Raw genomic sequence first — 57,095 nt, 5'->3', positions numbered from 1 at the left:
CATTTCCCCACCGGGTTCCCGCCACCTTCGCGGACTGGAACTGGGGCAGGAGGACTGGGAGAGGTTGCGTGAGCACGGTGCAGCCACCTACTTGTTCCGCCCGCAGGGCTCTGCCTCCCCGGCGGGTCAGGAGCTGATTTCCGCCGGGCAGCAGATGGGCGTCGACTCCGCATACAAGTGCCGGGTGCGCACCCCCTGGTGGCGGGTTCCGATCCTGGCGGTGCCGGATCTGTTCATGACCTACATGAACGCCGATACCCCCAGACTGACCACGAACCATGCCCAGGTGCATCACATCAACTCCATCCACGGGGTCTACTTGGGGGCGGATGTGCGTGAGGTGGGCCGGGAACTTTTGCCGCTGGCGTCCCTGAACACGCTGACCATGCTGGGCGCCGAGATTGTGGGTCGCTCCTATGGCGGGGGGATCCTGAAGCTGGAACCCTCGGAGGCCGACCGGCTGCCGGTGCCCAGCCCACACCTAGTCCAGGAACACGCCCCGGCGCTGCGTGCCATTCGGCCGGAGGTTGCCAGGCTGCTGCGGGCCGGACAGAAGCTGCAGGCCAGCGCGCTGGTGGACGAGATCGTGCTGGGCCGGATGCTCGGCCTGGACGCGGCGGCCCGCTGCTGCCTGGAGGACTCCCGCACCCATCTGCTGCAGCGGCGCAAGCTGCGCGGCAAGGCGGTGCGGAAGGCGCAGGCCAACATCGGGCACGCGGTGCGGGCAGGGAAGAATGCCGAGACCGGAATGAACAACTCCAACGGCAGGGAAACGGGGAACTAGGAACCAGATGGGGCACGAGAAGACGCTGGCCTTTGCCGAATTCGATACGGTGCTCTCCAGCGCCGCCAAGGACTCTCCCTGGTTGCTGGAAGGGGCCGTGCAACAGCAGTTCCAGCCGTCCTACTCGCTGCTTGAACAGTTGCTGAGCATCCCGGTGCGATCCAAGGCCGTCACCCGCTCCGGCCGCTTTGCCCAGGCAGTGGATGCGTGGCTGGCCCACGAGCTGCGGCGTGCCGGGTTCGATCAGGATCTGGTGTGGCCGCGCACCGAGGCGCCGCGGGTGCTTTCCTCCGACATCCTGGACCTGCTGCGCCGGCTGCCCGAACGACTGGCCGAGGAAGTTCACGAGGCGATCCTTGCCGGCAAGGCCGGCAGCACCGATGCCCGGATCCTGGGTCGGGCCTACATGAAGCAGACCGATGTGGTGATGACCCACTGGTCGCGGGGCCCGGAACTGCTGCTGAGCACCAAGGCAATGACTTCATCGTTCGGGAAGAACCTGGCCAACCGCTACGAGGAAGCGTATGGGGACGCCGCCAACCTGCGCGCCCGCTACCCGTTGGCTGCCGTGGGCTTCTACTTCGTGCAGCGAGCCACGATCCTGCGCACCGAACCGGCCGCGTTCCGCCGCACCGTGGATATGATCCGCAAGCTGCGTGATTTCGGGGACGGCTACGGCTATACGGCCACCGGTCTACTGCTGGTGGACTGGGATGAAGCCGACCCGAACCCTACCGTGCAGGTGGAGCACGACGCGGTGCCCGAAGACGTGGCCACCGAACAGTTCATGGCCACCATGATCGACACCGTGCTGCAGGTGACTCCCATCGACCTGCACGAGGTGGCACGGGCCCGGCGGGACGGGATCCCGGAGCCGGTGTCCAGCAAGGACCCGGCTGCGGACCTGCAGGACCCGCTCTTCTAGCCCCGCTGCTAGTAACCAGCAGGGTGCAGGTCGTGGTCGGTCTGTTGGCTACCGCAACGACACGGCGCGCATCCCAGCGCGTGCGGCACGGTGATGGTCGGCAGGACCGGGTGGACCCTTTCTTGCGCCTGGACCGGCACCGGATCCAGTGAAGGTTGACCGGTTCCAAGGGACAGGGGGAGGCTGTTCGCCCGGTCGCGGGCTGCGGCGGTGGCCTGGTAGATGAACATGCCCTGCCCGTCGAACTCATACTCGCGCTCCAGGGCCCACAGCTCGGAGCGCTCGTAGAAGGCCCATGACGCCGGATTGGCGGCGTGGATGACGGTGATCGCAGTGCGTCCCGCGTCCAGGGCATGGGCCAGCCGCATCTCGGCGACCCGCTGGCGAATGCCCATCCGCCGGTAGCGCGGATCAACCACCATGCAGCCCAGCTCCACCGCATCCATCAGTTCGGTGGGAGCCACCACGCTGTCGTGGACAATCCCCGCCGCAACCAGTGCGCCTGCATCGCGCACTGTGACCACCAGCAGGGCGCGGTCCATTTTCTGATGCCAGCGGGCGTCAACACGTGGGTAGAGACGGGCCAGCTCCTCGCGCTCGGCGGCGGTTGGGGGCATGGCAGACAGGGCATAGTCCAAGAAGGGGAGCACTGGGATCGGTCCTAAGAAGTCAAGAACGAACGAAAGGAAAAGATTTCCGTCACCCCTGGTGACGGAGGGTTTCGTTGGCCTTTAGGGGACCGTTGCCGGCGGCTTCCGGCAGCTTCCTTGTAGGGCCCAGTTTGGCGGCTCGATGAGCCACAGAAAAATTATGCGGTTCCCAAGCGTCGGGAACAAGCGGGAAAGGGGTCCGGAATGTTAAATCTGTGTTAACCGCTGGCAAGGCGGGCTATCGGCCCTCGAACGCCGCGCCGTGAAGCACGGAAAGGCGCCGAAAGGGACGCCTGTCGGCAGGAGGATCGACCCCGATTTGGTGGCGGCGGAAAATGCCAGTAATATCGTTTAGGTGCCGCGGTGAGAAACTGCGGAAAGCACTTCTGGATCTTTAGCTCAGTTGGTTAGAGCGTTCGCCTCACACGCGAAAGGTCGCTGGTTCGAGTCCAGTAAGATCCACCAAAAACCCCCACAAGAATCTTGTGGGGGTTTTCTCGTATCCAAGCGGGTAAGCGGTTCCTGGCGGCCAGGTCCGCCAAGCAAGCTTCTGCTCGGCAGGCCCGGCCGGGAACGGTTCGCCGCGCTACTGGGCCAGCAGTTCGTGAACCCGCGGCTTGACCACGGTGCCCAACAGCTCAATGCTGTGCATCATCACTTCGTGGGGCAGCGTGCCGTTGGAGTACTTCATATCCACCCGGCTCAGACCCAGCATCTGGGCAAAGCGCGCGATTTTTTGGGCCACGGTGTCCGGGCTGCCGGCGAGCATTGCCCCGTCCGGCCCCATAGCGGCCTGCAGACGCATCTTCGAAACCGGCGGCCAACCGCGCTCGGCTCCCAGCCGGTTCATCGCCCGCTGGTAGTGCGGCCACAGCAGTTCCAGGGCTTCCTCGTCGCTGTCGGCCACCAAGCCATGGAAGTGCGCGGCGACCGGCTGGTCCGGTTTGCCGAAGGAGTCCAGGGCCTTGTGGTAGAGGTTCACCAAAGGCTCGAAGGCCGCGGGCTGCCCGCCAATGATCGCCAGGAACAGCGGAAGACCGTGTCGGGCGGCGCGGATCACCGATTCGGGGCTGCCTCCGACCCCGACCCAGGTGCGCAGTTCGCTGGATTCCAGCAGCGGATAGACCTGCTGTTCCTCCAATGCGGTACGGGTCTGTCCGCTCCAACTGACCGGTTCGCCGTGGCGCAACCGGGCCAGCAGCTCCAGCTTTTCCTCGAACAGGGTCTCGTAGTCGGTGAGGTTGTAGCCGAACAGCGGGAACGACTCGACGAAGGACCCGCGACCGGCGATGATCTCGGCCCGACCGCCAGAGAGCCCGTCCAGGGTGGCGAAGCGTTCGTAGACGCGCACCGGGTCATCGCTGGAGAGCACGGTCACCGCACTGCCCAGCCGGATCCGTTCAGTCACCTGCGACAGGGCGCCGAGCACCACTTCCGGGGCGCTGATAGCAAAGTCGTCCCGGTGGTGTTCGCCCACCCCGAAGAAGTCCAGGCCCGAGGCCTCGGCCAGGCGTCCCTCGGCGACTACGTTGCGCAGCACCTGGCCGTGCGGCAGCAATTTGTCCTTCGCATCCACGGTGATGTCACCGAAGGTTTCCACGCCGATTTCCAGCTTCGTTGACCCGGTTGACTGGGTGCTCACCGGAACCACCTTTCCTCGAGACTTTCATGCAAATACATGCATTCTGGTAACCCTTCGGGGTGGCTGATTCATTCCCCCGAGCCGGTGTTTTGGAAATCACAGATCCCGGGCGGTTTCCTCAGCATGGATCCAGCCTAAGCCCATGCCGCGGTTGTATCGTGAAGTCGTAGCAGGCAACTTCGTTTAAGGGGGTAGATCGGTGGCGCAGCAGGAGCGGGAGAACGAGCCCCGGGAGCAGGTGAATCCGGGGGCGGACCCGGATCCGAAGGTCTCGAGTCTGCCACGCATCAGCGCCAACGAAATCAGGCTTGGATCCCCTCTGGAAGCCAGCGAACCAAGCCAGCCCTACACCTCTTCGTGGCCGCTGCATGATGCCCCACCGGTCCCCGAAGACCCCACCGCCACCATCGCCGCCGCGGAGATCGGCGACCTGGAAGCCCGGACCGGCCAGGTGACCACCGAAGACGGGGTGACCGTGGTGCCCACCCGCGCGAACCCGGTCGCCCGGCGCCTGTTGGCCAAGATGTGGGTTTCCGACGCCCCGCCCACCCAGGCGCTGAACATCGTCGAACGGCTCAAGGGCACCCCTTACGCCAACCCCCAGATCAAGGACACCGAGGCTTCGGCCCGCCCGGTCCTGGAATTCGCGCTGGATCTGGCCGAAACGCTTTTCCGATACGGGGCCGGGGCCCTGGAGGTGGAGACCAGCGTCATCGCGGTCACCGCGGCGCTGGGGCTGAAGCACGTGGATGTGGATGTCACCAACCAGTCGATCCACCTGAACTACAACCCGACCGACGCGGACGGGTTCTCGGTGCTGCGCGTAGTGCGCTCCTCGACCGCGAACTTCGCCGGGCTGTGCCTGGTGCACGAGCTGGTCTCCGACGTGATTTCCGGGGGCATTGAAATCACCCAGGCTGCGACGCGGCTGCAGGTGATCATGCGCAAGCCGCGCCCCTTCCCGCGCTGGTTCGTGGCCACCGCGCGCGGCGTGTTCGCCGCCGCGTTCGTGCTGTTCATCGGAGGTTCGGCCCTGGGCGCGCTGATCGCCTTCGGTTCCTCCTCTCTGGTTTCGCAGATCATGAAGTTCGGCAACCGCTGGCGGGTGCCCGAATTCTTCACGGTGGCGGCATCCACCTGTGCGGTGACCGCGGTGGCGCTGATCGGCTTCGCGGTCCACGCACCCATTGACCCGGCACTGGTGGTCGCCGGCGGCATCCTGCTGTTGCTGCCCTCGGTGCGCTTCGTCTCGGCCCTGCAGGACGCGATCAACGGCTTCCCGGTGACCGCGGTGGGCCGGCTGTTTTCCGCCGGGCTGATCTATACGGCGATCCTCACCGGCATCTCGGTGGCCCTGGTGATCAGTTTTATGCTCGGCGGCACCGAAGTGGACGTGCACCAGATCCAGCAGATCTCCTATCCGCAGTGGTTCATGATCCTGCTGGTGGCGGTTGCCATCGCCGCCGGCGCGATCTCCGAACAGACCGCGAAGAAGCTCGTGCTGCCCACTGTGGTGATCGCGGTCATCGGCTACCTGGTGCTGCTGGTGTGCAATGCGCTGGGGCTGGGGGAGCGGGCCACCCCGGCCGTGGTGGCCACCGTGATCGGCTTTGCCGCCCGGTTCACCTCGGAGAAGCTGCGCACCCCGCAGCTGGTGATTGCCTCGCCCGGGGTGTACTTCCTGCTGCCGGGCCTGATGATCTTCCGTTCCATGTACGGGATCGTGCTGGAAACCGACGCCATGGACCAGGCGCTGGTGGAGATGTTCAACGCCTTTGCCATCATGCTCTCGATCGCCGGCGGCGTCGTGTTCGGCGACACGCTCTGCCGTCCGCTGATTGCCGGGGCCGGACGGGAACGCAAGCGCATTCGACGCCGGTAACGCCTTGGCTGACCATGCCGCCGGGCCGACTAGGCCGGCGGCAGCTGCCAATCCACCGGCGACAGGCCCAGCTGCTGCAGTTCACGATTCACCGCGCTGAAGGGCCGGGAACCGAAGAACCCGCGGGAGGCCGACAGCGGCGAGGGGTGGGCGCTGCGCAATTGAACCATCGTCGGCATCGCCGGAGCCAGTTTTTGGGCGTGCGCACCCCACAGGATCGCGACCACCGCCGGGGTGCGGCGGTTCAGAGTGGTGATCACCGCGTTGGTCACCGCATCCCACCCGAGTTTCTGGTGTGATCCGGCCTGCCCGGCACCCACCGACAGCGTCTGGTTCAGCAACATCACCCCCTGCTCCTGCCAGGCGCTCAGATCCCCGTGGACCGCTGGCGCCACGCCCAGGTCATCTTCCAGTTCCCGGTAAATGTTCTTCAGGCTGCGCGGCAACGGGCGAACCTGCCGGTCGGTGGAAAAGCTCAGCCCCACCGGGTGGGACGGTGTCGGGTAGGGATCCTGGCCCAGGATCAGCACCTTCACCCGCTGAACGGGCAGCTGCAGGGCACGCAACATCAGCCGGGGTTCGGGCAGAATCTGTTCACCGGTCAGCGAGCGTTCCGAGAGCCGGCGGGCCAGGGTGCGCAGCGTGTGGTCCAGCGGCAGCAGCGTTGGCACCCAGCTCGGATCGATGACCCCGGTCTCGGCCATCGCCGCCGCGCCGTGGAAGAACGGGAAATCTTCGGGCGTGAAGCTCGCCGCGGCGGGCTCGGCGGATGCGGCGAACAGGGCCGGTTGGTCGAAGCTCATGGCACCATTCTTCCCTGCCGCGGCCCGTCGTGCGAAGCGTCACCGGGAACCGGCGGAGGAAAACGGCTAGAATTGTCTATGGCGTAGCGCCGGGAATACCCAGATGGAAGAGTGTTCCCCAGTGGTTTCCAACGGTTTGGATCGAGGTGGATGAGCATGGCGGATGAAGGCATCTTGGTGGATTTCGTGATGAATCCAGATAGCGAGCTCGATGAGCGCTCGCAGCAGATCCTGAGCATGGAGCGGCTGTGGTGGAAGTATGCCGGGGCCAAGGAACAGGCCATCACCAAGCAGTTCTCCATCTCGCCGGCGAACTACTACCAGCTGCTGAATCAGCTTATTGAAACGGATGCGGCGCTGGCCTACGATCCGATGCTGGTCAAGCGGCTGCGTAGACTACGAACTACCAAGCGTCGTGTCCGCACCGGCAACGCCAAGTACTGACCAGTTACTGAGCCAGGCGTGCCCGGAGACCGGCAAGACATCGAACAAGGACGAGAATGACCAACTACCCACGTGACGAATTCGATCGCGTACCGGAGTTCAACACCCGCGTTGGGTCGCACCATGCCAATGGCTGGGCACAGGCTGCCGCCTCCAAGGACAAGGGTGGAAAGTTCCGTTGGGTGGCCATTGCCGCTGTGCTGGTGCTGCTGGTCGGCGCCGTCTCCTACTTCTTCTTCGGCCCCAATGGGCAAAACCAGCTGATGGGGTCCACCCCCACGCCCAGCCCCACCGCCTCGGCCAGCGCCGAGGCGAGCTCGCAGAGCCCCAGCCCGAGTGAGTCGCCCACGGCCTCCAGCACCATTGACGAGGATCTGGTGCTGTACCAGGTGCGCGTGGGGATCTACAACGGCGCGGGGGTCGCCGGAATTGCCGGTCAGGCCCAGCAGCTGCTGCTCGATGAGGGCTTCACCGGATCCTTCACGGACAACTGGGTGCGCGATGAAACCGAGTCCGCGGTCTACTACACGACCGAGCAGTATCGGATGACCGCCGAAAAGGCGGCCGAGGTGTTGCAGATCGAGGCCGTCTACCAGACGCAGAACATCCCCAACCCGGTCACCGTGGTGCTGGGGGCTGATGACCCGCTGCCCAGCGAGTAAGACGCACCTACGCTCACAGCCGACTAGCTTGCACTCGAGGGGCTGGAGTGCCAATATTTGTATTAGCACTCTAGTGCTTCGACTGCTAACGCAGGCGGGTGGAGCTGACCTTCACCCTTCGCGGCGGCGGATTCGAGGCGCCGGAGCAAGAAACACCTCAGATAGCGAGAGTCAGTACGCGTCGCGGTCCGATGCCGCCCGCGGAACCCTCGTCCGTCGCGGGCGCTGTCTGGCGGTTGCATTTTCGCAAGCTAGTCCCGAAAGGACCACCAGCCACTATGGCCAAGATGATTGCATTTGACGAGGAAGCACGCCGCGGCCTCGAGCGCGGCCTGAACACTCTGGCCGATGCCGTGAAGGTCACCCTGGGCCCGCGCGGTCGCAACGTTGTTCTGGAAAAGAAGTGGGGCGCTCCCACCATCACCAACGACGGTGTCTCGATTGCCAAGGAAATTGAGCTTGAGGACCCGTACGAGAAGATCGGCGCCGAGCTGGTCAAGGAAGTCGCCAAGAAGACTGACGACGTCGCCGGTGACGGTACCACCACCGCCACCGTGCTCGCCCAGGCCCTGGTGAAGGAAGGCCTGCGCAACGTCGCCGCCGGCGCCGACCCGATCGCGCTGCGCCGCGGCATCGACAAGGCTGTTGAGGCAGTCACCTCCGAGCTGTTCACCGCAGCGAAGAAGGTCGAGTCCAAGGAGCAGATCGCGGCCACCGCTTCGATCTCCGCTGGCGACAACGAAATCGGCGGTCTGATCGCCGAGGCGCTGGACAAGGTCGGCGAGCAGGGTGTCATCACCGTCGAGGAATCGAACACCTTCGGCCTGGAGCTTGAACTGGCAGAGGGCATGCGCTTTGACAAGGGCTACATCTCGGCCTACTTCGTCACCGACGCAGAGCGCCAGGAAACCGTCCTGGAAGACCCCTACATCCTGATCGTCAACTCCAAGATCTCCAACGTCAAGGAAATGGTCGGTCTGCTGGAGAAGGTCATGCAGTCCAACAAGTCGCTGCTGATCATCGCCGAAGACGTCGAGGGCGAAGCCCTGGCCACCCTGATCCTGAACAAGATCCGTGGCCTGTTCAAGTCCGTCGCCGTCAAGGCCCCGGGCTTCGGTGACCGCCGCAAGGCCATGCTCACCGACATTGCCATCCTCACCGGTGGCCAGGTCGTTTCCGAGGAAGTTGGCCTGTCCCTGGACAACGTCGGCCTGGAGGTGCTGGGTACCGCCCGCAAGGTCGTCATCACCAAGGACGAGACCACCATCGTTGAAGGCGGCGGCGAAGCCGACGCCATCGAGGGTCGCAAGAACCAGATCGCTGCCGAGATCAAGAACACCGACTCGGACTACGACCGCGAGAAGCTGCAGGAGCGCCACGCCAAGCTCTCCGGCGGTGTCGCCGTGCTGAAGGCCGGCGCCGCCACCGAGGTGGAGCTCAAGGAGCGCAAGCACCGCATCGAGGACGCCGTGCGCAACGCCAAGGCTGCCGTGGAAGAGGGCATCGTCGCCGGCGGTGGCGTGGCCCTGATCCAGGCCGGTGCCGCTGCCTTCGAGAAGCTGACCCTGGAAGGTGACGAGGCCACCGGTGCGAACATCGTGCGCGTTGCCATCGAGGCCCCGCTGAAGCAGATCGCCGCCAACGCTGGCATGGAGCCGGGCGTTGTGGCCGACAAGGTCAAGGGCCTGTCCGCAGGCCACGGCCTGAACGCCGCCACCGGCGAGTACACCGACCTGCTGGAGGCCGGCGTGAACGATCCGGTGAAGGTGACCCGTTCGGCCCTGCAGAACGCTGCATCGATCGCCGGCCTGTTCCTGACCACCGAGGCCGTCGTGGCAGACAAGCCGGCTCCGGCCGGTGCCGCTGCCCCGGGTGCCGACGAGATGGCAGGCATGGGCGGCATGGGCGGCTTCTAGCCTCTCGCGTTCAACCCAACACTGCGCGAAACCCGCTCCACCGCAACCGGTGGGGCGGGTTTCGCCGTTAACCGCCGCCGCAGCTGGCACGCTGCGGTGCCTTGCCGCGGCTGGGGCCGGCGGGCAGTGTTTTAGCTCCAGCGCGAGAGCTGTTCGATTTCCTGGCTGAGGTTCGCCCGGGCGGACGCTTCCCAGCGCTGCAGGCCCAAGGGGGTGGCGAAGATCTGTTCCTTGTCCAACAACGCCTGCAGGATCTGGGAGCGTCCGGCGGCAAAGTCCTTCTGCGGCAGGTGCGAATATTCCTCGGCGATCGCCGCAGTGTAGCGCTGGTAGGCGGCCGGTGGCCTGGCCAGCACCTCAAGGTCGGCATCGGAAAACATCTGCCCCAGATAGTCCGCGGCCTGCGGGCGGTGTGTGGTGGTCAGCAGCACCAGGCGGCGCACCTCGCCCACCGCGCCCGGGGAGATGAGCCCGTAGAGCCGGGCTTCGGCCAGGCGGGCGGAGTCCTGCTCGTCCTGGGCGGTGCCCCGGTAGACGGCATCGTGGAACCAGGCGGTCAGTTCCAGGATCTGTCGTTCGTCCTGCTCCAGGTCTTCGGGCATCAGCTCATCCAGGGCCTCAAGGACCGACAAGAGGTGAACCCGGTCGTGGTATTTGCGGTGCCCCTGGCTCCAGGCTGCCAACAGCTCCCTGCCCAGTCCGGGCACCTCCAGGGTCCGCGCCCAGCGGCGCAGCAGAATTTTGTCGAGCTTCTCGGGACGGTGCCGCCCGGGCACCCGAATCCCGGACGCCACCAGCCGGCGCACCAGCTCCCCACCCGAAACCGGCTGGGCCCCACTGTCCACCAGCTGCCGGTATCGGCGTTCCGGCACGTCATAGTGGTCACGGTCAAAGGCCCGCTGCGGCAGGCCGGTACGCCGGGCGAACTCATGGAGTTCCTGCAGCGAATGATCGGAGACCACATGGGAGAACAAGGTCCCATGGGCGGGCCAGAGCGGTGGGTCAATCAGGATGCTCATTGCCCCAGCCTACCGACCCGCTGTCCACGGGGTCAGGCACACGGCTCAGAAGCGAAACATGGACGCGTTGATGTTCTCCACTTCCTCGTATTGGGTGGAGGCGTGGTGCAGGGCCGTGGCGATGGAGGAGAGCGACTCCTCGATGCGCACATGGGTGGCCCGCCATTCGGCGACAATTGCCTGGAACGACGCGGCGGCGGCGCCCTGCCACGTGCCCTGCAACTGGTCAAGGTTCATCTGCATGGCCGCCACTTCACTGCGCAACCGGTCGATGGTTCCCATGACGGCCTGGGACTTGATTTGCATGTCACCGGTGTCGGTGGAAAACGTGCTCACGATGGTCCTGCCTTTCCAAGGGGTTGTGATGCCCCCACGTTAAGGCTGTGCTGGTCCTGAACCGCGGGTCGTGGACCGATTGTGGATCAGACGGTGCATGAAACGGAACTGGTCCGGTCCGGGGCGTGATGCACCGGCCCGGCCCCTAGTCCTCGTCATCGTCGTCGTAGTGCTCCTCCACCGGAATGTAGGGCAAGTGTACTGCGAGGGTGGCCCCGCCGCCGGGGGTGTCCTTCACCTGCACGTGGCCGCCGTGCTGTGCCACGATGGCCGCTACGATCGCCAGTCCCAGCCCCGAGCCGCCGGTTTCACGTTGCCGTGAACTGTCGGCGCGGTAGAAGCGTTCAAAGATCTTCTTCGCGTCTTCTTCCGGAATGCCCGGGCCGTGATCGCGGATCTGGATCACCGCATCAATCTGGTCACCAACCTGGGACTTCACGCCGACCGCGATCTCCAAGGGCGAATCTTGCGGAGTGTAGCGCAACGCGTTGGTCAGCAGATTTGCCACGACCTGGCGGATGCGGGCCTCATCCCCGCGCGTGCTGGCCGGGGCCGGTACCGAGGAATGCAGACCCACCAGTTTGACCTCGCGCTCCGGGGCCCGCACACGGGTGTCTTCCACCGCGTCCTGCCCCAGCACCAGCAGGTCCACGGGTGCCATCTCCAGCGCGCGCTGTTCATCGAGCCGGGCCAACATCAACAGGTCTTCGACCAGTTGGGCCATCCGCTTTGATTCGGCCTCGATCCTGCCCATCGCCGAGTCCAGGGCCTCGGGATCCGCCAATCCGCCGTGACGGTAGAACTCGGAGTAGCCCTGGATGGTCACCAGCGGGGTACGCAGCTCATGCGAGGCATCCTGGATGAAGCGACGCATCTTGCGTTCGGAATGCTCCCTGTCCTTGAATGCCCGCTCAATCTGGGCGAGCATCGCGTTCAGGGAGCGCGATAGGCGCCCGACCTCGGTTTCCGGCGGGTAATCGCGCACACGCTGGGTCAAGTCACCATCGGCAATCATCGCCGCGGTGCGTTCAACGCGCACCAACGGCAGGAAAGCGCGTGTGGTGACCCCGTAGGCGATCATGGACATGATCAGGGTAGCCAACAACCCGGTGGACAGCACCAGAACCGTGCTCTTGGAAACCGTGTCCTGTACCGTGTCCAACGGCAATGCAATAAAGAGGTTCGCATCGGAACTGGGCATCGGAACCACCATGGCCCGCCAGCCGATGCTGGCCGGATAGATCCCCGGGACGGTGACCGGATGCCATGGGGTTTCGGCCAGTTTCGCGGTCTGCTCGGGCGCCAGCAACGGCGAATCCATGCCCGTGGGCGTAACCCGGCTGCGCGGCATGATGTACACGATCTTGCCCGAATCATCCCGGATGTCGGCGTACGCGCGGTTCAGCCCCAGCAAGGTGGTGTCCACCCCGGTTTGCTGTTGCGGGTTGCGGTCCCCGTCCAGGGCATAGCGGTAGGCCTGGTTCAGTCCGTAGGAAAGCGTGGGCCCGGCCGCCAGCAACTGGTCATCTATCTGCTTGGTCAGCGAGATGCGCAGCGACTGGGCCGAGCCCACGGCGGTGGCGATGACCCCGAGGATCATCAGGCCGCACATCAGCATGACCAGTTTGGTGCGCAACGAGGTACGGCGCCACGAGAGTCTCAGAGCCTGCATGTAATGACCTTACAAGTCCGCCGTTGCGAACTGGGTCATTAGCGGCGGTCCGGGGTGCGCATCAGGTAACCGACACCGCGCTTGGTCTGGATCAGTGCCGGCCACTCGGGACGGTCGACCTTGCGGCGCAGGTAGGAGATGTAGGACTCCACAATGGAGGCGTCCCCGTTGAAGTCGTACTCCCACACATGGTCCAGGATCTGCGACTTGGACAGCACCCGGTTCGGGTTCATCATCAGGTAACGCAGCAGCTTGAACTCGGTGGGGGACAGATCGATGATTTCCCCGGCGCGGCGCACCTCGTGGGCGTCGTCATCCAGTTCCAGGTCGGCGACGGCGATGGTCGCGTTTTCTTCCTCGCCGGTGTGGGTGCGACGCAAGACCGCACGGATGCGGGCCACGACCTCGTCCAGGCTGAAGGGCTTGGTGACATAGTCATCGCCGCCCACGGTCAGTCCGGTGACCTTGTCGGTGGTGTCATCCCGAGCGGTGAGGAACAGAACCGGGAAATGGCGTCCGGCGGCACGCAGCTTGCGGGTGATGGTGAAACCGTCCATATCCGGCAGCATGACGTCCAGGACCGCCAGATCCGGCTCGCCGGCTTCCACGGCGGCCAGCGCTTCGCGGCCGTTGGCGGCGGCGATGACCTCAAACCCGGCAAAACGCAGGGAGGTCGAAAGCAGCTCGCGGATGTTCGGTTCGTCGTCGACGACCAGCAGTTTGGCTTCAGGTGTCTTTGCACTCATGGGTTCCAGTCTGCAATCAGTTTCTGGGAGTTAGCTGGACGAGCTCTGGAAGGGCAAGGGTGCTGCGCCTGTTAACTCCTGCGTCGTTGCCGAATGGAATACGCAATAACCACGGCGCCGAGGATGAAGGCCAGCGGAAGCCCGTACAATCCGACGCCCATGACCAGTGGAGGGATGGCGATGTGCTGGAAATACAGGACCAGCACCGCGACGAGCGCAAGTGTCGAAACCGCCGCCAGCGCAATGGTGAAACGGGTTATCCAGGTCATGGCAACAGAAGGGGTACTCACATAGACCAACGATACCGCTTTGTCTCGGCTGGGTTCAGGCGTCAAAAGATGAACCGGTGGGGCAGACAATGACATAATCTATTTAATTCGACTTGAATCGCGCCCGTCGATCGAGCACCCGGTAGAACAATAGGCAGTCCGGTTAGATGCTCCGCGCGGCACGAGGGGAAAACACGGCTCCAGGCCCGGATGGCTGGAGACCCGGTGGCTGAGTAAAAAGAACGAGGTAAATGATCGTGCCCAGTGGCAAGGTTAAGTGGTATGAGAAGTCCAAGGGCTTTGGCTTCATCACGGCCGATGACGGCAAGGAGATCTACGTTAACGCGTCGGCGCTGCCCGAAGGCGTGATGGACCTGCGCCCTGGCACCCGGTTGGAATTTGGTATCGCCGACGGGCGGCGGGGGCCGCAGGCGCTGAGCCTGCGGATCCTGGATGAAGCCCCGTCGGTCGCCCGCGCCAAGCGCAAGAAGCCGGAACAGCAGGCGGTGCTGATCGAGGACCTGATCAAGCTGCTCGACCAGGTTTCCAATACCCTGCGCAAGGGCCGCTATCCTGAACACGCATACGGCAAGAAGGTTGCCACCGTGCTGCGCGCGGTGGCCGACGATCTGGACGCATAACTCATGGCTCGTAAACCCAAACTCGACACGGTGCTCGCCGACGCGGTTGATACCGCCCGCGCTGCCCTGACCGAAATCGCCCCCGCCTCGGAAGTGGGGGACTACCAGGGCGTCGCGGTGGAAGGTGAGCGACTTGTCACCCACAGATTTGTCGCCCATCGAGATGGCTATCGCGGGTGGAACTGGTTCGTGACCCTGGCCAGGGTCCCGCGGGCCAAGGCCAAGGACGCGACCGTGTGCGAAATCGGGATTATTCCCGGTGAGGAAGCCCTGCTTGCCCCGGCATGGGTGCCCTGGGCCGATCGCCTGGCCCAGGAGGAAGTGGAGGCCGCCGAGGCTGCGGCGCGCGAAGAAGCCGAAGGCGCTCACGCTGCTGACGGTGAAGCTGCCCCGGAGCCCGAACACGAGGAACGTGCAAAGAACGACACGGGGCAGGACCGGGCCGAGGCCGAGGAAGTCTCCGGCGCTGAAGAGGCATCCGCCGATGACGAGCCCGCAACTGAGGAACCGGAAGCCGCACAGGAACGGGGCAGGCGCCCAGTCCGCCGGCGACGTACCGCACAGCGGACCGCGGCACGTCGCCGCGCTGCCCAGCGCAATCGGTCGCGCCGTTCGTCCTAATCCGGCGTAGGGCCCCAACCACCGCAGACACGTGGCTGGGTGAGGTGCGGGAGACAAAAAGATGGAGGAGAAGCACACTGTGCTTCTCCTCCATCTTTTTCTCTTATGAAAAGAGCGGAACCCTAGAGCTGGTCAATCACGTAATCAATGCAGTCCAGCAGCGCCTGCACGTCGGAAGGTTCGATGGCAACAAAGGTCGCGATGCGCAGCTGGTTGCGACCCAGCTTGCGGTACGGTTCAACATCCACGACGCCATTGGAACGCAAGGTCTTGGCGATTGCCGCAGCATCAATGGAATCGTCGAAGTCGATCGTGGCGATGACATTCGAACGGTGCCCCGGGTCTTGGACGTACGGGCTGGTCTCTTTGCGGGCCTCGGCCCATGCGTAGACCTTGCCAGCGCTTTCGGCGGTGCGAGCCGCAGCCCACTGCAGTCCACCGTTGCTGTTCAGCCACTTGATCTGCTCGTCGAACATGACCAGAGTCGCCAACGCCGGGGTGTTGTAGGTCTGGTTCTTCAGCGAGTTATCCAGCGCCGTCTTCAAGTTCAGGAAGTCCGGGACCCAACGGTCCGAGGCAGCAATCTCCTCGATTCGGGCAATGGCTGCGGGGGAGACCATGGCCACCCACAGCCCGCCGTCCGAGGCGAAGTTCTTCTGCGGCGCAAAGTAGTAGACATCTACCTCGTTCAGATCCACATCCAAACCGCCAGCTGCGCTGGTCGCGTCGACCACGACCAGGGCATCGTCATTCGCGCCGGGAACGCGCTTGACGGGTGCGGCCACGCCGGTCGAGGTTTCGTTATGCGCCCAGGCATAGACATCAACATCGGCCTCCGCCGAAGGCTGCGGCAGCGAACCAGGCTCGGCGCTAATGATGGACGAGGCGGAAAGGAACGGGGCCTTGTCGGTCGCCTTGGCGAACTTGGAGCTGAACTCGCCGAAGGACAGATGCTGTGCCTTGTCGCGCACCAGCCCAAACGCGGCCGCATCCCAGAAGGCGGTGGAACCGCCCACGCCCAGCAGGACTTCATAGCCTTCCGGGGCCTTGAACAGTTCCTTTAGTCCTGACTGGACCGAGGCCACCAGGTTCTTGACCGGGGCCTGGCGGTGGGAAGTTCCCAGCAACCGCGGGCCGGCATCCACCAGGGCCTGAACCTGTTCGGGGCGAACCTTGGACGGGCCGGCGCCAAAGCGGCCGTCGACGGGAAGAAGGGACTGGGGAATGGTGATGCCGGTGCTCATCGCGCTCCTCTTGTAGCGATTGATTCGAAAGCGCGTTTTAGGACGTCCAAGCCCGGATGAGGGGAATTTAAGGCTCGCCAAACGCGTTCCACTAATATCTTCGCAAACCGGTCTGCGAAGAGGGAAAATTCGCGTCGTCGGTTACGTAGGCCGCGTAGGGGTCAGTGCACTAGTTGTCTGTTGCACACAGTAGAGTGGGTAACTGACGTCTCGTTTTACCGGCAAAACTTATTTGTTACTTTCAGGAGTGGCTACCGTGTCTGACCTAATCGATACAACTGAGATGTACCTGCGTACCATTCTTGAGCTTCAAGAAGAAGAGATTGTCGCTCTGCGTGCGCGGATTGCCGAACGTCTGGGCCACTCGGGTCCGACCGTCTCACAGACTGTCGCCCGCATGGAGCGCGATGGGCTGGTCGTGGTTTCCGCGGACCGTCACCTGGCTCTGACGGAAAAGGGTCACGAACTGGCCACCAGCGTGATGCGCAAGCACCGTCTGGCCGAACGGCTGCTCTCGGACATGATTGGCCTGGACTGGGAGTACGTCCACGAAGAGGCCTGCCGCTGGGAACACGTCATGAGCGACCGTGTGGAGCAGCGACTGTACGACCTGCTGGGTAAGCCGACCATTTCTCCCTACGGCAATCCGATCCCGGGTTTGGAAGTGCTAGGAGGGCCGAAGGTGTCGGAGATCTCCTATGAGGTAGAAAACCTTGACCAGGCGCTGGAAAACGGCAACGCCGGTCCACTGCCGATCGAACGACTGGCCGAGCCGATCCAGACTGACCCCATCCTGCTGGGCCAGCTGAATGAGGGCGGAATCAAGCCCGGAGCAGTAGTAACGCTGGAACGGGCCGAGGATTATGTGGTGGTTCGCGTCGAGGGTATCGAGGGCGCGCTGGAGCTTCCGGTGGAAGTCAGCAGCCACGTTTTTGTCCGCACGGCCCAAAGATAACGAAATTGTAACTTTAGCGTTTGACCTGTAGTGTGTACTGCTGGTGTCACCTACTTTCTGACACCCGCAGGCACCGCAGTGAACACCGAGTATTGCCCTCACCGGAGCTATGCGAGAAACAAATCCAGGGCAGTAGCGGGGGACCCAGACTTTGGCGTTGTCAACGCCTTGGGGTGAAGTCGTGCCTTCCACGGGTGAACGACCGGATATTTCTCAGGATCCGAACCCGACAGCTAACTTCGCAGGTGTGTCAACGTGAGAGGGAAAGTATTGGCAGAATCCAAGCCAAGCGGTCGCCGTCGGGCCGAGGGTGTTGAGCTTGATCCAACATTCGAAATCTTGAACGACGTTGCGAGCCGTCCGGCTGGTCGTCGGGCCCGCAGATCAGCTGCGTCTGACGTAGCACCGGCAGAACAGCGTGACTATGCAGGTCGCCGCTTTGAAAGCATTCAGCGCTACGGTGTTTCACCGCAGCAGGCCGACCTGGCCAGCAAATTCGCCGAGAACATTATTCCCCTCTCCGCTGCCAAAACAGCCGAGGCGCCTGTTCCGGCCAGTGATGACCTTATTGAAGAGCTGCGCTCGGTCAAGCGTCCGAAGAGCCGGCTCGGCTTCACTCACAAGGTTGCGGCTGTTGCTGCCGTCTCGGGCCTGACCCTGGCCGCAGTGACCCCCTACCTCGACGGCGCCGATCCGCAGAAGGCCGAAGCCTCGGCCCAGCGTACGGCTACCAGCGCCGTGGTGGACGTCCAGGCTCCGGGCAACAGCGGGCTTGAAGTCGAACGCGCAGCATTGACCTCCGACCGTTCGGAAGAGGTCAAGAAGGAAGAGAAGTTCTCCGAGGTCCTGACCGCCGCAGGCGGGGACATCTCTCGGATCGCGACCCCGGGGCTGCTGGATCGCCCGGTGGATTCCAACCGAATCACCTCTCCCTTTGGACATCGCAAGAACCCCACTGGTCCGGGCTTCATGAGCCACAGTGGCCTAGATTACGGTGTGGCATGTGGCACACCGGTCAAGGCGACAGCCTCGGGCACCGTTACCGTTTCGGGATGGGCGGGACATTCGGGTAAGCGCGTGACCCTCTCCCATGGAAATGGTCTGGAGACCGGCTACAGCCACAACTCTTCCCTAAAGGTTGAGGTCGGACAGAAGGTTGAGCGCGGACAGGTGATCGCGCTCAGCGGCACCACCGGTAACTCAACTGGGTGCCATGTCCACTATGAAGTGATCGTTGACGGCAAGTTCCAGAACCCTGCGGGTTGGCTATAACGATCTCCGTCACCATTTCGTGACCAAAATGTGACAATCGAAAAAACATCCTGTAGGCTCGACAGCGTGCCTCGGGACAACCCGGGCAAAATTGCGTGAGAACCGAACACTGCCAACACGCAATAACACGTTATGAACAACTCGTACGGCAGTGGCGGGGGACCCAAACACCGGGTGGTTGGCTTAGGCCAAAAACCCTAGGGGTGAAGTGTGAAGAGAAGGAAACTTCGACTCCACCGAGGTAACTCCACTTCGAACCCGACAGCTTACCTCGTAGGTATCAAGGAGAGGCTTTAATTGTGACTAAGCGTCAATCGCAGGGGCGCCACCGCGCCGTGCCGGCACGCACCAACCCGTTGGAAGCTATTTCGCAGGCAGTGTCCTCGAACGCCGGTTCGGTCGGCCGCCAGGCCGCCGTCGTGGCCGCAGCTTCCGGTCTGATCGTTACCCTGGGTGTACCGGGCCAGGCCACCGCACCACGCGACGTTTCGGCAGCACCGGTTGACATCGTCAACCCGGAGCGCGTCGCCGTCAAGGCTGTTTCGGTTCCCGCCAAGAAGGCTGACAAGTTCGAAATCGAGCGCGCCAGCTTCACCGCAGAGCCGAAGCCGGAGCCGGTTGTCGTCGCCGTGGCCAATGAGGTCGCCCCGGTGAGCAACGACAACGCACCGACCACTCGCGAGAATGCTCCGACCACTCGGAACAGCGTCTCGACCACTCGCAGCAGCGCGTCGACCAATAACGACAACGCTCCGATGACCCGCGAGAGCCGTTCGCAGACTCAGCGTTCTGCCGCCTCGGCTCCGAAGTCGAACGAGACCAAGGCTCCTAAGAAGGAGTCGACCAAGGGCGTTCCTGGTCTGTCCGGCATTGCCGCGACGGCCAGCAAGTACGTGGGCGCCCCGTACGTCTGGGGCGGCAACACCCCGTCCGGTTGGGATTGCTCCGGCTTCGTGAAGTACGTCTACGCACAGCACGGCATCAACATTGCCCGTGGCACCTCGGCCATCCTTGGCTCCGGTCAGTTCAAGCGCACCAGCAGCCCGAAGCCGGGCGACCTGGTGTTCCAGCGCGGCGGCAGCCACGTCGGCATCTACCTGGGTGGCGGCAAGATGATCGGTGCTCAGAACCCCACCACCGACACCAACATTCACCCAGTGACCCAGAACCCGCTTTACGGGTACTACACCCTGGCTCGCTAGGAACCTAGCAAACGGTTAGGTCGCGGTGACGCTGATGCGTCACCGCGGCCTAACCGTTTAACGTGTCTATCTCTACCCGGGACTTGATCCCCGCCAAGCGGCTTCGCATTGTCGCTCACCTCAGGCAACTGTTCGTTTCGGGAAAGCCCAGAAAGGCGTAGGGGCTGCGGTGAACAGTGTGCGTTCATTGGATTAAGAATGTGCGTGGCGAGCAAAATAGTTGCAATTCATGGTGATCTATCGCATAGGCTAGCGCTTGTGAGGACTGTCCAACAGCGCTTCGTGAGGCATGTGGTAGATGCAGCGCGCGGCGCTCCGGGGGAAAGTACATAGATGCGCACGCTGGTATTGAATGCAGGTTACGAGCCGCTGGCCGTGGTTTCATTTCGCAGAGCACTGCTGTTGGTGCTCGCCGACAAGGCTACGATTCTTTCAGCCGACGACAGCCGGCCGGTAATCAGTGCCCACACAAGCCTTCCGCGGCCGTCGGTCATTGTCCTGAACCGTTATATTCGTCGTCCGCACCGGGTAATGAATCATGTCACCCGTCGCGGCGTATTGCGTCGCGATTCCTACAAGTGCGCCTATTGCGGACGTCCCGCCACCACTGTGGACCATGTGCTTCCGCGGTGCAAAGGCGGTAAGGACACCTGGGAGAATCTGGTCGCCGCGTGCTTCCCCTGCAATAGCCGCAAGGCCGATATGACGCTCTCGCAGCTCGGCTGGAGGCTGAAGGACACCCCGAAATGCCCGCGCTCAAACGTGTTGTTCATCCGTGGTCTGGAACGGGTTGAGCAGGACTGGGGGCAGTACCTGCAGGCCGTTTGAGCAGGAAGCTTCGTCTCTGCGTCACCGGTTTGCTCTCACCCCGTCAGCCGAGGGGAAGCACGCTCAGCGGATTCTAGCTCGCCTGGGTAAGTCGCTCGATAGCCTGGGGGAGTACGTGCTCGCGCAATAGGGGAGCGAGGTCATTGCGCTGCAGGGCTTCGTGGGGATCAACCCAGATGATCTCCTCTAGCTCAGCCTGCGGCCTGGGGGTATGTTCGAGCCGCCCGGCAAATAGATGTGCGCGCAGCCCGGTGTCAGGCTCATTGGCCGCCAAGCCCTCCCAGATGCCAAGCGGTTCCAGATCCGACAAAGCGTAGCTAATTCCCAATTCTTCTTCAATTTCGCGCACCACTGCCTCATGGGCGCTCTCGCCGGGTTCGAGTTTCCCGCCAGGTTGCATGAACTTACTTGTGCCCCGCTTTCTCACCAGGAGCACTTTATTCTCGCTATTCATCAGACAAGCCGCTGCGACGGTCAAAAAGTTCTTCACTAAACGAGGATATCGCGTGTGAAAACGATCTACAGATGGTAACGTGCATTTATGGATCTTCAACTGTTTTATTTGAACTAACCGCATCGTCCTGAACTCGCACTTTGCAGACGTGAACGGCATGTTTGAATTGCGGTTTGAATCGGAAGGATCGATCCATCAACTTTATAGATCAATGGAGCGCAGATGCGACGGGGCACCAACTTAGGCCGTTTGGGAGACTTCAACCAAGCAGTCATTCTTGAATCAATCCGCCGGGCACCAGATGGGATCAGCCGGGTGGAACTGGCCGGGTCAACGGGGCTCTCCCCGCAGACTATTTCCAACGTGGTGCGGCGACTACTGGACGACGGGATTGTGCGTGAGGATCGCACCATCGTATCCGGTCCCGGTAAACCACGCACTGTCCTGGAGCTGGAAGGCAACCGTATGGTTGCCATCGGAATCCACCTGGACCCCAGCGTCCTGACCTTCGTGATGATGAACCTGCGCGGAGAGGTCATCCGGGAACGTCGCATCGATGTGCCCAACCTGGAAGTGGCCAGCGAGACCATCGAACTGATGGCGACTACGGTCAAGGAACTGATCGCCGAGGTGCGCATCCCGAAGAAGCACATCGTCGGTGTTGGCATCGCCGTTCCGGGTCCGGTGAACGTCGAGGATGGGGTCGTGCTCAACCCGCCGTTGCTGGACGGCTGGGCCGATGTGGACATCGTCGCACCATTGCGCAAGATGCTGCGCCTGCAGGTCATCATCGAGAAGGACACCATCGCCTCGGCGGTGGGTGAGCTGTGGCAGTCCAAGGAAGAGAAGACCGAGGACTTCGTCTTCGTGTACTGCGGTCACGGATTCGGCGCTGGCATTGTCTTCGATTCAGATGTCTACCGAGGCTCCAGCAACAACGCCGGAGAAATCGGGCATTACTCCACCGGACACAAGTCGATGTTCTGCGACGAATGCGGCGCCGATGACTGCCTGGCAGCAGGCACCTCATATGAGTATGTGGCCAAGAAGGCCAAGGAACGCGGGTTGGATCTGCCCTACAGCGACGATATGGGCCCGGAACAGCGTTCCGAGGGCTTGAATCACCTGGTTGAGCTCGCCCAGCAGGGCAATGAGATCGCCAAGGACCTGATCAAGGAATCCATGATTCTGGTTGGCGAAGTGGTTGGACAGCTGGCCAACTCGCTGGATATCCGTCAAATCGTTTGCGGCGGACCGCAGTGGGAGCAGGTCAAAGACTTTGCCGAGGAAGGCATGAGCGAGGCCATCCGCCGCCGCTTTGCGCTGCGCCAGGTGCATGACATTGAAACCCGCACCTCGGTACTGGGCTCGAAGATCGGTGCCATCGGTGGAGCCTGCGCGGTGATGGATGCTTCGCTATCGCCGAAGGCCACCGCCCTGCTGCTGCGCTAAGTCCGACGGTCCGCCGCGCGCCGGCCCTCGCCCTGCACGGTACTGGGGCGCAGTGACCAAAAAGAAATCGCATTCGACCACGGTCGAATGCGATTTCTTTCTTAAGGTGTGCCCCTGGCCGGAATCGAACCGACGGCCTACCCTTTAGGAGAGGGTCGCTCTATCCTACTGAGCTACAGAGGCAGGCGTTTCACACGCACGCACAACACTATCTTAACCGGTTACCCGCTCAGAATTCCCCTGTTCGGACCCGGACGCAGACTGATGGTTGCTTAGCGTTGTGTCGCCTCCGCGTACTTTTGGCGGAAGGTGCGAATGAAGCGTCGAAGTCCCACCACCACGATGGTCAGCGCGCTGATAATGAGCAGAGCCCATCGCAGGATGGTTAGTACTGAAGCAAGCTGGACGGCCGCGCCGTCAAGATCTGAGACAAACAGTGCGTCAATTGCCTGATTGCTCCACAAATCGACCACCACGAACAGCATCGGTGCCGCCCACGCCAGCCAGCGTCGAGAACGCGTGCGCACCCACTGGCCCAGGGTCAGCAGGCTAAAGAAGCCAAAGAGCAGTGGGAAGAACAGGCCCACGCTGCGGTGCACATAATTCAACTGGGCCACAGCATCCTCGTTCATCACCGAACGCAGGGTCTGAATCTGCTCTTCGGAAAAACCGAAAACGTACTGATCCGGCATCGGCTGACCACCGGACAGGTCGGCGAGCTGCCCCAAGGCCCACACGTGGTAGTAGAAGAACAGCAGTACCGAGGTGACCAAGCCTGCCGAAATCAGGATCATCGCATTGGACTGCGCCTTGGCCTCACTGCGCGGAGCGGCTGGATTCATCGGCGCTACGGGCTGCTGCGCGAACTGTGAGGGTTTGCGGTATTCCTTGGATTTCCTGACCTTTTTTGCCATACCCCCATTATGCCGGGTGCATCGCGGCAAGTGTCCCAGGTGCGACGTAGACTGGCACCACCATGGATTTTCTCTTTGACGACTTCACTCCCGAACCGGCAGTAAAGCCCCTGCCGAATGCCGATGAACTGTTGGTTGGAATGAATCCGCAGCAGGCCGAGGCGGTGAAGTATCACGGCGGGCCGCTGCTGATTGTCGCCGGTGCCGGTTCCGGCAAGACCCGTGTGCTGACCCACCGAATTGCCTACCTGTTGGCCACCGGCCGGGCCCGCGCTCACGAGATCCTCGCCATTACCTTCACCAACAAGGCCGCCGCGGAAATGCGCGAGCGTGCCTCCGACCTGATCGGTGAAGAACAGTCAAAGAAAATGTGGATCTCAACCTTCCACTCCTCGTGCGTGCGCATTCTTCGCCGCGAGGCTGCCACCATTGGGCTAAAGTCGAGTTTCTCCATCTACGACTCTGCCGACAGCCTGCGACTGATCACCATGATCGCCAAGGGCTTGGAACTGGATCCCAAACGATTCACCCCCAAGGCCATCGCGCACAAGATCTCCTCGCTGAAGAACGAGTTGATCGACGAGGAGGACTACGCTTCGTCAATCAACACCAATGATCCGTTCTCCCGTGCCGTGGCTGAAGTGTACCGCGGTTACGCTCAACGACTGCGCTCCGCAAACGCGCTGGATTTTGATGACCTGATCGCCCAGGTCGTCTACATGTTCCGTGCCTTCCCGGCGGTGGCGGACAACTACCGGCGCCGGTTCCGCCACGTGTTGATCGATGAATACCAGGACACCAACCATGCCCAGTACGCGCTGGTGCGCGAACTGACTGGCCCCCAGGGGCAGACCCCACCGGGGGAACTGACTGTTGTGGGCGACTCGGATCAGTCGATCTATGCCTTCCGCGGCGCTGACATCCGCAACATCGTGGAGTTTGAAAAGGACTACCCCCAGGCAGCCACGATCAAGCTGGAGCAGAACTACCGTTCCACCCAGAACATCCTGTCGGCGGCCAACGAGGTGATTAAGCGCAATCCGGAACGCAACGCCAAACGGCTGTGGACCGCCAGCGGGGACGGTGAACAGATCGTTGGGTATGTAGGGGAGTCCGAGTCCGACGAGGCCCGGTGGATAGCGGAGGAAATCCTGCGGCTGAACGACGAGCAGCAGGTGCGTCCCGGAGATGTGGCCATCTTCTACCGCACCAACGCCCAGTCCCGTGCGCTGGAAGAGCAGCTGATGCGCGTGGACCTGAAATACCGGGTGGTTGGCGGCACGCGCTTCTACGACCGCAAGGAAATCAAGGACGCATTGGCCTACCTGCGGATCCTAGTCAACCCGGACGATGACGTAAACGTGCGGCGGATCCTGAACGAACCCAAACGTGGCATCGGCGATCGGGCCGAAGGCGCGGTGGCGGCCCTGGCCGAGCGGGAGCGAATCACTTTCATGCAGGCGTTGCGCCAGGCCGAGCAGGCACCGGGCCTCGGAACGCGCGGGCAGAAGATGATTGCCGCATTCGTCTCCATGATTGATGACCTGCAGACCGTGGCCGAGGGATCCGGGCCGGCAGAGGCGCTGGAAGCGGTACTGGAACAGACCGGATACCTGGAAACGCTGCGCGCCTCCAACGACCCGCAGGATGAATCACGCGTCGAAAACCTGGCCGAACTGGTTGCCGTGGTGCGCGATTACGTCAATGAAGAGCCCGAGGGCGGGTTGGAAGGCTTCCTGGAACGCGTGGCCCTGGTCGCCGACGCCGACCAGATTCCTGAAGCCCCCAGCGACGCGGAGGGTGCAGCCATGGCCGCGCAGGAAGGCATGGTCACCTTGATGACCCTGCACACGGCTAAGGGGCTGGAGTTCCCGGTCGTGTTCCTCACCGGCATGGAACACGGCGTATTCCCGCACCAGCGCTCAATGACGGATGAAAAGGAACTGGCCGAGGAACGCCGACTGGCCTATGTGGGGCTAACCCGAGCCCGGGAACGGCTCTACCTGACGCGCTCGGAACAGCGCAGCCTCTGGGGACAGTCGCAGTACAACCCGGCCAGCCAGTTCCTGGAGGAGATCCCAGCCTCCCTCATCGACTGGAAGCGCGAGGGATCGGTGGGCGCATTTGGGGGCAGCTGGGGCAGCGGCTCCGGGTCACTGAACTTCGCCACCAGCCGGTACGAGCGCGGCAGCCACTGGGGCGCGGGCACCTCGGCGCCCGCTGCCAATCGGGTGGCGGCACCGGTGTCCAAGCAACGTGTCCAACAGAACAAAGACATCGTGATTCCCAAGGTGGGCCAGCAGGTCAAGCATGCCAGCTTTGGGCAGGGAACGGTGTTGGCGTTGGAAGGGGCCGGGGATAAGACCGTGGCCAAGGTGCAATTCCAAGACTCCGAAAAACGTCTGTTGCTGCGTTATGCGCCCCTGGAACTGGTCGATGGCTAGGGCGCATTCACGCCCGTTGGCCACCGGCTGGGACCGAAAACACGTGACTCCGTTTTCTCTACGGCCGGTAAAACTGTGAACTATCGGAAAGTCGCGCTAGTCTGAGAGATGCGCACGGGCCAAGGCGCCGGAAATCACGCCGACGTGTTGCTCTGCGCTCTCCATTGGGTGCGGTGCATTGCATCGTGCCGTGAGTCAGCTTGAACTTCGAACGAAGGACACATACCCGTGGACCTGTATGAATACCAGGCGCGCGATCTTTTCGAGGCACACGGCGTTCCCGTGCTTGCCGGCATCGTCGCCTACACTCCCGAGGAAGCCAAGGCCGCCGCAGAGAAGATTGGCGGCGTCGTTGTTGTCAAGGCTCAGGTCAAGGTCGGCGGCCGTGGCAAGGCCGGTGGCGTAAAGGTCGCCAAGACCGCCGATGAGGCCTTCGAGCACGCACAGAACATCCTCGGTATGGACATCAAGGGCCACACCGTGAACAAGGTCATGATCGCCCAGGGTGCCGACATCGCCGAAGAGTACTACTTCTCGGTGCTGCTGGACCGTGCCAACCGCAACTACCTGGCCATGTGCTCGGTGGAAGGCGGCATGGAGATCGAGCAGCTGGCCGAAGAGCGCCCGGAGGCACTGGCCCGCATCGCCGTTGACCCGCTGGTCGGTATCGACGCAGCCAAGGCCGCCGAGATCGTCGAGGCTGCCGGCTTCGCCGAGGAACTGCGCGGCAAGGTCGCCGAGACCTTGCAGAAGCTGTGGGTTGTCTTCAAGGAAGAGGATGCCACCCTGGTCGAGGTCAACCCGCTGGTGAAGACCGGCGCCGGGGACATCGTTGCCCTGGATGGCAAGGTTTCGCTGGATGACAACGCCTCAGAGGTCCGTCACCCGCAGCACGAAGAGCTGGAGGACAAGGCCGTAGCCGATCCGCTGGAGGCCAAGGCCAAGGCCAACGGCCTGAACTACGTCAAGCTGGACGGCGAAGTGGGCATCATCGGCAACGGTGCAGGCCTGGTCATGTCCACCCTGGACGTCGTCGCCTACGCGGGCGAGAACCACGGCAACGTGAAGCCGGCCAACTTCCTGGACATTGGTGGTGGCGCCTCGGCAGAGGTCATGGCCAACGGCCTGGACGTCATCCTGAACGACCCGCAGGTCAAGAGCGTCTTCGTGAACGTCTTCGGTGGCATCACCGCCTGTGACGCAGTGGCCAACGGCATCGTGGGCGCACTGAACACCCTGGGCGACTCGGCCAACAAGCCGCTGGTGGTTCGCCTGGACGGCAACAAGGTGGAGGAAGGCCGCGCCATTCTGGCCGAAGCCAACCACCCACTGGTGACCCTGGCAGCAACCATGGACGAGGGCGCCGACAAGGCCGCCGAGCTGGCCAACAAGTAAGAGGGATTAGCGAACAATGAGCATTTACCTGAACAAGGACTCCAAGGTCATCGTCCAGGGCATCACCGGCGGCGAAGGCACCAAGCACACCGCCCTGATGCTTAAGGCCGGCACCAACATCGTCGGCGGCGTGAACGCCCGCAAGGCCGGAACCACCGTGACCCACGGCGAGAAGGACATCAAGGTCTACGGCACCGTGGCCGAGGCCAAGGCCGAGACCGGCGCTGACGTGTCGATCGTCTTCGTGCCGCCGAAGTTCACCAAGGATGCGGTCGTCGAGGCCATTGAGGCCGAGATTGGCCTGGTCGTGGTCATCACCGAAGGCGTGCCGGTGCAGGACTCGGCCGAGTTCTGGGCGCTGGCCCAGTCCAAGGTCGACGAGAACGGCAAGCAGATCACCCGCATCATCGGCCCCAACTGCCCGGGCATCATCACCCCGGGTGAGGCCCTGGTGGGCATCACCCCGAACAACATCACCGGCTCGGGTCCGATCGGCTTGGTCTCCAAGTCCGGCACCCTGACCTACCAGATGATGTACGAACTGCGTGACCTGGGCTTCTCCACCGCCATCGGCATCGGCGGCGACCCGGTCATCGGCACCACCCACATCGACGCCCTGGAGGCCTTCGAAGCTGACCCGGAGACCAAGGCCATCGTGATGATCGGCGAAATCGGCGGCGACGCCGAGGAACGTGCTGCCGAGTTCATCAAGGCGAACGTCACCAAGCCGGTTGTTGGCTACGTGGCTGGCTTCACCGCTCCGGAAGGCAAGACCATGGGCCACGCTGGCGCCATCGTCTCCGGCTCGGCCGGCACCGCCCAGGCCAAGAAGGAGGCCCTGGAGGCCGCTGGTGTGAAGGTCGGCAAGACCCCGAGCGAGACCGCTCGTTTGCTGCGCGAGGTGTACGAGGCGCTGTAAGCTGCCTGGCACCCGCACTGCGGGCCTGAAAAACCCCACTGCCTTAAAACCAATTGGTTTCAAGGCAGTGGGGTTTTCCGTTATCTTCGGCAGGTGCGGTGTGGGGGGGGCGTCCGCAGCAGGACGCGACGATCCCTCCAAGAGACGGATGCGGGAAGGCCCCAGCGCTGCCCCTGCGGACCCCTCTGCGGCCGTACCGGGGACGGTCACCGTCCCCGGTGAGCGGCGCCTAGTCGCGCAGCCCGCCAGCCGCGTCGGTGTCCACCCGGAGGAAGGAGGAGCCGACCACCACGAAGGCCCCAGGAATCAGCAGCATCCGGTGCTTCGGGTTGTAAAAGATTTCGGTGAGCGAAGCGGCGACGACCCGGCGCAGCTTCTCCAGCAGGTGAACGTTTTCCAGGACGAGCTGTTCCTGCTCAGTTTCAATGACCACACTGTTGTGCTCGGTGCTGACCCTGGCAGCTAACCAGTCGTCGCTCGGGGCACCTAGCGTCTCCGATTTAATCAGGGACACGGATATGACCGCCTTCGGTTCTTCGTTGTTTTGCCGAACGTCATTGTTGGCAAATGGGCGCGTGGACTGGTGCTCGCCTGTGTGGGGGACGTTTGGCACCGTGCACGCATATCGAATATAGCGCCCCGGACTGACAATAAGCTGATTTGATGACAATGTTTATCACACTGTTATGCCAAACGGTGGACTGAGCGGGCAGGCCGCTATTCCAGCAGGTCGCGGATGTCCTGCGCGGTGAGCGACTTGGCGAACCCGTCGGCTCCGTCCATGACCGTGGAGATCAGCTGCCGCTTGTTTTCCTGCAGCGCCACCACCTTCTCCTCGATGGTGCCCTGGGAAATCAGCCGGTAGACCATCACCCGGTTCTGCTGCCCAATGCGGTGGATCCGGTCAATCGCCTGGGCCTCAACGGCCGGGTTCCACCAGGGATCCAGCAGGAAGCAGTAGTCGGCCTCGGTCAGATTCAACCCGAACCCGCCGGCCTTGAGGGAGATCAGGAACAACGGGGCGGTGCCGGCCTTGAAATCCTCAATGACCTGCGAGCGGTGTCGGGTGGAGCCGTCCAGGTACTCAAAGGCGATGCCCCGTTCGGTCAGCCGCTGGGCAAAGACCTTCAAAAACGAGGTGAACTGGGAGAACACCAGCGCACGGTGACCCTCGCTGATCACGTCCTCCAGGTTCTCGAACAGGGCATCGAGCTTGGAAGAGGAGATGTCTGCCAGCTGCGGGTCGACCAGCGCCGGGTCCAGGGCGAGCATCCGCAGATGGGTTAGCGACTGGAAGATCGTGAACCGGTTGCGGTCCATATCCTGCACCAGATTCAGAATCTTCTGCCGTTCCCGGTTCAGGTGCGTCTCATACACATGCTGGTGCTCGTCGTTCAGCCGCACTAGCACCTGCTGCTCCTGCTTGGCCGGCAGGTCAAGCACCACCGACTCCTTGGTGCGCCGCAGCATGAACGGCTTGATCCTCCGGTGCAGCAGTGCCAGACGGTCCTTGTCGCCCAGCGTCTCAATGGGCCGGGCGAATTGCCGGTTGAACGTACTGGTGCTGCGGAAGAGCGAGGGAGCCACCAGTGCCAGCAGGGCGCCGAGTTCCCCCAGGTTGTTCTCCATCGGCGTGCCGGTCACTGCCAGCTTGAATGGGGCGCGGATTTCGGCCGCAGCGCGGTGCGCCTTGGTGTTGCGGTTCTTCACGAACTGCGCCTCATCCAGGATCAGGCCCGCAAACCGGGGAGCGGCGTACGCTTCGTCGTTCAGGCGCAGCAACGTGTAGGTGGTCAGCAGCACGTCATTCTCCGCGACCAGTTCGGCCAGCCGCCGCTCGGAGGGCAGCTTGCCCTCGATGCTGGTGACCCGCAGCGAAGGCGCGAAGCGGCGGATTTCCATCTCCCAGTTGGAGACCACCGAGCTGGGGGCCACGACCAGGAAGGGAGCCGGGGTGCGCTGGGCTGCTGGCAGCTGCTGGCGTGAGTGCGGGTGCTCCCACAGCTGCCGGGCGTGGAGCATCAGTGCGATCGCCTGCAGGGTTTTGCCCAGGCCCATGTCATCGGCCAGGATCGCGCCGAATCCGCCGCGGTAGAGCCGTGAGAGCCAGCCGAACCCCTCCAGCTGGTAGGGGCGCAGCTCGGCCTGCAGGCCCTCGGGCAGTGCTGGAGGCTCCTGCCCGGCAATGTCCAGCAGTGAACGCATCCGGGCGACGAACACATCGGCGCCGTCGATCCCGTCGGCCAGGTCGTTCAGCTCCTCGAACAGGGAAACCTGGAAGACCGAAACCTTCAGATCCGCGTCCTTGGGCTTGTCGTTGAGCATCTGGGCCTCGTCGACCAGGGCCTTGAGCTTGGCGAAGATCGGGTGGTCCAGGGAGAACCAGCTGTTGTCCGGCAACTTGACCTTCATCGCCCCGTTGCTCAGGGCCTCCACGATCGTGGAGAACGGGACCTCATGGGAGCCGACCGTGATCAACAGCCCCAGGTCCAGCCAGTCGTTCTTCTCAGAGTCCACGGCATTGATCTTCAGTTCGGGCAGCTCCGACAGCTTGCGGTAGACCGGGCGGACGCCGGTTTCGTTCAGCCGCACCCGCTGTTCTGCGCGCAACGCCGGAACCGTGTAGGAGACGAAGTCAATCAGCCCGTCGCCCTGGTAGATGCGCGGATCCAGGGCATCGTTCTCCCGCCCGGTGCTTTCAAGCAGCACCCGGTTTAGCAGCGCGCGCAGCAGCTCCTCCTGCGCCTGGTCGGGGACGACCTGGTCATCGGGGATTCCCGGGTAGCGGATGGCGAAGTTGACCTCGGCCAGGTCCTCGGCGAGCCGCGCCGGGGCACCCTGCCCGCTCTTGTCCTGTTCCGGCCGGGTCTTGGTGTAGTGGATGTCCACCGCCAGGTAGGGCGGCTCGAGTTCGGGCAGCACCAGGTCGGGGGAGGCACTGCGCAGCGGGAAGCGGCGGGCCAGGCGCGGGTAGGCCCGGGTGAAGAACTGCTCCTGCTCCGCGGCCGGGATCCGCAACGGGGTGCGGTTCATGAACCAGCGCCGGTGTTGGGCGGCGATGGGCTGGGCGCTGGGTGCCAGCCAAATCCTCCGGCTGTCCTGCGGCTGCAGGTAAAAGCCGTGGTCCCCGATGGTTCCGGCGGGACTGTCCGGGTCCAACTCATGCTCCTGCCCGTCCAGGGTCAGGGTGCCGCTAAGCAGCAGGGCGTCGTCCTCACGGGCGGCCTGCAGCTCAAATTCCGCGCGTGCGCCGACCTGCACCTCGGTGTCGTTGCGGGTGCCCATCAGTTCGATGCCCAGGTGCTGCGCCTCGTTGAGCATCGGCCAGAGCAGGGGTGAGGAATAGTTGTCCAAGAACAGCCAGTCCTCGTCCTGCTTGAACTGCAGCTGCGTGTTGCTGCGGGCCAGGGCGGCGAAGCGGGTAAACCAGTGGTGCTGTGAGTACAGCAGGTTCCAGCCGAAGGTCTTGTACACGATGGTGGTCCAGCGCAGCTGACCGCGCACCCAGCGGCCGTCCGCGCCGCGCACCATGGGCCGCACCCCGAGGCGGAAACGCTGGTTGCGGTTCAGGAATTGGGTGGTGCCCGAGGGCAGCCACTGCTGTTGGGCCTGGTTCTTGACGTCCAACACCAGGAACTGCAGCCCCATAGGGTTGACCGGGTCCGCGGCCGAGCGGGTCACCCCGATGGGGTTGAGCGGGTCGGCCTGTTCAAACCAGTCATCGATGCTGCGTTGCCAGCCGCGCTCCGGCTGCTCCTGCACCTGCTCCTGCGCCTGCCGGGCCGTGGCCAGTTTGTTCGCCGCCAGCACCAGGGCCGCCTCGTGGCGGCAGGGCCCCTCCACCTCGCAGGTGCACTGCGCCTGGCGGATCTGCCATCCCGTGGTGGCCCGTTCCAGCTGCACCCGTGGCTGGAACGTGTCGTTCTCGTCCTTGACCTCACCACGCAGTTCCGCATTATCCGCAGCAAAATGCACGCCACTGACGGCGCCCGGGGTGCCAGCCAGCTGCTGGCCCAGGAAGTATGGCAAGTTTCCCAGGTAGGCAAGCAAAGTCCTGCCATCTACCTGCGGGGGTACGGCGTTGGTCATCCTCTCATCGTTTCACGTTCGGAGCTGGCAGGGAAAGTTGGGGTCATCGAATGTGCACAACACCTCCGCGCCGCCGGATCCCCGCCCGCGTGCGCACCGGCCGGCGGGCGCAACCCGGCCGAATGGGCTAGGCGACGGGGGCGCCGAACAGCAGACCCAGGCAGTAGGTCACCGCGGCGGCGCCCCAGCCGATGGCCAGCTGGCGCAACCCGCGCTTCAGGGGCGAGGCCCCGGAAAGCAGACCCACCACGCCGCCGGTAAACATCAGGGCCGCTCCCACCAGGACGGCGGCCAGGATGATGGAGGGCAGCCCGGACATCCCGAAGATGAACGGGAGGATCGGCACGACCGCGCCGGAGGCGAAGAACAGGAACGAGGAAGCCGCCGCCCCCGGGGCCGAACCCAGTTCCTCGTGCTCGCGGGCCAGCTCCTCACCGCGCAGCTCCGGCTGCAGTGAGAATGAGGGGTTGCAGTCGCAGGTGAACAGCCCCATGCGTTCGGCGGCCCGGTGCTCGGCGTCCTCATCGCTCATGCCGCGCGCCTTGTAGATCAGCACCAGTTCGTTTGCGTCCAGGTCCAGGTCCTGCGCCGCGGAGAGCGTCACCTGGGTGGGCCGGGAGGCGGTGAGCAGTTCACGCTGGGAACGCACCGAGACATATTCGCCCGCCGCCATGGACAGCGCGCCGGCCAGCAGGCCGGCGATGCCGGCGAAGAGGACGAAGGAGGAGGCCACCCCGGTGGCACCGATGCCCAGCACCAACGCGAAGTTGGAGACCAGCCCGTCATTGGCGCCGAACACCGCGGCCCGGAAGTTGCCGGCCAGCCGGGTGCGCCCGGCGGTGGCCAGGGCGCGCACCACTTCCTCGTGCACCAGTTCGTCGGCGGCCATGTGAGCCGGGGCGTCAGCGTCCTTGGCGTAGGGGGAATCTCCCTCCGCGCGCTGGGCCAGGGCCAGCACGAACACCGACCCGAAGTGCCGGGCCAGGAAACGCAGCACGGTGCGGCGCAGCGAGGGGCGGCTGGGTCGGGCCTGGTCGCCGAGCAGTTCGCGCCAGTGCGCCTCATGGCGGGCCTCGGCTTCGGCCAGTCCGAGCAGCACCTGGCGTTCCTGCCCGGTACGCCGCGAAGCCAGTTCGCGGTAGATCGCACCCTCGGCGATCTCATCGGCCAGGTACTTGCGCCAGCGCCGAACCTGCGCCGGGGTGGGGGAAGAAGGGGGATTGACGGTCATCACGGCAGTGAATCTCCTCAGTCAGGCCTCCTGCCTACAGCAGCTGTGGCAGGGGACGGACCCCGCGGTGCTCCGCGGCGCGTCCGTCATCGGCATCCAGTGTAGTGACCGAGGGGTGGGCGGGGAATTTGGCAAGGCTAAAAGCTACCGGACGCCCGCCGCTGGTGCCGCGCCGGGGCAGGAACACCAGCAGCCGCCCGTGGGCCGGATCGAACCGGGCCGGGCCGGCCGCGCGCGTGAGCAGCCGCAGCAGCCGTTGCGGCTCACTGGTGTGCAGCACCTGCCAGGCGCCATGGAGGGTAAATTGCACTTCTCCGCTGTGCAGGTCGATCAGCGGCAGGACGGGAACGGCGTGCATCGCAGGCACCGGCCTTTCAGGCTAGCTCTTGCCCGGGCACAAGCTGGTGCCGCGGACCGCTTCCTCATCCGAACCACCCATGAACCTGGGGTTGGTGTGCGGCCAGTCGGAGCTTGGCGCCGCATCTCGTGAAGCTACGTTTCGATGCTACACGGAGTCGGCGATCTTCTTCAGCCGTGCGTAATGTTCCTTCCACTGCTCGTCACTGAACTCCGGCAGGTTCCCGTTCTGCGCGGACAGGCCCGTCTGCCCGTCAATCAGTTCGCGCACCAGATCCAGGTGCCCGGCGTGGCGGGAGGTTTCCTCCACCATGTGCAGCATTAGGTGCTCCAGAGTGGTTTCACTGTCCTCACCCCACCAGGGCACCGAGGCCGGGGCGTCCAGCTCCAGTTCCTCGAAGGCGGTACTGGCCGCGTCGATCGCCTGGCGGTAGAACTGCAGCACGTCGGCGGCGCCGGTGTCCGCCTCCACCACGAAGTCCGCCATCGGGTCTTCGGAGGTGAAGGCCTGCACGGCCCGGGGACTGTCCACCGGGCGTTTGAGGCAATAGCTGAAGTAGCCGAATTCCATGACCGCCAGGTGGTTGATGACCCCCAGGACGTTGGTGCCGCTGGGCACCATGGGCCGACGCAGCTGGGCTTCGTCCAGATTCTCGGCCTTCCACAGCGCCGCCTGCCGGGCATGATCCAGGTAGCGGCGCAAACGCTGCTTGCGCGCGGTGACTTCGCTGTCCATGGGCTGCAGTCTAGTGCAGCAGCCGCCGCGGCAACAGGGGGTGTTTACGGGGCAGCGCTCGCCGCGGGCCGGGTCGGCGGCCGGGCGCCGGGGCGCTCACCGGCGCCCGGCTCCTGCCCGGTACCCGGTGTGGTGCGGGTATCGACCGGGACCTCCAGGCTCACCCGGTAGCCCTCGGTGTTGCTGCCGGTGACGGCGGCCAGCTGGCTGGCGCCGGCGCCGGCGTCGTCGCCGAAGACGTTGTCGCTGCGCAGGCTCACCGCGGCCAGGTTCTTGACCGAGGGCTCATAGCCGACGGTGGCGTACACCTGCTCGCACGCCTCTTGGGGCAGTGCCACTTGGGAGGTGGCGATCGCGTTGGCCGCATCGGTGACCGAATGCTCGTCCGGGTAGATTTCAAAGTGGATGTGCGGCCAGCGCCCGGCATAGCAGGCCGGGAAGATGCTGGTGAAGCGCACCATCCCGTTCTGGTCGCTGAGCTGCACGCCGCGCAAGTAGTTTTCCTCCTGCACCCCGGTGGAGTACATCGAGTAGCGGCCCTGGCGGTCGCACTGCCAGACGTAGACGGCCACCCCGATCATCGGGGCGTTGTCCTTCGCGCTGTCCAGGATGCGCAGCTGCAGCTGCATGTCGATGCCCTGGGCGGTGTCTGTGGCGCCGTCGAAGCTGGAACGGATATCGCTGCGCACGATCCCGGAACGCTCCAGCACGTCCGGTCCGTTGGACCCGTCCGCGGGGTAGGGGCCGGCCGTCTCCTCGGGGATTTCAGCCGCGTCCCGTGAACCGGTTCCGGCGGTGGGGGCGCAGGCGGACAGGGTGAAGGCCAGGGTGCCCAGCCCCATGGCGGTGAGCATCTGGCGCCGGTCGATCAGGGTCTGCACGTCAAACCCCAGCCCCTGATCCTCCAAGTCTTCGCCCGGGCGGGGCAGGGGGCGGTTGTTGAACCAGCGTCCTGGCGGGGTGGATGTCATGACGGCTCCTTTGTGCATCCGGGGCAGCTTTAAAACCAAGGGCACCACCGGGCCTGTTGCCCGATGGTGCCTTTGAGGATATGCACCGGTATTGGGTTCCGGCACAGCTGCGGCTATGCGGCCGCTATGACCTGTGCTTAGCGCACCGCGGAGTCCTGCACGCCCTCCACGCTGCTCTCGCCGGCCACCCGCCGATCCCAGCTGGCCAGCACCTGCGCGTCGGTGCGCCCGGTGGCCAGCGAGACCACGATGTAGGTCAACGCCGAGGCGAGCAGGCCGAAGTAGATCGGTTCGTTCGCGTACACCCCGTCGAACGTGTTCTTCGCCCCGATCTCCAGGTAGATCATCGTGCCCAGGGTGACCGCCGTGCCCGCGGCCATCGACCAGGCCGCGCCCACCCCGTTGCCGCGGCGCCAAATCAGCCCGCCGAGGATGGAGATCAGCAGCCCGCCGACCAGGATGTCATAGGAAATGGTCAGCGCGGCGACCACGTCGTCCACCACGATCGCCAGGATCATGATGACCACGCCCAGCCCGAACACCCACCAGCGGTTGTTGCTGACCTCGTGTTCCGGGTTCTTCTGCTCATCGCGCTGCAGGTCGCGGCCGAACCAGCTGGCCACAAACGGGGCGACGTCGGTGCGCGCCACGGTGGCGGCGGCGATCAGTGCGCCGGAGGCGGTGGACATCATCGCGGCCACCGCGGCGGCCAGCACGATCCCGCCCACGGCCAGCGGCAGCACCTGCAGGGCCACCTCGGCGTAGACCGCGTCCGGGTTCTGTTCGGCCTCGGCCGCGATCCCCGGCAGCGCCACGCGCGCGGCCATGCCGATGATCGCGCCGGCCGCGCCGTAGATGATGCAGTAGATGCCGGCCGACAGCCCGCCCCAGCGGGCCACGTTGTCGCTGCGGGCGGTGAAGACCCGCTGCCAGATGTCCTGGCCGATCAGCAGGCCCAGCCCGTAGACAACGAAGTAGGTGATGATGGTCTGCAGTCCGATGCCGTCCCACTGGAAGAAGGTGGCATCCAGGCGCTGCTGCATGGCCGACCAGCCGCCGCCGGCACCCAGCACGAAGGGCAGCATCAGGAAGAAGACGCCCACGGTCTTGATGAAGAACTGCACCTGGTCGGCCAGGGTGATGGACCACATCCCGCCGATGGAGGAGTAGATCAGCACAATGCCGCCGCCGACCAGGATGGCCAGCCAGCGTTCCCAGCCGTAGAGCACCATGAAGATCGTGGCGTAGGCGCCGGTGGAGGTGGCGCACAGCATCAGCGTGTAGGCCAGCATGACAATGCCCGAGGTGTTGGTCGCGGCCCGGGAACCGTACCGCAGGGTGAGCATCTGGGAGACGGTGAAGATCTTCAGCCGCTGAATCTTCGGGGCGAAGAACAGTGAGAGGGCCGAGACCCCGATGCCGATGGCCACCACCAGCCACATCCCGGAGATGCCGTGGCGGTAGCCCAGGCCCACGCCGCCCACGGTCGAGGCCCCGCCAAGCACGACGGCGGCCATGGTTCCGGTGTACAGCACCGGTCCCAGCCGTCGGCCGGCCACCAGGTAATCGCTCGTGGAATGGGTGCGAGACTTGCCCCACCAGCCGAAGGCCAGCATGCCCACGAGGTATAAGGCGACAATGCCGCCGTTGATGTAATCCATTGAACTTCCCTGTGATGAAAATGACGCTCCATAAAGAATGACAGCAAAAACAAAAGATGTCTATCGGTAAACGCGAGGTGAGTCACAGAACGTCGCGGATCCACCGTCGCCGCGTGCGGGAAATATGAGGTCGCCCACTACAGTGGAGGCAGGAACTCAGATGCGCGGAGGAAAAATGAAGGCGTTGCCCGTCGAGCCCACCGGCTCATCGATCAAGATTGGCAGCCGACTGCGCGTGGCCCGGCAGGGCCAGCGCCTGACCATTGACCAGGTCGCGGAAATGGCGGGGCTGACCAAGGGCTTCCTCTCCCGCGTGGAGCGTGATCTGACCAGCCCCTCGGTCGCCACCTTGCTGACCCTGTGTGAGGTGCTGTCCATCGAAGTAGGGGAGCTGTTCACGGTCCCCGAGACGAAGCTGGTCAAATTGGAGGCCGCCCCGCGCATCTCCCTGGGCGGGGAGGGGATCATTGAACAGCTGCTCACCCCGCGCACCGAACGCCGGGTGCAGGTGATCCGCGCCGAGATCGCGCCGCACGGTGCCGGGGAAGCCGAGCTGTATTCCATGGACTGCCAGGTTGAGGTGCTGCACGTGCACTCCGGGCACTTCACGCTGATCCTGAGCGAGGAGCGCATGGAGCTACAGGCCGGGGACACCGTGACCTTTCCCGGGAGGGAGCCGCACAGCTGGATCAATCCCAGCCCCGAGCCGGCGGTGGTGACCTGGACCCTGGTGCTGTAGTCGCTGCCGGGGAAGAGCGCCGCGCCGGGCTATCCTAGACAAGGCGGGAAAACCGCCGGGCCAGGCAGGAAGACGGACGGGAGTGCGGTGAACGCAACGCAGCCAACGGCAGCCGAGGGCTCCGTGCCGGTCATCCCCTGGTGGTTCTCCGCGGTCCTGGGCATCATCATGGGCGTCACCCTGACCCTGATTCGCACCCAGCGCTACTTCTTCATCGTCGGTGCCGGAGTGCTGGCGCTGATGATCTTCGTGGTGGGGATCCTGACCATCCGCCGCCGCCAGCGTCACGCCGAGCTGATGCAAAGCCGCACCAGCCTGGGCTACCTGCTGTGGATGCTGGTGATCATCATCCTGGCCGGTCCGGTGCACACCATCTACCTGGCCGATGAGCCCACTGAGCTGTGGCTGAAGTCGGTGCTGCTTTCGCTGGGCTTCACGGTGGCCATCCGGCAGGTCGACCGCCACCTGGTCGCCCATTCACGGCAGCGGAGCTAACCCGCCGTTCCCCGCCCCCGATAATGGAATTGGCGCGTCCGCGTCCAGCGCACCGTCAAGTGCCGGAGTCTTCTGGCGGGGCCGCATTGGATTCTCGCGGCCCGGCGGGGAGGGTTGCGGCACCCAGGAACGCCGCGTGCTGCGGCGGCCCGACCTGGGCACTATGACCCACGCCCTGGATGAACTATCCCTAGCCTGTGCCCCATCGGTTCCCTAATGTGATCTGCATCATTGAATGCGGGAGGGAATCGCTATGACGACATCGGGTGGGGCGCCGGCGCAATCCGGGGCCGGACTGAAAAAGGTCCTGGGCAAATGGGACATCCTGGCCATCGGCGTGGGCGCCATGATCGGTTTCGGCTGGGTGGTGCTTACCGGTGACTGGATCACCAGTGCCGGTCCGCTCGGCGCGGCCCTGGCCATGGCGGTCGGCGGTGGCATCATGGCCATCGTCGGGCTGACCTACGCCGAACTGGTGGCCGCCATGCCCAAGGCCGGCGGGGAACACAACTACCTGCTGCGCGCCCTGGGCGCGCGCTGGTCCTTCGCCGGTTCCTGGGGGATTGTGGGCGGCTACATCACCATCGTCGCCTTCGAGGCAGTGGCCCTGCCCAAATCCGTGGCCTACATCTTCCCGCAGATCAACCAGGTCAAACTCTGGGACATTGCCGGTTCGGAGGTGTTCCTGTTCTGGGCGCTGGTGGGGGTGGCCGGGGCGGTGGTGATCACCTGGATCAACATCCGCGGCATCAAGACGGCGGGGATCGTGCAGACCTTCGTGGTGCTTTTCCTCTTCCTCATTGGAGCCATGCTGCTCACCGGGGCCTTCGCCGGCGGCCAGGCATCCAACATGGAGCCCTTCTTCCTCAACGGCACCGCAGGGTTCTTCGGGGTGATGATCATTGTCCCGTTCATGTTCGTCGGCTTCGATGTCATCCCGCAGTCCGCGGAGGAATGCAATATCGCCCCGCGCAAGATTGGGCGCTATGTGATCATCTCCGTCATGATCGCCACCGCCTGGTACGTCATGGTCATCATGGCCACCTCGTCGGGAATGAACGCCTCCGCGCTGGCCGGCTCCGATCTGGCCACCGCCGACGCCATGGGTGCCCTGTTCAATTCCGACACCATGGCCAAGGTGCTGATCGCCGGCGGCATCGCCGGAATCCTCACCTCCTGGAACTCCCTGCTGATGGGGGCCTCGCGCCTGCTGTTCGCCATGGCGCACTCGGGCATGCTGCCGCGCTGGTTCGCCTACCTGCACCCGAAGTACCGCACCCCGTCCCATGCGCTGCTGTTCATTGGCGGGCTGTCCGTGCTGGCCCCGTTCTTCGGCTCGGCGATGCTCGGCTGGCTGGTGGACTCCGGCTCCCCGTCCATCGTGGTGGCCTACCTGCTGGTGGGGGTGGCCTTTGTGATCCTGCGCCGGCGCGAACCGCAGATGAACCGTCCGCTGCGGGTGGGTGGACGCGGAAACTTTGGTCAGCTGATCGGCGTGCTATCGGTGCTGTTGTGCGCCTGGCTGATCAGCCTGTACCTGCCGGGCATGCCGGCGGCGATCGGCTGGCAGCCCTGGGTGCTCTTTGGCAGCTGGTGGCTGCTGGGCATGATCTTCATCCTGCGCATCCCGCGCGGCATCACCCCCGGCGAGAACGCCGAAATGGAGCTGATGCAGCTGATGAGCATCCGCCAGCAGGCCAAGCTGGGGGCCAGCGGCCCGGATGCGGTGGCCGCCCGGGCCGCCCGCCCCAACCGCCAGCGCGCCGCCCAGCGCGACGGGCGCTAGCCCGCCGAACCAGGCAGCATGGACCGGCTGCGGCGCAACCCCAGGGGTTGGCCGCAGCCGGTCCATGCGCCGTTAAGCCCCGGGCAGGCCGATGCCGTCCGGGGGCTTGGGGCTAGGGTTCTTCGCGTCGAATGGCCAGCCACAGGCGGGCGGCGACATCCGGGTCATCCAGGTTCTGCTGCAGCAGCTTGCCGGCCGTGGCGATCCGCAGGCGCAGCGAATTGCGGTGGATCCCCAGCTGCCGGGCCGCCTCCTCCCAGGTGCCGCGGCTGGCCAGGTACGCGCGCACCGCGGGCAGCAGGTCGCTGCGCTGATATTCGCGCAGCGTGCGCACCCAGCCAGCCGCGGTCGCCTCGGTCTCCCCGCCGGCCCCGGTGATCATCCCGGGCGGGGCCTGGGACAGGGCCAGGCGCATCCCGGGCAGGATGCCGGGGATCTCGGCCAGTCCCACCGGTTCGCTGAGCACCGCGCACGCGTGCCGCGGCGGTGCCGGTTCGCCAGGTGCGGGCGCCGGGCGGGCCGCCGGCTCCCCGGCGCTCGACTCGGACAGCACCAGGTACCAGGTGCCGGCCTCACGCAACGCCAGCCGGTGGGTGGACAGGGCGGGCAGCCGCCAGGCCAGCCGGAGGTCGGGGGTCAGCTGCTCCAGCTGGCGCAACGCATCGTGGGCCTCGGTCTGGGGCAGGGTGGCGGCCAGCAGGCGCACCGGCGCCTGCAGCTGCCGGTCCAGGCCGAGCTGCTCACCGACCAGCACCGCGGCGTGGTGCTCGCCGTGCAACAGCAGCCGGGTGACCGCGGCCCCCAGTTCCCGGCGTGCCTCCTGTTCGGTGGCGCGCTGGCGGGCCCGCATGCTCAGCAGCGTGGCCACCGTCATCATGACCTGGCGTTCGGCACGGGTGACGGGCCGGTCCGCGCACACCGCCAGGTAGCCCGTCAGCCGGGGACCGCTGAGGATCGGGTAGACCACCACCGCTTCGCCGGCGATCTCAAAGGTCGCCGCCGAGGGCATGTCCACGCGGGCAAAGCGCCGACACTCCTGGCGCAGCTGCGCCAGGTGGACGGCGGCCGCGGCCGGCCAGTGGGCTTCCGGGCCGTCATCCACCCGCAGGTAGGCGGCCCACCCGCCCAGTGCCCGGGCCAGTTCGCGGATGACCGAGCTGTCCGCATCCGCCCGGTTCGCCGCCCGGGCCAGGGCCGTCTGGGTGCCCAGGCTCTCCATCAGGTTGCTGGCGTCGCTGCGCGCGCTCAGCCGCCAGTAGGCGCGGGAAACCTGCTGGAAGGGGACCTCATCGGGCACCACCCCAAGCTGGATGCCCAGCCGCTGGCAGCCGGCCGCCACCCAGGAGGGAACCTCGTCCAGCCACGGCCCCAGCCCCAGGCCCAGGCTGGTGATTCCATGCGCGGCCAGCCGCCCCAGGTACTCGGTGCTGGCCTCGGCGGTGTCGGCGAAGGACATGCCCGTGGTCAGCAGCAGCTCCCCGCCCTCCAGGTAGGGGGTGGGGTCGGCCAGCTCCGAAATGTGGACCCCGGTGACCGGGTTGGCCCGAAACGTGGTGCCGCTGGCCGGGTAGAAGCTGCGCCCCAACTCGGTGCCCAATTGCAAAAGCGTGATCACGGTGCAAATTATCCTGTACGAACCGTCGAATTGGATGGAACGGCCAGTGACGCGTGTCACCGCCGGATCATAGCGTGGTTCCCATGACTGAAACCCTGCCTTCCGCCGTGCTGTCCCCGCTCGCTTCGAACCCTGCCGCCGACGGCGCCCACCGCCTGCCCCAAAGCCGCCACCTGGCCACCCAGATCCCCGGCCCGCGTTCCCGGGAACTGCATGCCCAGCGGCTGGCCGAGGTCAGTGACGGCTTTGGGATTACCCTGCCGGTGTTCGTGCAGCGCGCCGACGGCGGGATCATCGAGGACGTGGACGGCAACCGCCTGATCGACCTTGCCTCCGGGATCGCGGTGACCTCCCTGGGCGCGGCCAACCAGCGCGTTGCCCAGCGGGTGGCGCAGCAGCTGGAGAAGTTCACCCACACCTGCTTCATGGTCAGCGAGTACGAGTCCTTCACCCGCGTCTGCGCGTGGCTGAACCGCAACACCCCGGGCGACTTCGCCAAGCGCACCGCATTGTTCTCCACCGGCGCGGAGGCCGTGGAGAACGCGGTGAAGATCGCCCGCGCGGCCACCGGACGGCCGAACATCCTGGTCTTCGACGAGGCCTACCACGGACGCTCACTGCTGACCATGGGGATGACGTCGAAGGTCAACCCCTACAAGCTGAACTTCGGGCCCCTGCCCGAGCACATCGTGCGCGCCGCCTCCGCGAACCCGCTGCGTTCGCAGGGCCGCGACGTCCACGAGCTGCTGGCCCTGGTGGAGCAGCAAATTGTGGAGCACGGGGCACGGAGCTTTGCGGCCATGGTGATTGAGCCGATCCAGGGCGAGGGCGGGTTCATCGTCCCGATGCCCGGTTTCCTGCCCGGGCTGCGGGCCCTGGCGGACAAGTACGGGATCGTGCTGGTGCTTGATGAGATCCAGACCGGGATCGGACGCACCGGCAAGCTGTTCGCCGCCGAACACGAGGACGTGGTCGGGGACCTGGTGCTCACCGCCAAGGCGCTGGCCAACGGCGTGCCGCTCTCCGCGGTGACCGGGCGGGCGGAGCTGATGAACGCGCCACACGCCGGAGGCCTGGGCGGCACCTACGCCGGGAACCCGCTGGCCTGTGAGGCGGCGCTGGCGGTCTTCGAGCAGTTCGAGGACGGCAGCGTGCTGCGCAACGCCCAGCGGATCGAGGAACTCACCCGCCAGATGCTGGAACCGCTGGTGGACTCCACCGGCAGCGTGGCCCAGGTGCGGGGGCGCGGGGCGATGCTGGCCGTTGAGTTCGCGGACCGCGACACCCTGGCCCCGCGCCCGGAACTGGCAGCGGCGGTGTCCCAGGCCTGCCACGCGGCCGGGGTGCTGACGCTGACCTGCGGCACCTACGGCAATGTGCTGCGGCTGCTGCCGCCGCTGGTGATCGGCCAGGAGCTGCTGCGCGATGGGCTGCAGGTGCTGCGCCAAGCGGTCCTGGACCTCGCCTAGGCGCCATCCACGCCATTTTCAGGGGCCGGCCGAAGACCGGGAACGCGGCAGACCGCGTCGGTCTTCCGCCGGCCCGCGGCGTCCGGAACGGACCCTCACCCTTGACGGGACGGGCAGGGGAAAATAGCATATTCGACAACGAGAGTTTCCTATTGGAAAACAGAGGTTTTCCCCTTCAGCGTCGAAAGGACCAGCCGTGGAAGAAATCCGTATCGAGGAAAACGGCAAGCTCGGACCCATCAATGCCGCACTGATCCCGCGCTACGCCGGTGCCGGAACCTACGCCCGGCTGCCGCGCCTGGACCAGGTTGAAAAGGCAGACATCAAGATCGTGGGCGTCCCGTTCGACACCGGGGTCTCCTACCGTCCCGGTGCCCGCTTCGGCTCCACCCACGTACGCGAGTCCTCCCGCCTGATCCGCCCCTACAACCCGGCCGTGGACATCTCCCCGTTCGCGCTGAGCCAGGTCGCCGACGCCGGGGACATGGCGGTGAACCCGTTCAACATCAACGAGGCCATTGAAGCCATTGAACACAACGCCCTGGAACTGACCGAGGACGGGGCCTCGCTGGTCACCATCGGTGGGGACCACACCATCGCCCTGCCGCTGCTGCGCGCCGCCTCCCAGCGTGCCGGCGGACCGGTGGCGCTGCTGCACTTCGATGCGCACCTGGACACCTGGGACACCTACTTTGGTGCCGAATACACCCACGGCACCCCGTTCCGCCGCGCGGTGGAAGAGGGCATCCTGGACACCGAGGCCATCAGCCACGTCGGCACCCGCGGCCCGCTGTACGGCAAGAAGGACCTGGAGGATGACAAGCGCTTCGGCTTCGGCATCGTCACCAGCTCGGACGTGTACTACCAGGGGGTGCGTGAAATCGTGGACAAGCTGCGCGACCGCATCGGCAACCGCCCGCTGTACATCTCGGTGGACATCGACGTGCTGGACCCGGCCCACGCCCCGGGCACCGGAACCCCGGAAGCCGGCGGGATCACCAGCCGCGAGCTGCTTGAAATCCTGCGCGGGCTGCGCGGGATGAACATCGTCGGCGCGGACATCGTGGAAGTGGCCCCGGCCTACGACCATGCCGAGATCACCGGCGTGGCCGCCTCCCACGTCACCTACGACCTGATCAGCCTGATCAGCGACCTGCGCCACGGCAAGGGAATGAACTAGCATGTCCAACACCGCGCAACGCAACGGCGGGGACCTGGTCATTGAGACGCTCAGTGCGCTCGGCGCCAGGACCGTGTTCGGAATTCCCGGGCAGCACGCGCTGGGGCTCTTTGACGCGCTCTCCCGCTCGGACCTGCATTTCGTCTCCTCCCGGGTGGAGAACAACTCCGCCTTCGCCGCCGACGGCTATTCCCGGGCCACCGGGGAAGTGGGCGTGCTGTTCCTCTCCACCGGCCCCGGGGCGCTAACCTCCCTGGCCGGGCTGCAGGAAGCCTACGCCACCGGCGTGCCGATGGTGGTGGTGGCAAGCCAGATCCCGGTGGATGGACTGGGCGCCCGGCGCAAGGGCATGCTGCACCAGCTTGATGACCAGAAGGCCTCGGCCGCAAACGTCACCAAGTTCCAGCGCACCGTGCACCACGCCTCCTCGATCCCCTCGGCCATCCAGGACGCCTGGGCCGAGGCGATCACCGTGCCCATGGGCCCGGTCTGGGTGGAGGTGCCGCAGGACGTGCTGCTGGCCCCGGTCATGGTCCCGCCGGTGCGTGATGCGCTGGCCGAGGCCTATGAGCACCCGCCACGCATCGAGCTGATCGAGGAATCGGCCCGCTGGCTGGCCGACGCCCGGCGCCCGGTGATCGTGGCCGGGGGCGGCGTGCGCCGCTCCGGCGCGCAGCAGGCGCTGGCGCAGGTCGCCGAAACGCTGCAGGCCCCGGTGCTGAGCACCCCCGGCGGCAACGGCGCGTTCGGGTGGGACCACGAACTCTCCCTGCAGTCCTGGGTGGAGGACCGCTACGTCACCGAGGTCCTGGAGGACGCGGACGTGCTGATCGTGGTCGGCTCCTCGCTGGGCGAGGTGACCAGCAACTACTTCACCCTGACCCCGCGCGGGCGGATGATCCAGATTGACGCCGAACCGCGGGTGCTGGAATCCAACACCCCGGCCCTGGGGCTGCGCGCCGATGCGAAGGCCGCGCTGGAGTTTCTGGCCGAGGAACTACGGCGCACCGGGCACCAGGCCCGCGTGGACTGGCACGGCCAGAGCCCGCAGCAGCTGGTGGCCCAGACCCTGGAAAAGGTGCAGCGGCGCCTGGATTCGCAGGACCTGGACAAGGAACGCCGGTTCATGGCCGACATCCGCCAGGCCGTGCCGGAGCGGATGCAGACCTACTGGGACATGACCATCGCCGCCTACTGGGGCTGGAGCTGCTGGGACGCCCGCCAGGGCCAGTTCCATTCGGCGCAGGGGGCCGGGGGACTGGGCTTTGGCTACCCCGCGGCCATCGGCGGTGCCGTCGGGCTGGAAACCCAGGGGCTGGGCCACGCCGAGGCGCGGGTGCTGGCCGTCTCCGGTGACGGATCGGCCATGTACTCGATCGCCGAACTGGCCACCGCCAAGCAGCACAACGTCCCGGTCACCTGGCTGATCGTGGATGACGGCGGCTACGGCATCCTGCGCGAATACATGGAAGGGGCCTTCGGCAAGGCCACCGCCACCGAGCTGGCGCGCCCCGACTTCGTGGCCCTGGCCGAGTCCTTCGGGATACCGGCCCGCCAGGTCCCGGTGGAGGAGGTCGGGCAGGCGCTGCGCGAGTCCTTCGCCGCCGAGGGGCCAAACGTCGTGGTGGTGCAGACTCTGCTGAAGATGTTCGCTCCCACGCATCTGGAAGCGTAAGCCACCGCGGCGTGCCGCGCAGCACCGGGCACCAGCAATGAACACCAAGGGGGGCCTGCCGTGGGCAGACCCCCTTGGTGTTTGGCGGCAGCAGGGCAGTGGGTCCACCCGTGCCGAAGCGCCGGCTGATCCTGGCCCCGCACGGCCGGGAACAGCTGCTAGGCCCGGGTCCACGATCCGTTCCTGAGCTACCCGCAGCTCCATGGAAGACCCACGAACGGAGCAGCCGTGCCCTCAGACCTTCTCAAGGTCGATCCCACCCAGGCGGGCCCTGAACTGCCCGCCACCGAAGATGCGCGGATCCAGCCGATCCATCCCCGTCACGCCGCGGACTTGGCGGCCGCCTGCCTGGCCGCGTACCCGCCCGAGGTGGCCGCAGCAACGCTGCACGACGCCACACGAGAAATGGAGCAGACCTTCGCCAACCACTACGGGCGGTTGCTGCCCGAATGCTCCAGCGCTGCCGTACCCGGTGCACGGGCGGTCGGTGCCGTCTTTGTGGTCCAGCGATCCATCTGGGATCCCGGACTTCCCGGTCCCTTTATCATCGACCTCTTCGTGGCCCCCGCTGAGCGGGGACGGGGGCTGGGCCGCGCCCTGGTGCTGGGGGCGCTGTCGGGCTGCGCCCGCAGCGGGCACCGCACGCTGAGTCTGCGGGTGGGGGAGGGCACCTCGGCCGCGGCCTGGAACCTCTACCGGCAACTGGGGTTCTGCCCCATCCCCTGCACCGGGTAGGTGGGGGCGGGCAAGGGTGCTAGCGGCCGTGGCGTGCGGCGGCGGACCGGTGCTCGGCAATGCGCTGGGCGGCGGTGCGCAGGCTGGGGTAGTCGGCGCCCGGACCCTGGGCGATGAATCCCGGGGCCAGGTGGTCCGGGCCCGGCTCGCCGCCGTGATGCAGGCCCCGGTAGCTGCCCCCGCTCATGCGCACCAGGTGGGCCCCGGCAGCCACGTCCCAGGCCTTGGTGTCAAAGCCGATGGTGGCGTCGGCCCAGCCGGCCGCCACGTGTGCCAGGGCCATCGCCGCGGAAACCTTGCGCCGCACGGTCGCGAAGTCCAGGACCCACTGGCCAAAGAGGTCCAGGGCAATCCTCCCGTCGGCCGCGATCGCCTCGGCCGATGGGTAGTCGGTCATCAGGTTGGCGTGCTGCTGGCCGGGGCGCGGCCGCGGCCGCAGCGGCTGCCCGTTCAGGAACGCGCCCTGGAGGTTGGCGCTGAACTCATCGCCGGTGACCGGGTCGATCACCACCGACGCCACCAGCTCATCGTCGATGGCCGCGGCAATGGAGACGCAGAAGAATGCGATGCCGTGCACGAAATTGCTGGTTCCATCCAGCGGGTCCACGATCCACTGGATGGGCCCCGAGGGATCGCCGGTGGGCAGATCCTCCACCGTTTCCTCGCCCAGCACCCAGGAGTCGGGGCAGCGGGAGAGCAGCTCACGGGTGAGCAGCAGTTGGCTGCGCCGGTCCAGTTCGGTGACCAGGTCGTGGGTGTTCGTCTTGTGCTCGGCCCCGATTCCGGTGCGGAAGTTCTCCCGCAGCAGCCCGGCCGCCTGGCGCCCGGCTTCCAGGGCAACACTGCGCAGCCGTTCGGCCAGCTGCTGCCGTTGCGTGCACGACGGGACCGTCGGCGGCTGCCGGGGGTCGGTTGCCTCGATGGTCGCGGGACGCGGAGCGCGGTGCCTTGATGCCTGGGATGCCACGCCTCCAGCCTAGCGCCCCGACGCGCTGCACCCTCGTTGCGCGGGCCGGGGAACCGGGCGCGCGGGATGGAACCGGCCGATGCGCCGACCCGGCCCGGGCGAAGCAAGATAAGCTTCTGGCCATGAGTAGCATGCAACCGATCGTGCCCAAGGTGTCGTTGACCGAACAGGTGACCACCATGATCCGTGCCGCCATCGTCTCCGGAGAGATGAAGCCGGAGGAGCACTACTCGGCGATCGCCATCGCCGAGAAGCTCGGCGTTTCGCGCACCCCGGTTCGCGAGGCCCTGCAGCTGCTGGAGAAGGAAGGCATCGTCACCGTGGCCAAGAACCGCGGGGTACGGGTCAATCAGATCTCCCTGGACGATATCGTCGAGGTCTTCCAGGTGCGCCTGGCCGTGGAACCGCAGGCCGCGGCGCGCGGGGTGCTCAACGCCAGCGACGCCGATATCCGCACCCTCACCGAGCTGCACCAGCGGATGCTGCAGATCGGCGAAACGGGGGACGGGCGGGCCACCCTGGAAGCCGACAAGCAGTTCCACCTCTACCTGTTGGGGTTGGCAGGAAACGCCAAGCTGGATGCGATCATCAGCGAGCTGCGCAATCTGGTGCTGGCCCACGGGCAAACCACCATCCCCCAGGCCCGCACCAGCCAGGAGCTGGCGGGGGACCGGGATGAGCTCATCGAGGCCATCACCCAGCGTGACCCGGCGGCGGCGGCCACCGCGATGCGCAACCACGTCATGCGCACCGCCCAGCTGCTGATCCGCTCGGTCTGTGCCCGCACCCCCGGCCTGGATGCCCAGAAGTTCATTGAACGCCTGGACCAGCTGATGCTCCTGCCGGAGAACTGCCCCAACCCGCAGTAACTTTGGCTCCGCCCCTTGTCGCCGACGACCACCTGATCTAGAGTTGCATGCAACATGTAACAACGATGTTGGCTGATGAAAAGGTGGTCTAGCCGATGACCCAACCACTGCAGGGAATCAAGGTCGTTGACCTCTCCCGGATCCTGGCCGGGCCCTTGTGCACCATGACACTGGCCGACTTCGGCGCCGAGGTGATCAAGGTCGAAAGCCCGGCAGGCGACGAAACCCGCAGCTGGAAGCCGCCGGTCACCGACGCCGGGGTCAGCACCTACTATTCGGCGGTCAACCGCAATAAGCAGGCAGTAGTCGCCGACTTTGCGGATCCGGCCCAACTGCAGGCCCTGCTGGAGCTGATCCGCGACGCGGATGTGCTGGTGGAAAACTTCCGGCCCGGGGTCCTGGCCAAATTCGGCCTGGACTACCACAGCCTCGCCGAACTCAACCCCCGTCTCGTGTACTGCTCCATCTCCGGATTCGGCGACAAGCAGGGGGCTGCGCTCCCCGGCTTCGACCTGCTGGTGCAGGCCGTGGGCGGGCTGATGAGCATCACCGGTGAGCCGCAGGGCACCCCCTCGAAGGTCGGGGTCGCGCTGGTGGACGTGCTGGCCGCCCAGAACGCCACCACCGGAATCCTGCTGGCACTGCGCGAGCGGGACGCCAGCGGGCAGGGCCAGCAGGTGAACATCACCTTGATGGGTTCCCTGCTGTCCGGGCTGACCAACCAATCCAGCAGCACGCTGGCCACCGGGCGGTCCCCGGCCCGAATGGGCAACGCCCACCCCAGCATCGCACCCTACGAAACCTTCCGCACCGCCGACGGGGTGGTGGCCATCGCCGTGGGCAATGACCGCCAGTTCGCGGCCCTGCTGCGCGAACTGGGACTCGAGGCACTGGGGCAGGACCCGCGCTTTGCCGAGAACAGCTCCCGGGTGGCGCACCGTGAAGAGCTCAAGGAATTAATCGAGAACGCCACCGTCACCCGCCCGGCGGCGTACTGGGCCGAAGCGTTGATGGGGGCCGGGGTCCCGGCGGGCAAGGTGAACTCGATCGCCGAGGCCATAGACTTCGCCCGCGACCTCGGGCTGGAACCCACCGCCCTGATCCGCGACCGGCACACCGCGCAGGAAACACGGCAGATCGCCAGCCCCATCGGGCTCTCCCGCACCGGCGCCCAGTATCACAGCGTGCCCCCGGCCCACGGCCAGCACCAGCAGCTGCTGCTGAACCCCACCGGCAGCTAGCGCCACCGACCCGGGCCCGGCGCCCGCACCGGCCGGGCCACTACCCACCCAACCCCTCTTCCGTTTCAAGGAGCACACCATGACCACGACCACCACCGGCACCGCCCTGGATCCTTCGGACCTGATCAACTTCGATGCGCTGCTCAGCTCCGAGGAGCTCGCGCTGCGCCAGCAGGTGCGCCAGTTCGTCGCCGAGAACATCAAGCCGAACATCGCCACCTGGTACGAGAAAGCCGTCTTCCCGCTGGAAATCGTGCCGGAAATGGCCAAGCTCGGCCTGCTGGGCATGCACCTGGAAGGCTACGGCTGCGCCGGGCGCAGTGCCGTGGAATACGGGCTGGCCGGTGCCGAACTGGAGGCCGGGGACTCGGGGCTGCGCACCTTCGTCTCCGTGCAGGGCTCCCTGGCCATGAGCGCCATCTACAAGCACGGCTCCGAGGAGCAGAAGCAGCAGTGGCTGCCGCAGATGGCCGCCGGCGAGGCCATCGGCTGCTTCGGGCTGACCGAGCCCACCGCAGGCTCGGATCCCTCCAGCATGACCACCTTCGCCCGCCGTGACGGGCAGGACTGGGTGCTGAACGGAACCAAGCGCTGGATCGGGCTGGCCAACGTGGCCAAGGTCGCCGTCATCTGGGCGCAGACCGATGAGGGGATCCGCGGTTTCGTGGTTCCCACCGACACGCCCGGGTACTCGGCCACCCCGATCGAGCCGAAGCTGTCGATGCGCGCCTCGATCCAGTGCGAAATCGAGCTGAGCGACGTGCGCCTGCCCGCCGATGCGGTGCTGCCGCACGTCACCGGGCTCAAGGGGCCGTTCTCCTGCCTGAACGAGGCCCGCTACGGCATCATCTGGGGCTCCATGGGCGCCGCCCGGGACGCGTTCGAGGATGCCCTGGCCTACTCGCAGACCCGCATGCAGTTCGACAAGCCGCTGGCCGGCTACCAGATGACCCAGCAGAAGCTGGTGGACATGGCCCTGGAAATCAACAAGGGCTTCCTGCTGGCCCTGCACATTGGCCGGATGAAGGACGCCGGAACCCTGGACCTGCACCAGATCTCGGTGGGCAAGCTGAACAACTGCCGCGAGGCCATTGAAATCTGCCGGGAGGCGCGCACCATCCTGGGCGGCAACGGCATCACCATGGACTACTCGCCGCTGCGCCACGCCAACAACCTGGAATCGGTGCGCACCTACGAGGGCACCGATGAGGTGCACACCCTGATCCTGGGCAACAAGCTCACCGGGGTGCCGGCCTTCCGCTAGGACCGGCATTGCGTCGGGGCCGGCAAGTAGCCGCCCCGGCGCGGCGTCCCAAACACGAACCGTCACCAGCACCGCCTCCTCCAGCGGGCAGCATCTACAAAGTCAGGCATATGAAGGAACAGAACACCGTGGTCGAGCTGCGTCAATTCCTCAATGGCCAGTGGGTTCCCGGCCAGGGGCAGCAGGTCAGCTCCAGTGCTGCGGCCATCCCCGAACGAACCCTCGCCCAGGGGGCGGCGGCCACCGCCGCACAGGTCGGGCAGGCCCTGGACGCGGCGCACGCGGCGTCCGCCGACTGGGCGGCAACCCCCATGGCCACCCGGGCCGGCTACCTGCAGCGGGCCGCAGCCTGGCTGCGTGAGCGCGCCGAACAGCTGGGCGCCGAGCTGTCCAGGGAGGAAGGCAAGACGCTGGCGGAGGGGATCGGTGAAGTCCGCCGGGCCGCGCAGATCCTTGACTACTATGCCGGGCAGGCCGAACGCGATGCCGGCACGGTGTTCCAGTCGCCACGGGCCGGGGAACAAATCCTGGTGACCCACAAGCCGCTGGGTGTGGTGGGGGTCATCACCCCGTTCAACTTCCCGATCGCTATTCCGGCCTGGAAGATCGCCCCGGCGCTGATCTTCGGCAACACCGTGGTGTTCAAGCCCGCCAGCCTGGTGCCGCTGCTGGCAATGCGGCTGGTCGAGGCCCTTCAGGCCGCTGGCCTGCCCGCCGGAGTGCTGAACCTGGTCATCGGTCCGGGCCGACTGGGCGATGCCATCATGGACCACCCGCGGTTGGCCGGACTGTCCTTCACCGGCTCCACCGGGGTCGGACGCCAGCTGTGCGCCGCCGGCGCGGCGCGCGGGGTCCCGGTGCAGGCCGAGATGGGCGGCAAGAACGCCTCGGTGGTGCTGGCCGACGCGGACCTGGAACTGGCCGTGGAGCAGGTGCTGTTTGGCGCGTTTCGCTCCACTGGCCAAAAATGCACCGCCACCTCACGGCTGATCCTGGACGCGGACATCGCCGAGGACTTCTTGGGCCGGCTCACCGCCCGGCTCGATGACTGGGTAACCGGGGACCCTCTGGACGCGGCGGTGCACATGGGTCCACTGGTGGATGCCCGGGCCCGCGATGCGGCCCAGCAGGGGCTGGAACGTGCCCTGGAGCAGGGCGCCAGCATCCGCTATCGGGGCGCCGCCCCGCAGGAGGCCGGGTTCATGCCGCCCATCATCCTGCAGCTGCCCGAGGGGCCGCGGGGGCGTGAGAACGCGGGATGGCGTGAGGAATTCTTTGCCCCCATCCTCTCGGTCATCCAGGTCGCCGGCGCCGAGCAGGCCTTCGCCGCCGCCCAGGACAGTGAGTTCGGGCTGAGCCTGGCGCTGTTCACCACCAACCTGGCCACGGCGATTCGCGCGCAACAGCAGCTTGATGTGGGTATTCTGCATGTGAATTCCGAATCGGCCGGGGCCGACCCGCACGTACCCTTCGGTGGGGCCAAGGCCTCCGGATACGGGCCGAAGGAACAAGGGGCCGCGGCCCGCGAATTCTATACGCACACCACCACCACCTACCTGCGCGGCTAGCACGGGCACGGGAATCGGAAGGACAACGATGCAGATACAGCGGATCCTGGTCATCGGGGCGGGAACCATGGGGCGCCAGATCGCCATGAGCGCGGCCCTGGCCGGCTACAACACCACCCTGAACGACATCTCCGGCGAGGCGCTAAAGGCCGCGGGGCGGGAACTGGATAAGTGGGCCGCGGGCCGGGTGGCCAAGGGCAAGCTGACCCAGGCCGATGCCGACGCGGCCCTCGCCCGGCTGGAACGCAGCACCGACCTGGACGCGGCGGCCGGCAACGCGGATCTGGTGATCGAGGCGGCCGTGGAGAAGCTGGAGGTCAAGAAGGCGCTCTTTGAGCAGCTGGGCCGCAGCACCCCGGCACACGCGATCCTGGCCACCAACTCCTCCACCTTGGCCTCCTCGCATGTGGCGCAGGCTTCCGGGCGCCCGGACTTGGTGTGCAACATGCACTTCTTCAACCCGGCCCTGGTCATGAAGTGCGTCGAGGTGGTGCGCAACGAACACACCAGTGACGCCACCGTGGAGGCCGTGATGCAGGTGGCGCGCGCCATGGGCAAGGACCCGGTGCTGGTGCAGAAGGAGGTCCCCGGGTTTGTCGCCAACCGCATGATGGGCGCGCTGCAGCGCGAGGCGCTGGAACTGGCCGCCAACGGGGTCGCCAGTTTCCTGGACATCGACACCACGGCCAAGACCGCGCTGGGACATCCGATGGGTCCCTTTGAACTGATGGACCTGGTGGGCATCGACGTCATCGACTTCATCGCCCAGGCCACCTACGCCGAGACCGGCGACGCCGCCGACAAGCCGCACCCGCTGATAGCCGAGAAGGTCGCCGAAGGCCGTCTGGGACGCAAGAGCGGCGCCGGGTTCTACGACTACTCCTAGCGTCGGGCACCGCCGATGGGAAACGTCAGGGGACCGCGAGAATTCCCGGTCCCCTGGCGTGGTGGCGCCCGGCGCGGGGCAGGGCGGGTGAAGCGGGAATCAGGCCTCGTCGGTAACCTCGGGTTGGGCGCCGAGGATGAAGTGGCGTCCGGAGATCCGCTCGACCTTGACCCGGACCCAGGCGTCCTTCAGGGTGGGGATCCACGGGGTGACGCCCGACTCGCGGGCCTCGCGGATCTCCTCCTCGCTTTCCAGCACGGCCGCGGTGCCGTGCACCACGACGCTCCAGGCTTCGTCGGAGAGCACCCCGTCGGCCTCGAAGGCGATGGAGGAGTTCACGGTCATTGCCGCGAGCTTGTTGCCCGGAGCGGTGCGGATGAAAATATAGCCCTTGTGCACGGCAAAATTCACGGGAACGATGTCGATGATGCCCGCCGCGGCGGTGGCAACACGTCCGTGGGCGCTATGGGCCAGCAATTCCCAGCACTGTTCCTCGGTCAGTTTAAGGACCGGATCGTCATTGTCGTGTTCAAATCTCATACCCTCAGTTTTCTACGTCCTGTAGAAAAAGTCCAGTGCATTCGGGCACAAATTTCTGGCGACACCCCCAGTCGGGGCCAGTCGTGAAAGACTGGTTGCATGACTCATGCTGCAACTGACGGCACCGCGCGCCATATTGCCGCACGCATGGAAGACGGCTTTCACCGCTGGCGCGCCCGTCGGGCTCAGGGCCGGGGGCTGCGTCCCATCATTATGCCGTATCTGGGTTATGGATACAGCAGCGGCGACGGGGGCTGGGTGCGCGTCTTCGCCCGGGTCGCCCTGGCGCGTCCGGGATTCTTCGAAAACGGGCGACACAAGGCCCAGATGATCGAGGACGGGATTCGCGGCTTTCGAAACTTCATTTCCCCGATCCTGCCTTACGCCGAGGTCATGGTCCACGTGGCCGGCCAGGACTTCAAGGTCCACGCCGACCGCGGCGGGGTGATTGATGCCAAGCTCAGCGTCGACCTGACCCCCGGGTGGCACCGGGTGGATGTCAGTGTGGCCCAGGGGGAAGGAGCCAGCACCGAGGTGCTGGTCATTGACGAAAACCAGCGCACCGGGGTGATCTGCGATGTGGACGACACCGTGGTGGTCACCGCGCTGCCCCGGCCGTTGCTGGCGGCCTGGAACTCCTTTGTGCTCTCCGAACATGCCCGGGTGCCCACCCCCGGGATGGCGGTCATGATGGAGCGGCTGGTCACATCGCGCCCCAACACCCCGACCATCTATCTTTCCACCGGCGCCTGGAATGTCGCGCAGACCCTGAACCGGTTCCTGAGCCGCAACCTCTATCCCCGGGGGCCCATGCTGCTCACCGACTGGGGACCCACTCCCAGTGCCTGGTTCCGCAGCGGAGTCCAGCACAAGGTGGACCAGCTGCGCCGCCTGGCCCACGAGTTCCCCAACATCCGCTGGGTGTTGATCGGTGACGACGGGCAGCATGACCCGAGCACCTACGCCGAGTTCGCTCGGCGCTATCCGCAGCACGTGCGTGCCATTGTCATCCGCCAGCTCACCCCATCCGAGGCGGTGCTGGCCGGCGGTCGCTCCCACGAGCTGCAAATGTCCACCCCGGACACCGACTGGGTCTACGAGGCCGACGGATCGCGCATCGCGCTGCGGCTGCAGCAACTGGGCCTGCTGGAAGGTGAAAAGCGTGGCGCCGCAGCCGCGCCGGAGTCCGGGAGCCAGGCCGATGACGGAAAGGGATAAAACGATGGAAGCCGGAACCGTATTGCGCGTCGAGGTCCCCATGCGCTGGGGCGACATGGATGCGTACGGGCACGTGAACAACGTGAACCTGATCAGGCTCATGGAGGAGGCGCGCATCGCCGGCTTTGGCGTGCCCGGGGGCACCGGCGCGCCGGGGATGCGTCCGAAGGTGGATATCTTCTCCGCCGTCCCGGCCGGGGTCCAGATCCTGGTGGTCGAACACCGCGTGCGGTACTCCAGACCGCTGGAATACCGCAACGTCCCGGTCAACGTGGACCTGTGGATCGCAAGCGTGAAGCCGGCCAGCTTCGATATCTGCTATGAATTCCGGGATCCCGTGGAGGACACCCTGTGTGTGCGGGCCACCACCACGCTGGCCTTCTTTGACACCGCCAGCTCGCGGGTACAGCGCCTGAGTGAGGCCGAACGCGCCGGGCTGGCACCCTTCCAGGGGCGGCCGGTCTTTGGGCGCTAGTTGTTCTTCCCACGGAGGTTGTGGGCAACGGCGCGTTGTGTGAGAAGAGGTGAGGACCTCCGGTATCGATATGGGTAACCACACTCATCTCGAATCACACGAAGGTCCTCATGTCTTACATTACTCATGCCCGCGCTTCGCTGACACCGCAGGGCCGACTGAAAATGGTCCTGCTGGTCATCAACGAGAAATGGACGCAGGCGCGTGTCGCCGAGCGCTTCCAGGTCGCTCGCGGGACGGTGTCGAAGTGGGTGGCCCGGTACAAGGCTGAAGGTGCGGCAGGGCTTGAGGACCGCTCATCCAGGCCGCGCCGCTCACCGAACCGCACGTCCCAGCGCACCGAGCGACGGATCGTTGCTCTGCGCGTGAGCCGGCGGTGGGGGCCGCACCGGATCGCGTATCACCTGCGCCTGCCGCAATCGACGGTATCGAAAGTGCTGAGCCGGTACCAGGTGCCGCTTCTTGGGCACATCGATCTGAACACCGGTGTCCGGGTGCGAAAGCCCAAGCCGGTGCGCTACGAGCACGAGAACCCCGGCGATCTGGTGCATGTGGATGTGAAGAAGCTGGGCCGGATCCCCGACGGCGGAGGCCACCGCACCCTCGGCCGTGCGCGGGGGAACAGGAACCGGTCCGGTGTTGGTCACATCTACTTGCATTCCGCGATCGATGACCACTCCCGGTTGGCGTATTCGGAGATCCTTGAGAACGAGAAGAAGGAGACCGCGGCCGGGTTCTGGGAACGCGCGAACGCGTTCTTCACCAACCACGGCATTACCGTTTCACGCGTGCTGACCGATAACGGCTCATGCTACCGCTCACGCCTGTTCAACGACACACTCGGCGAGCACGTCGCGCACAAGTTCACCCGGCCGTATCGGCCTCAGACGAATGGGAAGATCGAGCGCTTCCACCGCACTCTCGCGTTCGAATGGGCCTACGCCCGGCACTACGGCTCAGAAGCCGAGCGCGCCGCCGCTTACCCGGCCTGGCTCCATGAGTACAATCATCACAGACCCCATACCGGCATCGGCGGCAAATCACCCATCGACCGCGTACACAACGTCCATGGGAAGAACAGCTAGATGCCGTTGGGCCCAAAAATGAATTAGGCTAGCTATATCTAACCTATTAGTTCAAGGGGTGTTTTTGTGGCCAAGAGTGATGATCGTCGTCCGGTGCGTCCGCAGGTAGTGCTCGACGTGGTGGCTGGCCCGCAGATGTCCGCGGACAGGGT

52 protein-coding genes, 2 tRNA genes and 3 riboswitches (1 of these 57 running past the window's edge) are annotated in these 57,095 nt (G+C 65.3%); of the genes, 32 read left to right on the top strand and 22 right to left on the bottom strand.

Translation table 11 applies throughout. The annotated features are described in order from the left end of the window. Both FDN03_RS05430 and FDN03_RS05425 read left to right on the top strand, forming a co-directional pair. Positions 1-784, top strand: the 3' portion of a protein-coding gene (locus FDN03_RS05430; RefSeq protein ID WP_171021135.1) for an N-6 DNA methylase. 953 nt of this gene lie to the left of the window's left edge; 784 of the gene's 1,737 nt are visible here — the last part of the coding sequence; its start codon lies beyond the left edge, outside the window; it ends in the stop codon at positions 782-784. A gap of 7 nt (positions 785-791) precedes the next feature. Then, complete coding sequence (locus tag FDN03_RS05425) at positions 792-1,709, top strand: hypothetical protein (RefSeq protein WP_138174856.1); 918 nt, start codon at positions 792-794, stop codon at positions 1,707-1,709. A gap of 8 nt (positions 1,710-1,717) precedes the next feature. Here FDN03_RS05425 and FDN03_RS05420 read toward each other — a convergent pair whose 3' ends face one another. Then, positions 1,718-2,326: a GNAT family N-acetyltransferase gene (locus FDN03_RS05420; RefSeq protein WP_138174854.1), complete on the bottom strand. Its 609-nt coding sequence runs from the start codon at positions 2,324-2,326 to the stop codon at positions 1,718-1,720. Between the two features lie 421 nt (positions 2,327-2,747). On the opposite strand from FDN03_RS05420, the gene FDN03_RS05415 reads away from it, so the two are divergent. Then, positions 2,748-2,824, top strand: a tRNA-Val gene (locus tag FDN03_RS05415). Positions 2,825-2,945: 121 nt separating this feature from the next. Here FDN03_RS05415 and FDN03_RS05410 read toward each other — a convergent pair. Then, positions 2,946-4,001 (bottom strand): LLM class flavin-dependent oxidoreductase, encoded by a 1,056-nt coding sequence (locus FDN03_RS05410; protein WP_138174852.1) that lies wholly within the window; start codon positions 3,999-4,001, stop codon positions 2,946-2,948. Between the two features lie 199 nt (positions 4,002-4,200). On the opposite strand from FDN03_RS05410, the gene FDN03_RS05405 reads away from it, so the two are divergent. Then, on the top strand, positions 4,201-5,883 hold the full coding sequence (locus FDN03_RS05405; RefSeq protein WP_249354312.1) for a threonine/serine exporter family protein: 1,683 nt from the start codon (positions 4,201-4,203) through the stop codon (positions 5,881-5,883). Between the two features lie 29 nt (positions 5,884-5,912). Here the strand turns inward: FDN03_RS05405 and FDN03_RS05400 are convergent, their stop codons facing one another. After that, the gene (locus FDN03_RS05400; RefSeq protein WP_249354310.1) at positions 5,913-6,686 is read right to left on the bottom strand and encodes a uracil-DNA glycosylase; all 774 of its coding nucleotides are present in this window, start codon (positions 6,684-6,686) and stop codon (positions 5,913-5,915) included. Between the two features lie 156 nt (positions 6,687-6,842). Between FDN03_RS05400 and FDN03_RS05395 the strand changes: the two genes are divergently transcribed. The 3 genes from FDN03_RS05395 to groL all read left to right on the top strand — a co-directional run bounded on the left by FDN03_RS05395 (position 6,843) and on the right by groL (position 9,708). Beyond that, complete coding sequence (locus FDN03_RS05395; RefSeq protein WP_138174850.1) at positions 6,843-7,130, top strand: DUF3263 domain-containing protein; 288 nt, start codon at positions 6,843-6,845, stop codon at positions 7,128-7,130. A 56-nt stretch (positions 7,131-7,186) separates the two neighbouring features. After that, entirely contained in the window at positions 7,187-7,792 is a 606-nt protein-coding gene (locus FDN03_RS05390) for a LytR C-terminal domain-containing protein (RefSeq protein ID WP_138174848.1), read from the top strand. Positions 7,793-8,070: 278 nt separating this feature from the next. Beyond that, positions 8,071-9,708, top strand: coding sequence for a chaperonin GroEL (gene groL, locus FDN03_RS05385; protein ID WP_138174846.1), 1,638 nt, complete (start codon positions 8,071-8,073; stop codon positions 9,706-9,708). 131 nt (positions 9,709-9,839) lie between these two features. Here the strand turns inward: groL and FDN03_RS05380 are convergent, their stop codons facing one another. From FDN03_RS05380 to FDN03_RS05360, 5 genes are all read right to left on the bottom strand, one after another. Beyond that, a complete protein-coding gene (locus tag FDN03_RS05380; RefSeq protein WP_138174844.1) occupies positions 9,840-10,727 on the bottom strand; it encodes a DUF4031 domain-containing protein in 888 nt (295 codons plus the stop codon). Positions 10,728-10,772: 45 nt separating this feature from the next. After that, positions 10,773-11,063 (bottom strand): WXG100 family type VII secretion target, encoded by a 291-nt coding sequence (locus tag FDN03_RS05375; protein WP_138174842.1) that lies wholly within the window; start codon positions 11,061-11,063, stop codon positions 10,773-10,775. A 145-nt stretch (positions 11,064-11,208) separates the two neighbouring features. After that, positions 11,209-12,735 carry a HAMP domain-containing sensor histidine kinase gene (locus FDN03_RS05370; RefSeq protein ID WP_138174840.1) on the bottom strand — a complete coding sequence of 509 codons (1,527 nt, stop codon included), beginning with the start codon at positions 12,733-12,735 and terminating at the stop codon, positions 11,209-11,211. A 38-nt stretch (positions 12,736-12,773) separates the two neighbouring features. Next, on the bottom strand, positions 12,774-13,481 hold the full coding sequence (locus tag FDN03_RS05365) for a response regulator transcription factor (RefSeq protein ID WP_138174838.1): 708 nt from the start codon (positions 13,479-13,481) through the stop codon (positions 12,774-12,776). 71 nt (positions 13,482-13,552) lie between these two features. After that, positions 13,553-13,840, bottom strand: coding sequence for a hypothetical protein (locus tag FDN03_RS05360; RefSeq protein WP_138174836.1), 288 nt, complete (start codon positions 13,838-13,840; stop codon positions 13,553-13,555). A gap of 167 nt (positions 13,841-14,007) precedes the next feature. Between FDN03_RS05360 and FDN03_RS05355 the strand changes: the two genes are divergently transcribed. Continuing rightward, entirely contained in the window at positions 14,008-14,391 is a 384-nt protein-coding gene (locus tag FDN03_RS05355) for a cold-shock protein (protein ID WP_054820557.1), read from the top strand. A gap of 3 nt (positions 14,392-14,394) precedes the next feature. Next, positions 14,395-15,012, top strand: a complete 618-nt coding sequence (locus FDN03_RS05350; protein WP_138174834.1) for a DUF3027 domain-containing protein — start codon at positions 14,395-14,397, stop codon at positions 15,010-15,012. Between the two features lie 122 nt (positions 15,013-15,134). Here FDN03_RS05350 and serC read toward each other — a convergent pair whose 3' ends face one another. Further along, the gene (gene serC / locus FDN03_RS05345; RefSeq protein ID WP_138174832.1) at positions 15,135-16,256 is read right to left on the bottom strand and encodes a phosphoserine transaminase; all 1,122 of its coding nucleotides are present in this window, start codon (positions 16,254-16,256) and stop codon (positions 15,135-15,137) included. 256 nt (positions 16,257-16,512) lie between these two features. Between serC and FDN03_RS05340 the strand changes: the two genes are divergently transcribed. The 4 genes from FDN03_RS05340 (at position 16,513) to FDN03_RS05325 (ending at position 20,513) form a co-directional block, all read left to right on the top strand. Beyond that, positions 16,513-17,211: a metal-dependent transcriptional regulator gene (locus FDN03_RS05340; protein WP_138174830.1), complete on the top strand. Its 699-nt coding sequence runs from the start codon at positions 16,513-16,515 to the stop codon at positions 17,209-17,211. A gap of 106 nt (positions 17,212-17,317) precedes the next feature. Next, a riboswitch (cyclic di-AMP (ydaO/yuaA leader) is annotated at positions 17,318-17,476 on the top strand. A 5-nt stretch (positions 17,477-17,481) separates the two neighbouring features. After that, positions 17,482-18,483, top strand: coding sequence for a M23 family metallopeptidase (locus tag FDN03_RS05335; protein WP_249354307.1), 1,002 nt, complete (start codon positions 17,482-17,484; stop codon positions 18,481-18,483). A 100-nt stretch (positions 18,484-18,583) separates the two neighbouring features. After that, positions 18,584-18,778, top strand: a riboswitch (cyclic di-AMP (ydaO/yuaA leader). Between the two features lie 4 nt (positions 18,779-18,782). Next, positions 18,783-19,685: a C40 family peptidase gene (locus FDN03_RS05330; RefSeq protein ID WP_249354305.1), complete on the top strand. Its 903-nt coding sequence runs from the start codon at positions 18,783-18,785 to the stop codon at positions 19,683-19,685. Between the two features lie 333 nt (positions 19,686-20,018). Beyond that, positions 20,019-20,513: an HNH endonuclease gene (locus FDN03_RS05325; RefSeq protein ID WP_138174824.1), complete on the top strand. Its 495-nt coding sequence runs from the start codon at positions 20,019-20,021 to the stop codon at positions 20,511-20,513. 73 nt (positions 20,514-20,586) lie between these two features. Here FDN03_RS05325 and FDN03_RS05320 read toward each other — a convergent pair whose 3' ends face one another. Further along, positions 20,587-21,003, bottom strand: coding sequence for an NUDIX domain-containing protein (locus FDN03_RS05320; RefSeq protein ID WP_138174822.1), 417 nt, complete (start codon positions 21,001-21,003; stop codon positions 20,587-20,589). Positions 21,004-21,216: 213 nt separating this feature from the next. Here FDN03_RS05320 and FDN03_RS05315 point away from each other — a divergent pair, with 213 nt between their 5' ends. Beyond that, a complete protein-coding gene (locus tag FDN03_RS05315) occupies positions 21,217-22,419 on the top strand; it encodes an ROK family transcriptional regulator (protein WP_246049702.1) in 1,203 nt (400 codons plus the stop codon). A 109-nt stretch (positions 22,420-22,528) separates the two neighbouring features. Here the strand turns inward: FDN03_RS05315 and FDN03_RS05310 are convergent. Both FDN03_RS05310 and FDN03_RS05305 read right to left on the bottom strand, forming a co-directional pair. Beyond that, positions 22,529-22,602, bottom strand: a tRNA-Arg gene (locus FDN03_RS05310). Positions 22,603-22,691: 89 nt separating this feature from the next. Then, on the bottom strand, positions 22,692-23,333 hold the full coding sequence (locus FDN03_RS05305; protein WP_138174818.1) for a hypothetical protein: 642 nt from the start codon (positions 23,331-23,333) through the stop codon (positions 22,692-22,694). 62 nt (positions 23,334-23,395) lie between these two features. Here FDN03_RS05305 and pcrA point away from each other — a divergent pair, with 62 nt between their 5' ends. From pcrA to sucD, 3 genes are all read left to right on the top strand, one after another. Continuing rightward, positions 23,396-25,777 carry a DNA helicase PcrA gene (pcrA, locus tag FDN03_RS05300; protein WP_138174816.1) on the top strand — a complete coding sequence of 794 codons (2,382 nt, stop codon included), beginning with the start codon at positions 23,396-23,398 and terminating at the stop codon, positions 25,775-25,777. Between the two features lie 228 nt (positions 25,778-26,005). Further along, complete coding sequence (gene sucC / locus FDN03_RS05295; RefSeq protein ID WP_138174814.1) at positions 26,006-27,172, top strand: ADP-forming succinate--CoA ligase subunit beta; 1,167 nt, start codon at positions 26,006-26,008, stop codon at positions 27,170-27,172. 16 nt (positions 27,173-27,188) lie between these two features. Then, positions 27,189-28,091: a succinate--CoA ligase subunit alpha gene (sucD, locus tag FDN03_RS05290; protein ID WP_138174812.1), complete on the top strand. Its 903-nt coding sequence runs from the start codon at positions 27,189-27,191 to the stop codon at positions 28,089-28,091. Between the two features lie 229 nt (positions 28,092-28,320). On the opposite strand, the gene FDN03_RS05285 is transcribed toward sucD, so the two are convergent. From FDN03_RS05285 to FDN03_RS05255, 7 genes are all read right to left on the bottom strand, one after another. Then, on the bottom strand, positions 28,321-28,605 hold the full coding sequence (locus FDN03_RS05285) for a hypothetical protein (RefSeq protein WP_138174810.1): 285 nt from the start codon (positions 28,603-28,605) through the stop codon (positions 28,321-28,323). Between the two features lie 203 nt (positions 28,606-28,808). Then, a complete protein-coding gene (locus FDN03_RS05280; protein ID WP_138174808.1) occupies positions 28,809-32,180 on the bottom strand; it encodes a DEAD/DEAH box helicase in 3,372 nt (1,123 codons plus the stop codon). 127 nt (positions 32,181-32,307) lie between these two features. After that, positions 32,308-33,411 carry a VIT1/CCC1 transporter family protein gene (locus tag FDN03_RS05275; RefSeq protein WP_138174806.1) on the bottom strand — a complete coding sequence of 368 codons (1,104 nt, stop codon included), beginning with the start codon at positions 33,409-33,411 and terminating at the stop codon, positions 32,308-32,310. A 34-nt stretch (positions 33,412-33,445) separates the two neighbouring features. After that, positions 33,446-33,769: a hypothetical protein gene (locus tag FDN03_RS05270; RefSeq protein WP_138174804.1), complete on the bottom strand. Its 324-nt coding sequence runs from the start codon at positions 33,767-33,769 to the stop codon at positions 33,446-33,448. A gap of 19 nt (positions 33,770-33,788) precedes the next feature. Continuing rightward, a riboswitch (SAM riboswitch) is annotated at positions 33,789-33,903 on the bottom strand. A 13-nt stretch (positions 33,904-33,916) separates the two neighbouring features. Then, the gene (locus tag FDN03_RS05265) at positions 33,917-34,504 is read right to left on the bottom strand and encodes a DinB family protein (RefSeq protein WP_138174802.1); all 588 of its coding nucleotides are present in this window, start codon (positions 34,502-34,504) and stop codon (positions 33,917-33,919) included. A gap of 44 nt (positions 34,505-34,548) precedes the next feature. Beyond that, positions 34,549-35,475, bottom strand: coding sequence for a 3,4-dioxygenase subunit beta (locus FDN03_RS05260; RefSeq protein WP_138174800.1), 927 nt, complete (start codon positions 35,473-35,475; stop codon positions 34,549-34,551). A gap of 137 nt (positions 35,476-35,612) precedes the next feature. After that, positions 35,613-37,136, bottom strand: coding sequence for a sodium:solute symporter (locus FDN03_RS05255; protein WP_138174798.1), 1,524 nt, complete (start codon positions 37,134-37,136; stop codon positions 35,613-35,615). A gap of 175 nt (positions 37,137-37,311) precedes the next feature. On the opposite strand from FDN03_RS05255, the gene FDN03_RS05250 reads away from it, so the two are divergent. The 3 genes from FDN03_RS05250 to FDN03_RS05240 all read left to right on the top strand — a co-directional run bounded on the left by FDN03_RS05250 (position 37,312) and on the right by FDN03_RS05240 (position 40,156). Continuing rightward, the gene (locus tag FDN03_RS05250) at positions 37,312-37,875 is read left to right on the top strand and encodes a cupin domain-containing protein (protein ID WP_138174796.1); all 564 of its coding nucleotides are present in this window, start codon (positions 37,312-37,314) and stop codon (positions 37,873-37,875) included. 87 nt (positions 37,876-37,962) lie between these two features. Further along, a complete protein-coding gene (locus tag FDN03_RS05245; protein ID WP_138174794.1) occupies positions 37,963-38,370 on the top strand; it encodes a hypothetical protein in 408 nt (135 codons plus the stop codon). A gap of 253 nt (positions 38,371-38,623) precedes the next feature. Then, the gene (locus tag FDN03_RS05240; RefSeq protein WP_138174792.1) at positions 38,624-40,156 is read left to right on the top strand and encodes an amino acid permease; all 1,533 of its coding nucleotides are present in this window, start codon (positions 38,624-38,626) and stop codon (positions 40,154-40,156) included. Between the two features lie 112 nt (positions 40,157-40,268). Here FDN03_RS05240 and FDN03_RS05235 read toward each other — a convergent pair whose 3' ends face one another. Then, complete coding sequence (locus FDN03_RS05235; RefSeq protein WP_138174790.1) at positions 40,269-41,771, bottom strand: PucR family transcriptional regulator; 1,503 nt, start codon at positions 41,769-41,771, stop codon at positions 40,269-40,271. 83 nt (positions 41,772-41,854) lie between these two features. Here FDN03_RS05235 and FDN03_RS05230 point away from each other — a divergent pair, with 83 nt between their 5' ends. The 4 genes from FDN03_RS05230 to FDN03_RS05215 all read left to right on the top strand — a co-directional run bounded on the left by FDN03_RS05230 (position 41,855) and on the right by FDN03_RS05215 (position 46,830). Then, entirely contained in the window at positions 41,855-43,240 is a 1,386-nt protein-coding gene (locus FDN03_RS05230) for an aminotransferase class III-fold pyridoxal phosphate-dependent enzyme (protein ID WP_138174788.1), read from the top strand. Between the two features lie 196 nt (positions 43,241-43,436). Next, positions 43,437-44,420, top strand: a complete 984-nt coding sequence (gene speB, locus FDN03_RS05225) for an agmatinase (protein WP_138174786.1) — start codon at positions 43,437-43,439, stop codon at positions 44,418-44,420. Position 44,421: 1 nt separating this feature from the next. Next, positions 44,422-46,095 carry a thiamine pyrophosphate-binding protein gene (locus FDN03_RS05220; protein WP_138174784.1) on the top strand — a complete coding sequence of 558 codons (1,674 nt, stop codon included), beginning with the start codon at positions 44,422-44,424 and terminating at the stop codon, positions 46,093-46,095. Between the two features lie 228 nt (positions 46,096-46,323). Beyond that, positions 46,324-46,830, top strand: a complete 507-nt coding sequence (locus FDN03_RS05215) for a GNAT family N-acetyltransferase (RefSeq protein WP_138174782.1) — start codon at positions 46,324-46,326, stop codon at positions 46,828-46,830. Between the two features lie 19 nt (positions 46,831-46,849). Here the strand turns inward: FDN03_RS05215 and FDN03_RS05210 are convergent, their stop codons facing one another. Continuing rightward, positions 46,850-47,797 (bottom strand): inositol monophosphatase family protein, encoded by a 948-nt coding sequence (locus FDN03_RS05210; protein WP_249354304.1) that lies wholly within the window; start codon positions 47,795-47,797, stop codon positions 46,850-46,852. A 122-nt stretch (positions 47,798-47,919) separates the two neighbouring features. Between FDN03_RS05210 and FDN03_RS05205 the strand changes: the two genes are divergently transcribed. The 5 genes from FDN03_RS05205 to FDN03_RS05185 all read left to right on the top strand — a co-directional run bounded on the left by FDN03_RS05205 (position 47,920) and on the right by FDN03_RS05185 (position 53,625). After that, the gene (locus FDN03_RS05205; RefSeq protein WP_171021134.1) at positions 47,920-48,666 is read left to right on the top strand and encodes a GntR family transcriptional regulator; all 747 of its coding nucleotides are present in this window, start codon (positions 47,920-47,922) and stop codon (positions 48,664-48,666) included. Between the two features lie 95 nt (positions 48,667-48,761). Then, a complete protein-coding gene (locus FDN03_RS05200; RefSeq protein ID WP_138174778.1) occupies positions 48,762-49,907 on the top strand; it encodes a CoA transferase in 1,146 nt (381 codons plus the stop codon). Between the two features lie 79 nt (positions 49,908-49,986). Next, positions 49,987-51,171, top strand: a complete 1,185-nt coding sequence (locus FDN03_RS05195; protein WP_138174776.1) for an acyl-CoA dehydrogenase family protein — start codon at positions 49,987-49,989, stop codon at positions 51,169-51,171. 110 nt (positions 51,172-51,281) lie between these two features. Further along, a complete protein-coding gene (locus tag FDN03_RS05190) occupies positions 51,282-52,739 on the top strand; it encodes an aldehyde dehydrogenase family protein (protein WP_138174774.1) in 1,458 nt (485 codons plus the stop codon). 28 nt (positions 52,740-52,767) lie between these two features. Then, entirely contained in the window at positions 52,768-53,625 is an 858-nt protein-coding gene (locus FDN03_RS05185) for a 3-hydroxyacyl-CoA dehydrogenase family protein (RefSeq protein ID WP_138174772.1), read from the top strand. 99 nt (positions 53,626-53,724) lie between these two features. Here FDN03_RS05185 and FDN03_RS05180 read toward each other — a convergent pair whose 3' ends face one another. Continuing rightward, positions 53,725-54,165: a pyridoxamine 5'-phosphate oxidase family protein gene (locus FDN03_RS05180; protein ID WP_054820856.1), complete on the bottom strand. Its 441-nt coding sequence runs from the start codon at positions 54,163-54,165 to the stop codon at positions 53,725-53,727. Positions 54,166-54,264: 99 nt separating this feature from the next. Here FDN03_RS05180 and FDN03_RS05175 point away from each other — a divergent pair, with 99 nt between their 5' ends. The 3 genes from FDN03_RS05175 to FDN03_RS05165 all read left to right on the top strand — a co-directional run bounded on the left by FDN03_RS05175 (position 54,265) and on the right by FDN03_RS05165 (position 56,943). Next, a complete protein-coding gene (locus FDN03_RS05175) occupies positions 54,265-55,383 on the top strand; it encodes a phosphatase domain-containing protein (RefSeq protein ID WP_138174770.1) in 1,119 nt (372 codons plus the stop codon). A 4-nt stretch (positions 55,384-55,387) separates the two neighbouring features. Then, positions 55,388-55,858 carry a thioesterase family protein gene (locus FDN03_RS05170; protein WP_138174768.1) on the top strand — a complete coding sequence of 157 codons (471 nt, stop codon included), beginning with the start codon at positions 55,388-55,390 and terminating at the stop codon, positions 55,856-55,858. 119 nt (positions 55,859-55,977) lie between these two features. Continuing rightward, positions 55,978-56,943, top strand: coding sequence for an IS481 family transposase (locus tag FDN03_RS05165; RefSeq protein ID WP_138174902.1), 966 nt, complete (start codon positions 55,978-55,980; stop codon positions 56,941-56,943). Positions 56,944-57,095: the final 152 nt, after the last annotated feature.

The sequence above is a fragment of the Glutamicibacter sp. V16R2B1 genome (assembly GCF_005774635.1).
GTDB classification, from domain to species: Bacteria; Actinomycetota; Actinomycetes; order Actinomycetales; family Micrococcaceae; genus Glutamicibacter; species Glutamicibacter creatinolyticus.
The sequence above is the reverse complement of the archived record's forward strand: the minus strand, read 5'-3'. Positions and strand labels throughout refer to the sequence as shown.

What these genes read in the sequence shown, in the direction of transcription:
- FDN03_RS05425 (WP_138174856.1), top strand. Translation starts at nt 792, where the DNA reads ATGGGGCACGAGAAGACGCTGGCCTTTGCCGAATTCGATACGGTGCTC.
- FDN03_RS05420 (WP_138174854.1), bottom strand. Translation starts at nt 2,326, where the DNA reads ATGCCCCCAACCGCCGCCGAGCGCGAGGAGCTGGCCCGTCTCTACCCA.
- FDN03_RS05400 (WP_249354310.1), bottom strand. Translation starts at nt 6,686, where the DNA reads ATGAGCTTCGACCAACCGGCCCTGTTCGCCGCATCCGCCGAGCCCGCC.
- FDN03_RS05395 (WP_138174850.1), top strand. Translation starts at nt 6,843, where the DNA reads ATGGCGGATGAAGGCATCTTGGTGGATTTCGTGATGAATCCAGATAGC.
- FDN03_RS05390 (WP_138174848.1), top strand. Translation starts at nt 7,187, where the DNA reads ATGACCAACTACCCACGTGACGAATTCGATCGCGTACCGGAGTTCAAC.
- groL (WP_138174846.1), top strand. Translation starts at nt 8,071, where the DNA reads ATGGCCAAGATGATTGCATTTGACGAGGAAGCACGCCGCGGCCTCGAG.
- FDN03_RS05380 (WP_138174844.1), bottom strand. Translation starts at nt 10,727, where the DNA reads ATGAGCATCCTGATTGACCCACCGCTCTGGCCCGCCCATGGGACCTTG.
- FDN03_RS05370 (WP_138174840.1), bottom strand. Translation starts at nt 12,735, where the DNA reads ATGCAGGCTCTGAGACTCTCGTGGCGCCGTACCTCGTTGCGCACCAAA.
- FDN03_RS05365 (WP_138174838.1), bottom strand. Translation starts at nt 13,481, where the DNA reads ATGAGTGCAAAGACACCTGAAGCCAAACTGCTGGTCGTCGACGACGAA.
- FDN03_RS05350 (WP_138174834.1), top strand. Translation starts at nt 14,395, where the DNA reads ATGGCTCGTAAACCCAAACTCGACACGGTGCTCGCCGACGCGGTTGAT.
- serC (WP_138174832.1), bottom strand. Translation starts at nt 16,256, where the DNA reads ATGAGCACCGGCATCACCATTCCCCAGTCCCTTCTTCCCGTCGACGGC.
- FDN03_RS05325 (WP_138174824.1), top strand. Translation starts at nt 20,019, where the DNA reads ATGCGCACGCTGGTATTGAATGCAGGTTACGAGCCGCTGGCCGTGGTT.
- FDN03_RS05305 (WP_138174818.1), bottom strand. Translation starts at nt 23,333, where the DNA reads ATGGCAAAAAAGGTCAGGAAATCCAAGGAATACCGCAAACCCTCACAG.
- pcrA (WP_138174816.1), top strand. Translation starts at nt 23,396, where the DNA reads ATGGATTTTCTCTTTGACGACTTCACTCCCGAACCGGCAGTAAAGCCC.
- sucD (WP_138174812.1), top strand. Translation starts at nt 27,189, where the DNA reads ATGAGCATTTACCTGAACAAGGACTCCAAGGTCATCGTCCAGGGCATC.
- FDN03_RS05280 (WP_138174808.1), bottom strand. Translation starts at nt 32,180, where the DNA reads ATGACCAACGCCGTACCCCCGCAGGTAGATGGCAGGACTTTGCTTGCC.
- FDN03_RS05275 (WP_138174806.1), bottom strand. Translation starts at nt 33,411, where the DNA reads ATGACCGTCAATCCCCCTTCTTCCCCCACCCCGGCGCAGGTTCGGCGC.
- FDN03_RS05270 (WP_138174804.1), bottom strand. Translation starts at nt 33,769, where the DNA reads ATGCACGCCGTTCCCGTCCTGCCGCTGATCGACCTGCACAGCGGAGAA.
- FDN03_RS05265 (WP_138174802.1), bottom strand. Translation starts at nt 34,504, where the DNA reads ATGGACAGCGAAGTCACCGCGCGCAAGCAGCGTTTGCGCCGCTACCTG.
- FDN03_RS05260 (WP_138174800.1), bottom strand. Translation starts at nt 35,475, where the DNA reads ATGACATCCACCCCGCCAGGACGCTGGTTCAACAACCGCCCCCTGCCC.
- FDN03_RS05255 (WP_138174798.1), bottom strand. Translation starts at nt 37,136, where the DNA reads ATGGATTACATCAACGGCGGCATTGTCGCCTTATACCTCGTGGGCATG.
- FDN03_RS05250 (WP_138174796.1), top strand. Translation starts at nt 37,312, where the DNA reads ATGAAGGCGTTGCCCGTCGAGCCCACCGGCTCATCGATCAAGATTGGC.
- FDN03_RS05240 (WP_138174792.1), top strand. Translation starts at nt 38,624, where the DNA reads ATGACGACATCGGGTGGGGCGCCGGCGCAATCCGGGGCCGGACTGAAA.
- FDN03_RS05230 (WP_138174788.1), top strand. Translation starts at nt 41,855, where the DNA reads ATGACTGAAACCCTGCCTTCCGCCGTGCTGTCCCCGCTCGCTTCGAAC.
- FDN03_RS05220 (WP_138174784.1), top strand. Translation starts at nt 44,422, where the DNA reads ATGTCCAACACCGCGCAACGCAACGGCGGGGACCTGGTCATTGAGACG.
- FDN03_RS05205 (WP_171021134.1), top strand. Translation starts at nt 47,920, where the DNA reads ATGAGTAGCATGCAACCGATCGTGCCCAAGGTGTCGTTGACCGAACAG.
- FDN03_RS05200 (WP_138174778.1), top strand. Translation starts at nt 48,762, where the DNA reads ATGACCCAACCACTGCAGGGAATCAAGGTCGTTGACCTCTCCCGGATC.
- FDN03_RS05195 (WP_138174776.1), top strand. Translation starts at nt 49,987, where the DNA reads ATGACCACGACCACCACCGGCACCGCCCTGGATCCTTCGGACCTGATC.
- FDN03_RS05190 (WP_138174774.1), top strand. Translation starts at nt 51,282, where the DNA reads ATGAAGGAACAGAACACCGTGGTCGAGCTGCGTCAATTCCTCAATGGC.
- FDN03_RS05185 (WP_138174772.1), top strand. Translation starts at nt 52,768, where the DNA reads ATGCAGATACAGCGGATCCTGGTCATCGGGGCGGGAACCATGGGGCGC.
- FDN03_RS05180 (WP_054820856.1), bottom strand. Translation starts at nt 54,165, where the DNA reads ATGAGATTTGAACACGACAATGACGATCCGGTCCTTAAACTGACCGAG.
- FDN03_RS05175 (WP_138174770.1), top strand. Translation starts at nt 54,265, where the DNA reads ATGACTCATGCTGCAACTGACGGCACCGCGCGCCATATTGCCGCACGC.
- FDN03_RS05170 (WP_138174768.1), top strand. Translation starts at nt 55,388, where the DNA reads ATGGAAGCCGGAACCGTATTGCGCGTCGAGGTCCCCATGCGCTGGGGC.